This is a genomic window from Mycobacterium sp. ZZG, assembly GCF_054786995.1.
This window is the reverse complement of sequence record NZ_JBTBFV010000044.1, coordinates 1-44,557: the sequence shown is the minus strand read 5'-3', so window position 1 is coordinate 44,557 and position 44,557 is coordinate 1. Positions and strand designations below refer to the sequence as shown.

Below are 44,557 nucleotides of genomic sequence, written 5' to 3'. Positions count from 1 at the left end.
CGGATGATCTGATCCGGAGTGTGCCGCCGGCGCTTGTTCGTTGCCATGTCGTCATTGATTCTTCCTGCCCGAGCACTCGGGCAACAGAGTCCCACAACGACTGGACCACTACAGGGGGCTCACCTCAGTTCCACCAGACGATGGTGAACAGAATGGCGCAGATGAACACCACGATGTCGCGCCAATTGCCCTGATATGACATGGCCAGTTCCCGGAGCTCGCGGCTCTTGTCCGCCGCGGCGATCAGACCGTCGATGCGCATGTCAATGATCCGCTGGAGCTCCGCGCGACGCTCGACCTGGTCGGCCGGGAGCCGCTCCAGCAGGTCCAGGTCCCTGACGATCGCGTCACGCACGTCGGGCGGACGCAGGTTCCCCGCCGCCAGCCCGAGCAGCGCACCGCCTGCGATCGGCGCGCCCGCCAGGGCGAATTCGGCCATACCGGGCATGAGACTCCTCCGTCATTCCATCAGCGTTGCGGCCACAGTCGCACCGAGATTCCAGCACGCTTCCAAGTCGCTTCTGGTCGGCTTGCCGGAGACGATCACAGTTTCGGCGGCTTTCTCCCACTTGAGCGCACCGGTGATCGCTGCGAGTGCCCGCTCAGCGCCCTCGGTGCCTTCGTTGCCGTGCAGATACATCCCGAACGGCCGGCCCTGCGCCGAATCCAGCAGGGGGTAATACGACTGGTCGAACGCGTGCTTGAGCGCGCCGCTCATGTAACCGAGGTTGGCCGGAGTGCCCAGCAAGTAGCCGTCGGCGGCCAGCATCTCGGCCGGTGAGACCGTCAGCGCTGCACGGCGCAGCACCTCGACACCCTCGATCTCGGGATCCGTCGCGCCGGCGAGCACCGCCTCGAACATCTCGTGGCAGTGGGGCGACGGGGTGTGGTGCACGATCAGCAGCGTCTTGCTCATCGGGCCGACTCCTCGAGCAGTACCGCCTTCTTCATCGTCTCCCGAGCGCGGCCGCGGTCACCGGCGTAGTCGTACGCGCGTGCCAGCCGGTACCAGCGGAGCCAGTTCTCGGGGTCGGCCTCCAGTTCGTCGCGCACCGCGCCGAACAACGCGTCGGCCGCATCGCGTTCGATACGGCCAGACGGCCTTCGCGGCAGGTCGCTGATGTCGAGCTCCATTCCCTGTTCGCGGGCAAGCCGCGCCAGTCTCTGATGTGCCAGACCGGCTTTCAGTGTCGCCACCATCGCCCAGATTCCGATGACGGGCAGGATCAGGATGGCCGCCCCGAGCCCGATCGGCGCCGGCTCCCCCGAGGAGATCAAGATCCACGCCGCCCGCCCGAGCAGGACGAAATACACGACGAGCGCGACGCACATGAAGCCGATCATCAGCTGTGTGCGCAGGGCGCGCGCCCCGTCACTCATGTCAGGTCGAGCAGGGATTCGATGCCGATCGTCAGACCCGGATGTTCCCGGATCTTGCGCACGGCCAACAGCACACCGGGTACGAAGGAGGTGCGGTCGATGCTGTCGTGACGGATGGTCAGCGTCTCTCCGAGCGTGCCGAACAGAACTTCCTGGTGTGCGACCAGGCCGGCGAGCCGCACGGAGTGCACGGGGACGCCGTCGACGTCCGCTCCCCTGGCGCCGTCGAGACCGGTACTGGTGGCATCCGGGTTGGGCGGCATGCCTTTTCGTGCCTCGGCGATGAGGCGGGCGGTCCGCATGGCGGTTCCCGACGGCGCGTCAGCCTTGTGCGGATGGTGCAGTTCGATGACCTCGACCGACTCGAAGTACTTGGCGGCCTGCTGCGCGAAGTGCATCGACAGCACGGCGCCGATCGCGAAGTTCGGCGCGATGAGCACCGAGGCGCCCGGTGTGGCCGCAAGCCATTCCCTGACCTGATCGAGGCGCTCGTCGGTGAAGCCGGTGGTGCCGACGACCGCATGAATCCCGTTGTCGATCAAGAACTTCAGATTGTCCATGACGACACTGGGATGGGTGAAGTCGATGACGACCTCGGTGTCGCTGTCCACGAGCGCGGACAGCGAGTCGCCGGCATCGACACCCGTGGTGAAGGTCAGGTCGTCGGCGGCCTCGACGCCCGCCACCATCGTCGCGCCCACCTTGCCCTTGGCGCCCAGCACTCCCACTCGCATGGGCTCACCCTAGCGTCCCAGCTCAGGCCTCAGGAATTTCGCTCGCCGCCGCTGACTTTGCCGGGTCCCCGCGGTCGATCTGCAGGCGTCGGCGCTGACCTGGGGCGCTCCCAAGGATCAGTTGGTGGTGGGTGGTGGGGGTTGGAAGGGTGTGTACCACTTCCACTGAGCCCGTTCGCCGGACGGCCCACGATAGGGCGCGACTTCGGGTGGGGGTTGGGTCGGGGGACGGGCCAGTGACCCGGGTTCGAGGTGTCGGCCGGTGCTGTCGGTGACTGTGAGCCGCTCGGCGGGTCCGGTGATGGTGAGGACGCCGCGGTGATGCAACCGGTGGTGGTGGGGACAGACCAGCACCAGGTTGTCCAACTCGGTCAGCCCGCCGTCTTCCCAATGCCGGATGTGATGGGCGTGCAACCCCCGCGTGGCCCCACACCCAGGCACCACACACGTGCGATCACGATGCTCCAACGCCCGCCGCAACCGCCGGCTGATCGTGCGGGTCGTGCGCCCGGAACCGATGACCTGCCCATGGCGTTCGAACCACACCTCACACGTGGCATCACAAGACAGATACCGACGATCGGCAGCCGAGAGCGCCGGCCCCAAATGCAGGGAGGCGATGCGGTCTTTGACATCGACATGCATCACCACCGTGGTGTGCTGCCCATGCGGGCGCCGCGCCACCTCAACATCCCAGCCCGCCTTCACCAGCGCCCAGAACGCCGCCACCGTGTCCGGCAACGGCGCCCGCCCCACACCCTCACCGCGATCGCCGGTGTCGTAGCCGCGGTCGGTGATGTCGTGGTCGGTGTCGTGGCCGTCGGCGTGGTCGGTGATGTTGTGGTCGCGTTTCCACTGCGCCACCAACGCCTCGTGATGAGACCGCAGCGCCGTGTCGAACGTCGCCGCCTCATCATGGGGCAACGCGATCCGCCAATAGGTGTACTGCTCATCACTGGTCTTGGTGATCGACGCCCGCGGCGCGGGATCCGGCCTGACCGCGGGTTCAGACCGGGACTCGGCCTCGGCCTCAGAGTCGGATTCAGGGTCCGACTCAGGGTCACAGCCGGATTCGGGGTCACAGCCGGGTTCGGGTTCGGGGCGGGGTTCCTGCTTGACCGCGATACGCAACTGGGCCACCGTCGAATGGGCGGCCAACTCGGCGTAATGATCGTCAGAACCCGCCCCCGCGCCCTCGGCGATCACCCCGACCTGATCCAACGACAGCCGGCCCTCCCGCAAATCCCGGCTACAGCGCGGAAACTCCCCAAGCCGGCGCGCCACCGCCACGATCGTCTCGGCGTTACGAAACGAAGTACCCAACTTCCACGCGATCAACCCCTCCATCGACCGCACACCGGTGAACCCCCACAACCCGGCACCATCGATCTCGGCAGCGATCTGCGCGATACGCCCATCAATGGCGTTGCGCTGACCCGCCAACTCCCCCAACTCCTCGAAAAACGCCTCAAGACGATCAGACTGACCCACCACACCACCAGTGCCAGTACCAGTCGGGACCCTCGAGGACATAACCCCATCCTCCCAGCACCCACCGACAAAAAACGGCCGCGCGAAACCGACTCAGGACGGCCTCTTTTCGCCGAATCGGCAGTAAACAGTCAGTGGTGAAATGACCGGGCCGTGCTGGTTCACTTGCTCTGCCTGTCTTGCTACGAAAAACGACATGCTTGCCGAGGATGCACGGCCTCGACCGGAAGCGCGCGCCCATTCCATACGACTCCGGGTCCGTAAGACGCTGCCACGTTCCACACCCCGGCTAGTCTCATGGGATGACTCGTGGCTTCCGGCGGGCGCCGGCGCTCACCTTGGCTGCTGCATGTGCGTTGACGGGCGGCGTGCTGTCCGCGGCGCCCGCGGCCGCGGCACCGTACGGCAGCAACGGCGTCTTCGGTGTCACCACCCAGCCCCGCGACGGCTGGGCGACCGCGTACATCCCGCCCGGGCACTACCGCGTAGACCAGTCCCCCAGCATGCAGCCTTACCAGAGCCCGCCCGGCCGCTGGTTCCGGTGCAGCGACTTCCCCTGTGCGCCAACATCTCCGGGGAACATCATCGGAATGGGCGCGGCCCTGCGGGACGTGCCGACGTTCGTCGAAATTCTGCCCAGCGACGTGGCCGTTGCGCTGCACAACGTGACGCTGACCCCTGCCTGAGGTTCAGCACACCAGGGCCGGATCGAAGGTGGCCCGCGCAGCGACGGAGGCCGCCGCAGCGGCCACCAGCACCGTGGCATCACCGTCGCGGCCCTTCGGGAGGACGATCTCCGCGCTGTCGGGACCGTCGCGGTGGGCCATCAGCCAGTCGTACAACAACCAGTCCAGCGCGCACGCGACGTCGTAGGGATCGGCATCGGTCTGCGCTGCAGATGAAACCACCTTCTGCATGGCCTCGCAGTGCTCACGGCGTGCGGCGTCCTTGTTGGTGCCCGAGCTGTCGTACAGCAACATCGACAACGTCAGCGGCAACCGGGTGCCCGCCTCGGTGCGCACCACCCAGCGGCCGCCTTTCCACGGCCGGGCATGGTCCACCTGCGCCATCTCGCCGTATCCGCCGACGACACCTGGCTTCGGTTCGTCGAGTTCACCGTCAAGGGGGGCCGGCCCCAGCATGTCCAACGGATGTCGGGCCAGAATCGACATCAGCACTGCGGTGCCGATGATCTGGCCGGCCCTGGAATCCGGCGCGAGTCCGAGACGCTCCACTGCTCGCGCATAGTCCAGGCACGCCCGGTCCACACTGCGATAGAGCTCGCCCAGATCCTGACGGTCCTGAACCGTCGGCCTCCGCCCGCCGCCGAGGAGCTCCCCGAACCGCCGGGAAGCATCGATCAGCGAATCGTCGAGCGCGGACAGATGCGTCGCCACCAACCGGTCGGGTTCGTCGTCCTCGCCGACGAGCACGTGCAGCGTGGTGGGCGCTCCGTCGGATGTCGTCCAGTAGAAACCGATCTGGCCGTCGTCCTGCACGATCAGCGGCCTCAAGATCGTCTCCAGATCATGACGCGGTTGTTGCCCGAGTCCGCAACGGCCAACAGATCGCCGTGCAGGCTCACGCCGTACGGCCAGCAGAGGGTGTCGCGCCCCACCAGCGACCAGCGGTTCTCGCCGTTGGACCCGAAGTCGGGTTGGGCCAGCACATGATCGGCCGGCCGACCCCCGAGCGCCCCCGCCTGCACACCGTCCCACACCAGGATTCGATTGTTGGCCGTGTCCGCCACGACGACGCAGCCACCGTCGAGGTCTATCGCGTACGGGAACCGGAACCTGTCACCGGTGTGCGGGCCATAGGGCCACTCCTGCGCGGTGACGAAATCAGGCTGTCCCAGAACGAGATTCGCGGGAGCATCGGCGGCCGGGTGCGGTGACCAGCCGAGCACGCGATGATCTCCGGCATCGGCGACCAGCAGCAGCTCCGACGTCCCGGCGATCGCATGCGGCCACCGAAAGCTCGCCGGTCCGACCGCCTGGCCCCGGTTCTCCTCCCTGGCACTCGCCGTCGGCTGCCCGAGCACGATGTCCGCCGCCTGCCCCGGTTCCGGGATGCCGCCGCTCCACCCCAACACCCTCCGGTTGCCGGTGTCCGCCACCCAGAACCGGTCACCGAGCCTTGCGAATCCGAAGGGCCAGTAGAAGGTCCCCGCCGAGCAGGCCCGGCCCGCATTGGGTTCCACGGATCCGGCGTCGGGCTGCCCGAGCACCACGTCGGGTGCCACATCGTCGGACTCGGGCACCCGGTTCCAGATCAGCAACCGATGATGCCACGCGTCGGCGACGATCAGCCGGCCGTCGATGATCGCGACGCCGGTCGGCAGGTTCATCCCGCGCTCGGGCCCGCGGCCTCCCGCCGCACGGCCCTCCGAAATCCCGTCCGGCTGACCGAGGACCACATCCGCGTCCTGCTCGTCGCTATCCGGCAGGCCGTGCCAGATCAGGACGCGGTGGTTGCCGGAGTCTGCGACGACGACGTGCTCGTCGTCGACGAAAACCCCACGCGGCGAATACATCCAGGCCATGCTTGGGGTCGCTTGGGGCAACGCCAACCCACCCGGCGCTGGTGCTCCCAGCCAGCGCAGCGGTCGCCAGCCGCCGCTGTTGTCCTCGGCCGGCGGCGCTTCCGGTGAGTGGCCGGCAGGCCGCCCGGCAATGGTGTGCCGCACCGTGTAACGGCTCATCGGCCGGTCCGAACCCAGACATCCCCATCGTCGATCCGCAACGGTAGCTGCTCCAGTTGCACCCCCGGCGCGGACAGGCACTCCCCCGACTCCGCGTCATAGCAGAACCCGTGCCACGGACACGTCAGCGTGCCCGCCGTGGCGTCGAAGACCGCATCGCCGAGCGGCAGCGCCTCGTGGGCGCACTCGTTGTAGAAAGCCGACAGTTTCTGTCCGATGTTGACCACGAGGACGTCGCCGCCGAGGACCCGGATCTCGTCGACGGCGATCGAGTCCACGCGGCCGACGTTCACCCATCCGTCCGCCTCCGCTCTGGGCGGTATCCGCAGCGCCTCGACCGGTATCAGCGTCGGTGTGGCCTCGCCGGACACCACCTCGACCGCCTCCAGATTCGGAACACCCTGCAACAGAGCGGCTTCGACGAGCTCGCGAAGAGTCACCGAGGCCATCGAACAACCGTTGCAGGCCCCTTCGAGCCGGACGAACGCCACGCGGTCGTCGACCCGCACCAGCGTCACGTCCCCACCATGGCTGTGCAGTTGCGGGCGAACGGCGGCCAGCGCCCGCTCGGCCAGCGTCACCGGATCGGGCCGGATGATGCCGTGCAGCGTCAGCAGCATCCGGACCACAGGGTCGTCGACCAGATCGAACAGCAGCGGCCGCGCAGCGTCGTCAGCCCGCATCCGGGCCACGATCGTCGTCAGCCCGGCGCGATGGATTTCCTCCACGGCCGCCTTGAGTTCTTCAGCCGCTGCCCGCGCGGTCGGGTCGAGTTCGGCCAGTGCCGCGACCGCAGCATCGACACGCCTGGCAAGAACCTCGAGATCGGCTGCGCCTGCGTCCACGGCAGTCATCGGGCGCCCTCGCGGGAGATCTCGTCGAGCACGCCGCGCACCGCGCGGACCGATTCGGTGTCCCCGTGCTCCTCGAAAAGGAAGCGCGCCTCGTACAGCCTGGCCTTCGCCTGGTCGAACAGACCGAGATGGGCAAGCACGTTGCCCTGGTTGGCCAGCACCCGTGCGCGCCCGTGCGGGTCGACGTCCCGGTCGCGGGCATCCAGCACGGCCTCGTAGATCTCAACCGCCTCGACAAGGTTCTCCTGGCGGTGACGAGAGGGGCTGTACACCAACGAGTTCGCCAAATTCAGCTGCACGCTCGCCCACCGTTGCGGATGCTCGTCGCGGGTGAACACCGTGAGCGCCTGGCGCAACGACTGCGCGGCGATGCCCAGCCGCAGCTGGCTCGACGCCTCCACCATCGGCATCGTCAGGTAGGCGGTGGCCAGATCGGCGTGACCCGAGGCCCACAGCAGCGGAGCGTCCTCGCAGCGGATCAACTGCAGTGCCGAGTGGTAGTGCGGTATCGCTGAGGGCATCAGCTCAGGTCGGAGCGCGGCCTGCTCGTGCAGCATGCCCGCGGCGGTGAGGTGCAGTTCGGCGCGAGCGACCTTCAGCCCGTCGGCACCGTCGAGCAGCGCAAGTGCCCGGTCCACCCGCGCCAGGGCGGACGGGTCGTCACCGTCGCGGCAGATACCGGCGGCCGCGCCGAGCAGGACGCCGGCCAGCGGTCTGCTCACCGGCGCCGCCGCCTCTGCGGCCGCGTCGAGCAGCTGCACGGCCTTCGCCGGTGCGTCCGCGGCGATCGCTGCCGACGCGGCGGTGGCGAGCACCGCGGCAGCAAGCTCGCCGCCGAGTCCGTCAGCGCCGGGGACCTCGTCACTGCGTCCGAGCGCGAACAACACCACGTCGACGAGCACCCCGAACTCGCCGAGATCTGCGCGTACCGCGTCGGGATCGGCCGAGTCGGGATCGAGAACGAACCGGTTGTAGCGCGCCACGGCATCGTCACCGGCCAGTGCCGCCAGCGCAGCGTCGCGGTCACCGACCAGCGCATGCCGGTGCCCGGCCAGCCGGTCGGGCCACACCTCGGGCAGGCGGCCGGCCAGCAGCGCAGCACGCACCGGGTCGGTGTCGTCGCCGGCGGGGATCAGCAGATAGCCGAGGGGAAGGCCGAACACACCGAGTGGTTGCGGTCGCGCCACCAGGTCCGCGGCGCCTCGCCCGGTCGGTTCAACGGCGGTGTCGGTCACGGCCCTCCCAGGGGACTCATCGCAGATCCCGTTCTGCGGCACGCTTGATCAGATCGGCCGCCAGATCCGCGCGGCGACGGGTGCGGTGCGTGCTGATCCGTCTGCGCACCACCGCGTCGTCGAACACGACGACGACATCGACGGCCCACTGTCCGCGTTCGGGCACCACCACTGCCTCGACGGCACGCGCATTGTCGTCACTCACGAGCATCACCGGTCCAGCCTCGGTTCGTCGCCGAGGGGAATGCGCAACGCCGACTGGTCATCGTCCCAGGATGCGCCCCGAACGCCCGTCATAGCGAGGTCCATGAGCACCTCACGAACCAGAACCGACCGGTCCCCGGCGGGTGTGCGTTGCTTGAGCAGCAGTCCGCCGCTTCGGGGGCCACGCAGCGGGATGAGCCATAAGGCACCGTCACGCACCACCGCGGCCACGGCGTCGGACGGAAACCTCGCGGCCGCGAGCTCGGCGTCCAGCCGCAGATATCCGTCCGCGGTGAACTCGACCGTGACCTCACGCCGGCCGGCGGGACGCAGCGGTGCCAGGTAGTCGCGCTCGACGATGGCCAGGACCTCTTCCATTGCGGTCGCCACCGGTTCCGAGAGGTCGGCCCCCATCTCGACGCTGTCGACCTCGATCAGGAACACGGTGATGTCGGTGGGACACGCGTCGCCCAGCGCCCAGCGCGCGAACGCGATCGCGTGATCCCAGCGGAACGAATGGGTGTGCAAACCCTGCAGCGGCGGCAACTCGGCGAGTTCCGCACCGGGCACCCGGAACGTCGTGCCGGGCGCCGAACCCGTGGCCGCCGCGTCGATGATGACCACCCGTCGAGCACCGTTCATCTGGAATGCGACGTCCATGCCGGCGGTGCCACCGTCGACGAGCTTCGCGCCGTCGGGCACGCCGCGCTCCCACAGGTGGCGGACCAGGACCGGACCGACCCCGTCGTCGCCGCGCAGCAGATTTCCGCAGCCGATCACCAGCAGCTCGCAACCCGGCGGCTGGAGGGATGCCGCCGGGCTGCAAGCTTCGGGATCTGTCCCAGGTGACGCCAGTTCACACCATCCCGTTGATCACGAACTTGCTCAGTTCCCGGCCGGTCTTGCCGTCGTAGGCATGCACCGTGCACACCAGGCAGGAATCGAAACTGCGGGCGACGTGGCCGAGTTCGACCGGATCCTCGGCGTCGACGATCGGGGATCCGACCAGCGCCCGCTCGATCGGGCCGAGCACCTCCGAGCCGTCCCGAGGTCCGATGTTCCACGCGGTGGGAGTGACCACCTGGTAGTTCTTGATCTTGCTGTCCTCGATCACGATCCAGTCCGACAGTGCACCGCGCGCGGCTTCGGTGGAACCGAAACCCTTGCCTTCGGCGTACTCGGTGGGCTTGGTGTAGAAGCTCTCCTTCAGCTCCAACGCATCGAGCCACTGCCGCGTCCACTTGTAGTACTTGGGTGCCTCGTGCATGCGGGCCAGTTGGCGCACCATCACCGACGGGCCGATGGTGTTGTAGATGTCGCCGAACAGCGGGTCGTTGTCCTGATGCGCGGCGGCGTCGGGTCCGGCCGCCGCCATGCGGCGCGCCAGCGGTCCTGCCTCCAACGGGATATTGCCCAGATCCCCCACGGCGTAGCGCGGCGACTTGGCCCAGCTGTACTTGCCCTGCTTGCGTCCCTGCTCGGGGTCGATCGGGATGGTCTCGCCGTCGAACGGGTGCAGTGGCCGGTCGCCCTGGTAGAAGGAGTGCGTGACGTCCTCGCGGACGTTGGCCTGGTCGAACTCGAAGTAACGACCGTCGGCGTACACCCCGGAGCGGCCGATCAATGCTGCGTTGCGGCCGTCGATCGTGGGGTTCTCGTACAGGGACGGCTCGAAATATGTTCCGGTGGCAAGGTAATTGCCCACCCCCTGGCCGTACTTGTCGAGCCCGACGTCCAGGCAGTACCTGATGAAGAACCCGCAGTCGCTGTTGTACTGCGCTTCGTTCTCGTCCACCCAGGCCAGTACGTCGTTCCAGGTCTTGTTTTCCAGCCAGCGGTCCACCGAACAGCCCAGCCACTGGCCTTCCAGCCAGGCATCGTTCCAGTGCTCGAGGATCGCGATGGAACGGGTGACGTCACTGAGCGTGGGGGCGCACATCACCCCGCCCGGAACCATGAAGCTCGAGTGGGGCCATTGCCCGCCGTAGATCGCATACACCTCAACAGGTTTGGAGCTCAACACGACACCGGGTTGGTAGCTGGTGCCGACATACGGCGCGAATCGGCGGACAGCCTCGTCATACAACGCCGACTTCGCATAGTTCTTGTTGGTCAGATCGATGGCGAACAGTGCATAGAAGTAGCGCGGGATCGACTGCAACGTCTCACACGCCTGACAGATGTTGCGCACCAGCGTCGCGTTGTGCGGCATGTGGGTGCGCCACGCGGTGTCCAAGGCATACGCGGACTTGTAGAGATGGCTTCCGCCGCAGATGCCGCAGATGCGCGGGCACACCACCAGTCCCGACTGAGGGTCCTTGCCCTGCAGGATGATCTCGAATCCGCGGAACATCGCCGCCTCGGTCCACGCCGAGGTGACGACCCCGTCCTCGATCGTGACGCGGACGTCGAGGTCACCCTCGACGCGGCCGAGCGGGCTGACGAAGAGATCCAGCTTTGACGCCATATGAAAAGTCCTTCCTCGGACGCGCTAGACCACGAACATGTCTTCTTTGGACCACTGCGGCGCCGCGATCCGCGCGGCCGCCGCCAGGCCCATGTACGTGAGGTGATCGGTTCCCTCGGGAACTTCCTTCGGGATCATGCCGCTGACCTTCTGCGTCTTGAACAGCGTCCCCGGCGCCAGGTCGAAGTGCGGGAACTCCGGTTCGGTGCAGCCGATGCAGGGCATCCCGGCCCGGGTCTTCGACGACTGCCGGTTCCACAGAATCCGGTTGCACGGGGAGTGCGTCATCGGACCGCGGCAGCCGAATTCATAGAACAGGCAACCGGTTCGGGTTCCCTCACCGAACGACAGGGTGGACTGCTTGTACTCGAAGAACTGCACCCGGGTGCAGCCGGTCTGGGTGAACGTCTTGAAGAACGTCTCCGGGCGGTGCAGGTCGTCGAGCGTGATGTCGCCGGCGCGGCCGGTGGCCAGCGCCACCAGGATCTGGGTGATCCAGTCCGGGTGAGCGGGGCAGCCAGGCACATTGATCACCGGGAGGCCCATCTTCGACCGGAAGTCGGGGCCGAGGAAGCCGCCCTTCTCCCGCTTGTGGAACTGCAGTCCGGTGGACCCCGACGGGTTGGGTTCCATCGCGGGGATACCGCCCCAGCAGGCGCAGTCACCGATCGCGACGACGATCTGCGCGGCTCCGGCCAGGTCGGTGACCCAGTCCTTCATCGGGCGGTCGGCGAACATGTCCGTGCGGCCGCCGTAGGCCTGCATGACCGTGCCCTCGAACACGAAGATGTCGAGCGGCCGCTGCCCGTCGGCGCAGTCCCGGAAGACCTTCTGGGCGTTCTCCCCGAGTTCGAGCCCCAGCGACGGGTGCCAGAGGAGATCGAGGCCGAAGTCGACGATCAGGTCGACGACGTTGGGCTCCTCGGCGTTGAGGAACGACATGGTGTTGCCACTACATGCCCCACCCTGGAACCACAGCACCGATGCCATGAGCACTCCTCTCGGTCACCGGAAGCGCAGGCCTCCGGAGCAATCAGTTCCCGAATTCAGTTGTGCGGGACCGCGTTGCGTGCGGTCAGACTCGTCGCCCGAAGGCCCGGGCCACTTCGAGCAGGTAGACGAGACCACGTGTGACGTCGGGATCCCTGGCGGCGCCGCGCAGCGTCTTCCACACCCCACGGACCCCGCGGGGCGACGCCGGCATCGACTGCCGCGCCGACACCAGCGCGTCGCCGAGGGCGGCGACCACGTCGGCGCCCTGCGGCTTGGTCAGTGAGGAGTTCAGCAGCGTGCTGATCGCCGGCGCCGCGTTCACCAGCCCACTCGTCAGAACGGCCAGGCTGGCCGACAACTCGCCGAGGTCACCGGTTTGGCCCTTGAGCTCACCGATCGCCGAGGTCAGGTTCGCGGTGATGTCGTCGCCGCGACGGACGAAACCGTCGAGCCCGGTGACCAGGACTGCCAACAGATCTGCATGCTCGAGCAACGTGTCCAGCGCTTCGGCGACCCGGGGGTCGTCGAGGCGGTCCCGGAGCGCGGCGGACGGTCCGGAGACGGTCGGATCCAGAACGGGAGTTGACGACCCACCGTTGGTGTTCACACTCGACCTCCCTGCCGACTCCCCCGCGCGGAGGGATGAACCTCAACGTACTCAGCCGTCGCGGCCCTGCCTATCGCTTTCGCGCAACCGCTATCAGGATTGCGCAGACATGACTACGCTGAAGCGAGTCCGATGTTTAGGAGACGTTGCCGTGCCGACGCGAATTCCGTTATCCCGCCTCGAAGTTAGCCTTCCCTATCTTGCGCGGAAATAGCGGTCCCGGTGTCGCGGCTGACGCGCTTGGGCTTCATCGACATCAGGCGCACGAGTGATCCGGTCCGTCGGAAGGTGCGTTCGCGCGGGGTGCCGCCGGCGCTCACCGAGCACGAGATCTTCTACACCGAGGACATCAGCAAGGCGAAGCGGCTGATCGGCCGCGCCTTGTCGCCGCTGACGCTGACGGTGGATCCCGCCGACGCCGACGGGTTCGCGGCCACCATGCACGGCATCCGGCTGCGCAACGTCAGCATGCTCTACCTCGACCTGCACGTGCCCGCCTCGATCGACATCCCGGAGTCGGGCCGCTACTACGCGGTGCACATGCCGATGAACGGGGTGGCCACGGTTCACCACCCGTCCTCGACGTTTCAGGCCAGCACGATGCGCTCACTGGTCTCAAGCCCGGGTGTGCCGCTGCGCATCGACCTCGGTGTCGACACCCCGCAACTGCTGATCCGCATCGAGCAGCAGGCGATGGCCGCCCATGTGACCCGGCTGATCGGCCGTAATCTGGCGCGGCCGTTGGTGTTCGAGCCCGAGTTCGACCTGGCCACCGAGGCGGCGATGCGCTGGCACGCGGCGGTTCAGCTCGTGCACACCGAGGTCTACCACGCCGGCTCGCTGATTCAGAAGGGTCGCGCGATCGGGCCGGTCGAGGAACTGGTGATGAGCAGCCTGCTGCACCTCCAACCGTCGAACTACCACGCCGACATCACCCAGCCCTCACCCCCGGATCCCCGCCGCACGGTCATCCAGCAGGCGATGGATTTCATCGACGACCATCTGGCGGAACGCATCACGATGGATTCGCTGGCGACCGCCGTGCACATGAGCGTGCGGTCGATTCAGCAGGGCTTCCGCTCCGAACTCGGCATGTCGCCGATGGCGTTCGTCCGTGAGCGGCGCTTGGAGCGGGTGCACGAGGAACTCGCCGACGCCATCCCGTCCGATGGTGTGACGGTGACCGCGGTGGCCGAGCGCTGGGGTTTCCACCATCTCGGCAGCTTTGCGGTGGAGTACCGGAAACGCTGGGGCGAGGCGCCGTCGGAGACGCTGCGCCGCTGAACCTCAGCAGATCCGTGGAAGTTGCTCCCCCAGTTCACGTTCCACCACCCGGGTGGTGCCGAACGGGGTGCGGGCCACCGCCATGCCGGGATGGTCGGCGACGACGCGCCCGATCACCGCGGCGCCGACGCCCTCGGGGCAACCACGCATCGCGGCGAGGACCGCCTCGGCGTGCTCGGGGGCCACGAACGCCACCATCTTGCCCTCGTTGGCGACCTGCAGCGGATCCAGCCCGAGGAACGAGCAGGCCGACGCCACGGTCTCGGGGACCGGAATGGCCGCCTCGTCGAGGTCCACGCCGACCGATGCGGCCCGGGCGATCTCGACGACCGACGCCACCAGGCCGCCGCGGGTGGGATCGCGCAGCGTGTGCACCGCACCGGGCTCGCCTGCAGCCAGCATCGCGCCCACCAGCCGGTGCAGCGGTGCGCTGTCGGTGGTCACCACGGTGCCGAAGTCGATCCCCTCGCGCACGCTCATGATGGCGACCCCGTGCTCGCCGATGTCACCCGAGACGATCACCACGTCGCCGGGGCGGGCCTGTTCCGGGCCGATCGCGACCCCCGGCGGGACGACTCCCACCCCGGCGGTATTGATGAAAAGCTGGTCGGCACCGCCCTTCCCGACGACCTTGGTGTCACCGGTGACGATGGGAACCCCGGCTTCGGCGGCGGCCCTGCCCATCGTCGCCGCGACGGTGCCGAGCACGTCGATCTCCAGGCCCTCCTCGAGGATGAACCCGGCGGTGATCCCGATCGGTTGCGCTCCGCTGCAGGCCAGATCGTTGATCGTGCCGTTGACCGCGAGGTCGCCGATGTTGCCGCCGGGGAAGAACAGCGGCTGCACGACGTAGGAGTCGGTGGTCAGCGCGATGCGGCCGGCGCCGGTGTCGAGCACCGCCGAATCGCGGCTCGGTCCGGGCTGAGATCCGAACGCCGGCAGGAAGAGGTTTTCGATCAGCTCCTCGGACAGCACGCCACCGCCGCCATGCCCCAGCACCACGCGTCTCGTCTCGCGCAGCGGCAGCGGGCACACCCAGTCGGCGGGGTCGACGGACACGGGCGTGTCAGGCATGCGCTGGCTTCGATGTCGGCGCCGGCGCGCCTCCGGCCGTTTCCAGCCGGCGGAACTGGTAGTACGCGGCACACGCGCCCTCGCTGGACACCATGGTCGCGCCCAGCGGTGTGCGCGGCGTACAGGTGCGGCCGAACGCCGGACACTCGTTGGGCTTGAGCAGCCCCTGCAGGACCTCCCCACTGTGGCACTCGGCGGATTCGGCCACCTGCAGATGCCCGACACCGAACCGCCGCTCGGCGTCGTAGTCCGCATAGCGTGGCGACAGGGTCCATCCGGACCGCGGGATCATGCCGATGCCGCGCCACTGCCGGTCGGTGACCGTGAACACGTCGGCGAGCGTCTGCTTAGCCACCACGTTGCCCTCGGCGCTGACGGCGCGGGGGTAGGCGTTGCGCAGCGCGGGTGTGCCCTCTTCCAGTAGCTCGACCACCTGCCGCACGCCTTCGAGCAGGTCCAGCGGTTCGAAACCGGTGACGACGATGGGCACCCCGAATTGTTCGACCAGGGGCTGATATTCGGCGGTGCCCATGACCGAGCAGACGTGGCCGGCGGCCAGGAAGCCCTGCACGCGGTTCGTCGGTGACGACAGGATCGCGGTGATCGCCGGCGGCACCAGCACATGCGAGACCAGCATCGAGAAGTTGGTCAGCCCGAGTCGCTGGGCGTGCAGCACCGCCATCGCGTTGGCCGGTGCGGTGGTCTCGAACCCGACACCGAAGAACACCACCTGCTTGTCCGGGTTGTCCGCGGCGATCCGGGTGGCGTCCAGTGGGGAGTACACGATGCGGACGTCTCCACCGCGGGCGCGCACGCCGAACAGGTCCTGGCTGCTGCCGGGAACCCGCAGCATGTCGCCGAACGAGCAGAAGATGACGTCCTCGCGCGCCGCGATGGCCAGGGCCCGGTCGATCATCTCCAGCGGCGTGACGCACACCGGGCAGCCCGGGCCGTGGATGAACTCGACCGCTCCGGCCAGCAACTGGTCGATTCCGTTGCGGATGATCGAATGTGTCTGTCCACCGCAGACTTCCATGATGGTCCAGGGCTTCGTGGCCCGACGGCGGATCGCGTCGACCAACACCGCTGCCGCCGCCGGGTCGCGGAACTCGTCGAGATATCTCATGCCGGGTCCCTCCTGCCCACCGGCTGCTCGCCGGCCAGTTCCTCGTCGAGGACGCCGAGCTCGGCGAACATGCGCAGCGTCTCGTGGGCCGACACCTCATCCAGTCGGGCGATCGCGAACCCGGCGTGCACGATCGTGTACTCGCCGACCTCCATGTCAGGGAGGTAGGCCAGGCACACCGTCTTGGTGGTGCCGCCGAACTCGACCGTGGACATCCGTGTCCCGGCCTCCTCCCAGATCTCGATCACCTTGCCGGGGATTCCGAGGCACATGGACCGCTCCTTTCCCGAAACATCCTTTGCGAGAGCGTTGCCGCTGCGACAGCCGCCTGCCCCAACGCCAGTCCGCCGTCATTGCACGGCACCACCCGGTGGGTGAGCACTTCCAGCCCGCGCGCGCGGAGGCCGCGGGTGATTCCGGCCAGCAGCCTGCGGTTGGCGAACACCCCGCCGGTCAGCCCGATGGTCGGGATACCCGCGGCCACCGCGGCGTCGCCCGCGGCCCGCACCGTCGCGCGCACGACGGCGTCGTGAAACGCCATGGCCAGATCGGCGGTGGGCACCCCGCGGCGCACCCCGTCGACCAACGCGGTGATCACCGGTGCCGGGTCGAGGACTCCGGCGGTCACCTCGAAGTCGACGGCCCGCCAGGGACGCCCGGCACGGGCCCGGTGCTCCAGCTCGATCGCGGCCTGACCTTCGTAGCTGACCTGCCGGCACACCCCGAGAAGGCTGGACACCGCATCGAAGAGCCGCCCCATGCTTGTGGTGGGCACGCATCCCACGCCGCGCCGCAGTTGCTGGGTGAGGATGTGCAGGCCGGCTGCGCCGAGGGCGGCCACCGGCGGGAGATCGTCGGACGCCTCGATCCCGGCCCGGTCGAGCAGGTCCAGCGCGATGCGCGCGGGTTGGCGCACCGCTCCTTCGCCACCCGGCAGCGCGAACGGTGCCAGGTGGCCGACCCGGGTGAAGCGAGCCGGATCGCGGACTGCGAGCAGCTCGCCACCCCAGATCGTGCCGTCGGTGCCGAAACCGGTGCCGTCGTAGGTGACCGCGATGATCGGCTCGCCGAGCCTGCGGTGTTCGGCGAGCAGCGAGACGACGTGTGCGTGGTGGTGCTGCACGGCCAGGAGCCGATCGCCCCGCCGTTGGGCCCACCGCGTGGTCGCGTACTGCGGGTGCAGGTCGTGCGCGAGCACGGTGGGCGCACTGCCGGTGAGAAAACCCAGGTGATCCACCGCGGCCGCGAAGCAGTCCTGGGTGCGCGGGTCGGCCATGTCGCCCAGGTGCGACGACAGATGTGCGCGGCCGTGCCTGCCTGTCAACGCGAATGTGGTCTTGATGTCACCGCCCGTGGCGAGGATCACCGGCAGGTCGTCGGGCTCGCCGGAACCGATGGACACCGGAAGTGGCGCGTAGCCGCGAGAGCGCCTCAGCGGGACCTCGTTTCCGTCATCGTCGATGCTCACCACGGAGTCTTCGCAGGGCACGTGAATCGGCCGGTCGTGGGTCAACACCGCATCGGCGAGGCCGTCGATCCAATCCAGGTCACCGTCGCGGAACACGATCGGCGAACCGCCCTGGTTGGCCGAGGTCATCACCAGTGCCGGCATGTCGGGCTCGGCGAACAGCAGGTGGTGCACCGGCGAGTAGGCCAGCATGACGCCCAGCTCGGTCAGGTTCGGCGCGACGTGGATGCTGACCGCTCCGGCCCGTGCCGGCAGCAGCACGATCGGGGCGGCCGCCGACGTCAGCGACCGAGCGGCGGCATCGTCGACATGGCAGATTCGGCGCGCCGCCTCGATGTCGGCGGCCATCACCGCGAAGGGCTTGGCAGGCCGGTTCTTTCGTCGTCGCAGCCGCGCGACAGCATCGTCGTCATCGGCACGGCAGGCGAGGTGGTAACCGCCCACGCCCTTGACCGCGACGATCAGGCCCGCGCGCAGCGCCGCGGCGGCCGACTCGACCGCACCGCCGTGCGGGCCCGGACCATGCCACGACAATGTCGGCCCACATTCGGGACAGGCGATGGTCTGCGCGTGATAGCGACGGTCGGCCGGGTCACCGTACTCGGCGGCGCATGACGGGCACATTGCGAACCCCGCCATCGTGGTGGTGGGGCGGTCGTAGGGCACATCGGTGATCACCGTGTACCGCGGTCCGCAGTTGGTGCAGGTGATGAACGGATGGCGGTGGCGCCGGTCGGCGGGGTCGAACAACTCGCGCAGGCAGTCTGCGCAGGTGGCGATGTCGGGTGACACCAGCGTGCGGTCACCGTCGTCACCGGACGGCGTGCTGTCGAGGATGCGGAAAACCGTCTCCCCGAGCGCCGGACGCATCTCGGTGGCGAACGAGTCGACACACGCCAGCGGCGGCGGGGCGTCGCGAAGGGTTCGGACCGCCACGTCGACGCGGGGTCCGGGACCCTCCAGTTCGCACCGGACAGCGCGCGCGTCGTTGAGAACAAAACCGGCCAACCGGTTCTGCGCGGCGATCCGCGCGACGGCGGGCCGGAAGCCCACACCCTGGACCACTCCGGTGATGGTCAACCGCACCCGCACGGTGTCACTCGGCACGGGCACCGCCGTGTTCTCCGAACGAGCGCTCATGGGCGCGGTCTCCTCTGAACTACAGCCGTCCTGCGTCCCTGGGCTGAGAGCGCAGACCGGTGTCGCCAGGTTAGCCCCGGCAACAGGTCACAACAATCGCAATCTCGCACAAGATGTCTGCGCGTTTCCGATGCCCGTGCGGGCTTATCCTTCGATCTGTGCACGAGTTGTCGTTATGTCACGCCATCGCCGGCGTGGTGAAGACGCATGCCGCCGGCCGTCGGGTCGATGTGGTGCGGGTGCGGGTGGGCGCGCTGCGCCAGGTGGTGCCCGACTCGCTCCTGTTCTGCTGGACGATCGTCCGTGAGCACGAGCACCTCGGCGACGCCGAACTGGAGCTCGAACGGGTACCCGCGGCGGTGGATTGCCGCGGCTGCGGACGGCAGTCCGAGATCGCCTCCCGGTGGTCGGTCTGCTGTCCCTCATGCGGCAGCGGGGATGTCGCCGTGGTGCGCGGCGACGAGTTCCTGGTGACCTCGATCGACGTGGCCTCCGAGGTCGGGCATGGGTAGGTTCCACCGCCATGACGACGGGACGGCGCACACCCACGACCATGACGGCAGCCCTTCCCACGACCACGGTGACCACAGCGGCTACCACACCGCCGCCGAGCGTGTCGACGTGCTGGAGGCCATCTTCTCCGAGAACGACCTGCGTGCCGCGGCGAACCGAAATGCCTTCGAAGAAAACGGGATCCGTGCGCTGAACCTGATGAGCTCGCCCGGATCGGGCAAGACCAGCCTGCTCGCGGTCACACTTGACGAGCTGGTCGGCGAGATCGCGATCGGTGTCATCGAAGGTGACATCGCCACCGACCTGGATGCCGCAAGGCTTGAAGGTCGGGGCGCGCAGATCTCACTCCTGAACACCGACAACGGTTTCGGCGGTGAGTGCCATCTCGATGCCCCGATGGTGCACCGGGCACTGGCCGGCCTCAATCTTGCCGGTCTCGACCTGGTCGTCATCGAGAATGTCGGAAACCTGGTGTGTCCCGCCGAATTCGACGTGGGCGAGCACGCGAAGGTGATGGTGTACTCACTGACCGAGGGCGAGGACAAGCCGCTGAAGTACCCGGTGATGTTCCGCGCCGTCGATGTGGTGCTGCTGAACAAGATCGACCTGGCGCCCTACCTGGACGCAGACGTCGCGACCTACACGGAGCGGATCCGGCAGGTCAACCCCACGGCCACGGTGCTGCCGGTGAGCGCGAAGACAGGCGAGGGCATGTCCGAGTGGTACCGGTGGCTACGGGCCTTCGCCAAGGACTGATGCTCACAGCGGCGAGGCGCCGCGCAGGTGCTCGAAGATCAGCGACGTCTGCGTGCCCGCGACGTCGGCGTCGGCGTTGAGATTCTCCACCACGAACGCCCGCAGGTCGTCGGTGTCACGGGCGGCCACATGCAGGATGAAGTCGTCGGCACCGGCCAGGAAATACACGTCCATCACCTGCGGCTTGCTGCGGATCTGCTGAATGAAGTTGCGGATCTTGCCGCGCGCAGTGAACTGCAGGCTGACCGAGATCATCGCCTGAAGTGTCAGCCCGATCGCCGCCGGATCGATGTCGGCGTAGAACCCGCGGATCACCCCCAGCTCCTGCAGGCGACGCACCCGGCCGTGGCAGGTCGACGGCGCGATGCCGACGAGTTCGGCCAGCGCACTGTTGGAGATACGCGCGTCCGAGTGCAGCGCGGTGAGGATCCGCCGGTCGATGTCGTCGACGGCGGCCCGAACATCCTTCGACGACACGGGCCCTTCCCCACGATAACCCGATGATTCTGCGGCCATAGCCCGATTCTAACGAATCTTCGACAAGAAGATTGCCAACAATCCGCTGTTTCTTCACACTTTGTCTAGCCAGTCATCACAGCGAGGAGCGATCATGCGCGTCGGCATCCCGACGGAGATCAAGAACAACGAGTACCGGGTCGCGGTCACCCCGGCAGGGGTTGCGGAGTTGGTGCGACGCGGGCACGAGGTCCTCATCCAGTCCGGGGCGGGTGACGGATCGGCGATCTCGGACGCCGACTTCAAGCGCGCCGGCGCACAGCTGGTCACCGGCGCCGACGAGGTGTGGGCCGAGGCCGAACTGCTGCTCAAGGTCAAAGAACCGATCGAAGCCGAGTACTCGCGGATGCGCGAAGGCCAGACCCTGTTCACCTACCTGCACCTGGCGGCGTCCAGGTCGTGCACTGACGCGCTCATGGCCTCACGCACCACGTCGATCGCCTACGAAACCGTCCAGACGGCCGACGGTGCGCTGCCGTTGCTCGCGCCGATGAGCGAGGTGGCGGGGCGACTCTCCGCGCAGGTGGGTGCCTATCACCTGATGCGCACCCAGGGCGGCCGCGGCGTCCTGATGGGCGGCGTCCCCGGTGTCGCGCCGGCCAAGGTCGTGGTCATCGGCGGTGGCATGGCCGGCGACAATGCCGCCGCCGTGGCCTGGGGCATGGGCGCGCACGTCACCGTGTTCGACCTCAACGTCAACACACTGCGCAAGATCGACGCCGAGTACGGCGGCGCCATCGAGACCCGTTACTCATCGAGGCTCGACCTGGAGGATGCGGTCAAGCAGGCCGACCTGGTGATCGGCGCGGTCCTGGTGCCCGGCCACAAGGCCCCCAAGCTCGTCACCAATTCGACGGTGGCGGCGATGAAGCCGGGTGCGGTCCTTGTCGACATCGCCATCGACCAGGGCGGCTGCTTCGAGGATTCCCGCCCCACCACCCACGACGATCCGACGTTCACGGTGCACGACACGGTGTTCTACTGCGTGGCCAACATGCCCGGCGCGGTGCCGCGTACGTCGACGTGGGCGCTGACCAACGCCACGATGCCCTACGTGCTCAAGATCGCCGACAAGGGCTGGCGGGATGCCTGCCGCGCCGATGCCGCGCTGGCGAATGGGCTCTCGACCCATGAGGGCGCGCTGCTGTCCGATGAGGTGGCCGCCGATCTCGATCTGCCCTACACCGATCCGGCCGACGTCCTGGCCTGAGGACATCAGTCGAACAGGTCACCGTCGACGTAGAACCACCGGCCGGCGCGCACCGCGAACCGGGACCGCTCGTGCAGGGCCCCGGTTCCGTGGTGGGCGAGGAACTCCACTTCGCCGGTCTGGTCACCGGGTCGGCCTGCGACGAAGTCGACCACCTCCAGCCGCGTCCACGTCACCGTGGCATCGTCGGCGATGCCGTCTGGTCGCGTGCGCGGATGCCACGTCCGCCAGATGTAGTCGGCCTCACCCGCGACGTACGCGCTGTAGCGCGACCTCATGAGCTGTTCGGCGGTCTGCGCCTGCCGCTCCCCTTGATGGAGCGGCAGGCAGCAGCGTCCGTACGGGTCACCGCTGCCACAGGGGCAGTCCTGGTCAGCTCGCATGGTCACAGTGTGCCTGATTTGACGGGTGTCAAGTACGATCGGCGGCATGGTTGCGCTGACCGACGTGCTCACCGACGTTCCGACCACCACCGCCGGGGCGCTGGAGCTCTTCGACTCCTGCCCTGCCATCGAGACCGACTTCATGCTCGGCACCTGGCACGGTGTGGAACTGCCGACCGGCCATCGACTGGACGGGCTGCTGGCCGCCAGCGGCTGGTGGGGCAAACACTTCAAGGACTGCGAAACAGTCCACCCGTTGCTCTTCCCCACCGCCGACGGCACCGGCCTGTGGCCGCTGAACCCGGTGCTGGCGTTCGCCGGCCTCGGAGCGGCCGCCAGGCTGCCCGCACTCGGGAGCCGCGGCTTCGCGGGCGTCATCACCGCGCTCAAACCCGCCCTCCGGGCGCGGGGGCCCAAGGCCAGGCTGCGCACCACCCGCTACCGCGGCGTGGACACCGCCACGATGATCTACGACCAGCTACCGGTCAACGACGTGTTCCGCTCGATCGACGACCGAACCGTGCTGGGCGCGATGGATCTGCGCGGTATCAGGACGCCGTATTTCTTTGTGCTGCAACGCGACAACTCGCTGCGACTAACCTAGTTCGGACAGCGCCAGCGCTGCCAGCTCACCGATGAGCGGGCGCAGACTCGGGGCGTCGGGGTCATCGATCGCGGACCTGGTCATCAGCGACAGCAGCACCTGCTGCCCGGCAGGACCGTACGCCACGCCGACATCGTTGGTGGTGCCGTAATCCCCGCTACCCGTCTTGTCCGCGCTGGTGTATCCGGCGGGCAGGCCCGCGCGCATGCTCGAGGTCTGATTGGCCAGCATCCAGTCCAGGAGCTGTCGGCGGGTCGGCGGATTCAGCACGTCGCCGGTCAGGATGTTGCGGTAACCGTCACCCAGCGCACGCGGCGTGCTGGTGTCCCTCGGATCCCCCGGCAGCGCGGAATTCAACTCGACCTCCCAGCGGTCCAACCGCGTGCGGTGGTCGCCGATGCTGCGTGCGAACACGGTGATCGCCTGCGGGCCGCCCAGCACGCGCAGCAGACCGTTGGCCGCTGCGTTGTCGCTCTGCTGCAGCGCGGCCTGACACAACTCGGCCAACGACATCGACGTCCCCACCCGCGGCTCGGTCACCGGCGAATGGGGACGGATGTCCCCGGGCTCGATCGGGATCGCGTCGTTGAGCGTCAGCTCACCCGTCTGGGTCCGCTGCAGCACCGCCGCCGCGGCGTAGGCCTTGAACGTCGAGCACATCGCGAAAGGTTCGTCAGCACCGAACTCGATACCCCGCTGCGTGTCCAGATCCAGTGCATACAAACCGATCTGAGCGTTGTGTCGCTGTCCGAGCGCCTCTATGCGTTGGTCCAGCGGAGGCAGCGGCTCGACCGGGTCGGCGAGAACGGTCTGCGGGGAACACGCGGCCAATGCCACCAGTGACACCCCGCCGAACAACACGTGTCGTCGGGAGAATTCCGTCATCGGGAGCCAGGCTACCGGTCAGCTCCCGATCCTCTGCAACGGCCGCGGCAGCGACCGCTTCCTGTGCACCGGGCCGAGCACCGCCGCACCGAAGGGTTTGGTGAGCAGTTGCCGCGCGACCGCGTTGACGTCCTCGAGGGTGACCTCGTCGATGCGCGCCAGCGTCTCGGCGATGCTGCGGTGCTTGCCGTAGTTCAGCTCGCTGCGCCCGATCCGGTTCATCCGCGACGCCGAATCCTCGAGACCGAGCACCAGCCCGCCCCGCAGCGACCCCTTCGCGATCCTGCACTCGTCGGCGGTGATTCCGTCACGGGCCACCTCGGTCAGCACGTCGGTGGTCACCCGCACGACCTCGTCGAACCGCTCCGGTAGGCACCCTGCGTAGATCGACAGCGCACCGCTCTCGGCGAAGGTGTCCACCGTGGAGTACACCGAGTAGGCCAGCCCGCGGGTCTCCCGGATCTGTTGGAACAGGCGCGAACTCAGGCCACCGCCGAGAGCGGTGTTGAGCACCGACAGCGCCCAGCGATGATCCCAGTTCCGTCCCGGGGTCCGCACCCCGAGCGACAAGTGGGTCTGCTCGGCGTCACGGTGCACCAGATGCAGCGACGGCTTGCCGTTCACCCGTCCCGCCCCCTTGCGGGGCGGCACCGGGGCCCGCCCGCGCACCAGCCGCGGACCGAAGTGCTCACGGACGAGCCGGACCACCTCGTCGTGCTCGACGTTTCCGGCGACGGCGACGACCATCCGATCCGGCGTGTAGCGGCGCAGGTGGAAGGAATGCAGCTGAGCCCGCGTCATCGCCGAGATCGACTCGACACTGCCGATCACCGGTCGGCCGACGGGGTGGTCACCGAACATCGCCGACAGGAAGACGTCGCCGAGCGTGTCCTCCGGGTCGTCGTCGCGCATGGCGATCTCTTCGAGCACCACGTCCCGCTCGATCTCGACGTCCTCGGCGAGGCATCGCCCACGCAGCACTACGTCGGCGACGAGATCGACGGCCAGCGCCAGATCCGAGTCCAGCACGTGTGCGTAGTAGCACGTGTGCTCCCGGGTGGTGAACGCGTTCAGCTCACCGCCGACCGCGTCCATCGCCTGGGCGATCTCGACCGCGGTGCGGGTCGGCGTCGCCTTGAACAACAAGTGTTCGAGGAAATGGGCCGCACCGGCCACGCTGCGGCCCTCGTCGCGGGATCCGACGTTCACCCACACCCCGACCGATGCCGAATGCACCGACGGGATGTGCTCGGTGACCACACGCAGGCCACCGGGCAACAGGGTGCGGCGGACCGCCTTCGACTCAGCTGCTCGGCGTCGCTGCATCAACCGGCGCGTCAGCGGGTGCGTCTGCGGCGTCTTCGGCAACCAGGACCAAGGAGATCTTGCCGCGGTTGTCGATGTCGGCGATCTCCACGCGGAGTTTGTCGCCGACCTTGGCGATGTCCTCGACCTTGGCGATCCGCTTGCCGCGGCCCAGCTTCGAGATGTGCACCAGCCCGTCGCGGCCCGGCAGCAGCGACACGAAGGCACCGAAGTCGGTGGTCTTGACGACGGTTCCGAGGAACCGCTCGCCGACCTTGGGCAGCTGCGGGTTGGCGATCGCGTTGATCTTGTCGATCGCGGCCTGCGCCGACTCGCCGTTGGACGCGCCGACGAACACGGTGCCGTCGTCCTCGATCGAGATCGACGCGCCGGTCTCCTCGGTGATCGAGTTGATCATCTTGCCCTTGGGGCCGATGACCTCGCCGATCTTGTCGACCGGAACCTTGATCGTGGTGATCCGCGGCGCGTACGGGCTCATCTCGTCGGGCCCGTCGATCGCTTCGGCCATCACCTCGAGGATGGTGATCCGAGCGTCCTTGGCCTGGGCCAGCGCGTTGGCCAGCACCTGAGACGGGATGCCGTCGAGCTTGGTGTCGAGCTGCAGCGCGGTGACGAAGTCCTTCGTGCCTGCGCACTTGAAGTCCATGTCGCCGAACGCGTCCTCGGCGCCGAGGATGTCGGTCAGCGTGACGAAGCGGCGCTCGGTCTTGCCATCGACCTCGACGTCGTCGGACACCAGGCCCATCGCGATACCGGCCACCGGGGCTTTCAGGGGCACACCGGCGTTCAGCAGCGACAGCGTCGAAGCACACACCGAACCCATCGAGGTCGAGCCGTTGGAGCTCAACGCCTCGGATACCTGGCGAATGGCGTAGGGGAACTCCTCGACGCTGGGCAGCACCGGCACCAAAGCCCGCTCGGCGAGTGCCCCGTGGCCGATCTCGCGGCGCTTGGGCGACCCGACGCGGCCGGTCTCACCGGTCGAGAACGGCGGGAAGTTGTAGTGGTGCATGTAGCGCTTGGACGTCTCCGGCCCCAGCGAGTCGATCTGCTGAGCCATCTTGACCATGTCGAGCGTGGTGACACCCAGGATCTGGGTCTCGCCGCGCTCGAACAGCGCGCTGCCGTGTGCCCGCGGGACGACCGCGACCTCGGCCGAGAGCGCGCGGATGTCGGTGACACCGCGGCCGTCGATACGGAAGTGATCGGTCAGGATGCGCTGGCGCACAAGCTTTTTGGTCAGCGCGCGGTAGGCGGCACCGATCTCCTTCTCTCGGCCGGCGTACTGCTCGGCGAGCCGCTCGAGCACCTCGGCCTTGATCTCGTCGAGGCGGTCATTGCGCTCGTTCTTGTTCGCGATGGTCAGCGCCTCCGACAGCGCCTCGGTGGCCACCGAAGCCACCGCGTAGTAGACGTCGTCGCCGTAGTCCGGGAACAGCGGATACTCGGCGGTCTCCTTGCCTGCGGCGCCCGCCAGCTCGGCCTGGGCGTCGCACAGCACCGCGATGAACGGCTTGGCGGCTTCCAGACCCTCGGCCACCACGGCCTCCGTCGGCGCACCGGCGCCACCGGCCACGAGATCGATGACGTTCTCGGTGGCCTCGGCCTCGACCATCATGATCGCGACGTCATCGTCCACCTTGCGGCCCGCGACGACCATGTCGAACACGGCATGCTCGAGCTGCTCGACGGTCGGGAAGGCAACCCACTGCCCACCCTCGGCGGTGCCGACAGTCGGATCATTGATGAGGGCGACGCGCACACCGCCGACCGGGCCGGAGAACGGCAGGCCGGAGATCTGGGTCGACGCCGAGGCGGCGTTGATGGCCAGCACGTCGTACAGATCCTTGGGATCCAGGCTCAGCACGGTGACGACGACCTGGATCTCGTTGCGCAGACCGCTGACGAACGACGGGCGCAGCGGCCGGTCGATCAGGCGGCAGGTCAGGATCGCGTCGGTGGAGGGACGGCCCTCACGGCGGAAGAACGAACCGGGGATGCGGCCGGCGGCGTACATGCGCTCTTCGACGTCGATCGTCAACGGGAAGAAGTCGAAATGCTCCTTGGGCGCCTTGCTGGCGGTGGTGGCGCTCAGCAGCATGGTCTCGTCGTCGAGGTAGGCGACGACGGCGCCGGCGGCCTGCTGGGCCAGCCGACCGGTCTCGAAACGAATGGTGCGGGTGCCGAAGCTCCCGTTGTCGATGGTGGCGGTGGATTCGAACACGCCTTCTTCGATTTCAACTACAGACATGGACGTCCGTATGACCTCTCTGATTCACATCAGCGGTTTCGCGTGAGCACGCGCGGTGTGTGCGGACAGCTCCGGAGACCCGGGATGCCGCGCCCGGATGCGTCGACGGCCGTCGATCGAAGCTGCCGGAGTGTTCCTCCGGCAGCCACTACCGAAGACCGCGCGATCGGGCGGTTCGTGTCATGTCACGCGGGAGCGGTGCACGCGGATCTGCGAGGACCGCACCCAGTGTTCGTGCCGTACGGCATCCGAACGCACCCATGCTACATCGCGGCATACCGGAAACCCCTAATCCACCGCACCTGGTCGAGCCGGAAACGCCCGTGGCCGTGACCGCGCGGGGCGGTCACGGCCACGGGGCTCGTTACGTGTGAGGATCCGGCGGTCAGACCGGACGCGTCAGCGGCGCAGGCCGAGACGCTCGATCAGCGACCGGTAGCGCTGCACGTCGACCTGGGCGACGTACTTGAGCAGTCGGCGGCGACGGCCGACGAGCAGCAGCAGACCGCGACGCGAGTGGTGGTCGTGCTTGTGCTGCTTGAGGTGCTCGGTGAGGTCAACGATGCGCTTGGTGAGCAGCGCGACCTGTGCCTCCGGAGAACCGGTGTCGGTGTCGTGCAGGCCGTACTGGCCCAGGATTTCCTTCTTCTGTTCGGCAGTGAGCGCCACGAAACAACTCCATCAATTCGGTCCGCGAACATTGGGGCCCGGTTCAGACACCAGCCCCGAAAAGCGCGGCCACCGCGAACTGCAGCACGCGCCGGGTCGGCGAGGAGTCTAGCAGCGGCCACAGCCGGCCGACGAATCGGCGAACGGGCCGGCTAGCGGGCCGACAAGATGGTGCGGGCACGTTCGGTGTCGGTATCCATCGCACTCACCAGATCGGCCACCGAGTCGAATTTCTCCTGCCCCCGCAGACGGGCGACGAAGTCGACGGCGACGTGCTGACCGTACAGGTCAGCGGTGGTGTCCAGCACGAACGCCTCCACGGTGCGGGTGCGCCCGGAGAAGGTCGGGTTGGTGCCGACCGACACCGCGGCCTGGTAGCGCTCGCCGGGAGTCACGGTGCCGACGACCGGACCGTGCCCGAGCACGGTGAACCACGCCGCGTAGACGCCGTCGGCCGGGATCGCCGAGTACATCGGCGGTGCGACGTTGGCGGTCGGGAAGCCGAGCACCCGGCCGCGTCCGTCGCCCCGCACCACCACACCCTCGACGCGGTGCGGCCGGCCGAGCGCCTCCGCCGCGGCGACCATGTCGCCGGCGTCGACGCAGGAGCGGATATAGGTCGACGAGAACGTGACGGTCTCGTCGCGGTGATGCTCGGCGACCAGCGAGAGCGAGTCCACCGCAAAGCCGAACCGCTCCCCCGCCTTGCGGAGCAGGTCGACGTTGCCCGCCGCCTTCTTGCCGAAGGTGAAGTTGTCTCCCACGACCACCTCGACCACGTGCAGCCGTTCCACCAGCAGCTCGTGGATGTAGCGCTCCGGGGTCAGCTTCATGAAGTCGGCGGTGAACGGCATCACCAGGAAAACGTCGATACCGAGTTCCTCGACCAGCTCGGCGCGCCGGGTCAGCGTGGTGAGCTGGGCCGGGTGACTGCCCGGGAACACGACCTCCATCGGGTGCGGGTCGAAGGTCATCAGCACGACCGGTACGCCGCGCGAGCGTCCGGCCTTGACCGCACGGCTGATCAGCTCCTGGTGTCCGCGATGGACACCGTCGAAGACCCCGATGGTGACGACACATCGGCCCCAGTCTGTGGGGATTTCGTCCTGCCCCCGCCAGCGCTGCACGCCGCTAGCCTACGACCCTTGCGCAACTCCGGCCTAAACACCGGCCGAGCGACACCCCCGGATCGAGTTTCGATTGCCTAAACTTCATCCTCGTGAGTCCTGACGGCAATTCCGCCAACCCCGCCGATCTGTCGACGGTCGCCCAGGACTATCTGAAGGTCATCTGGACCGCGCAAGAGTGGTCGCACGAGAAAGTCAGCACCAAACTGCTGGCCGAGCGGATCGGGGTGTCGGCCAGCACCGCGTCGGAGTCCATCCGCAAGCTGGCCGATCAGGGTCTGGTCGACCACGAGAAGTACGGCGCCGTCACGCTCACCGATGCCGGCCGCCGCGCCGCGCTGGCCATGGTGCGCCGGCACCGGCTGATGGAGACGTTCCTGGTCAACGAGCTCGGCTACAGCTGGGACGAGGTGCACGACGAGGCCGAGGTGCTCGAGCACGCCGTCTCCGACCGGATGCTCGACCGGATCGACGCCAAGCTCGGCTATCCGACGCGGGACCCGCACGGCGACCCGATCCCTGCAGCCGACGGCAAGGTGCCGACCCCACCGGCGCGTCAGCTCTCGGACTGTCAGAACGGCGAGGCCGGCACCGTCGCCCGCATCTCCGACGCCGACCCCGAGATGCTGCGGTACTTCGACACCGTCGGGATCAGCCTGGATTCACGGTTGCGGGTGGTGGCCCGCCGCGACTTCGCCGGCATGATCTCGGTGGCCATAGAGAATCCGGCGAATTCCGACGTGACGGCCGATGAAACCACTGTCGATTTGGGAAGCCCGGCCGCACAGGCGATCTGGGTCATAGCGTAGGAGTGCCGATGGCCAAGCTCGAGATGTCCCGTTCGCTACCGATGCCGGCCGAGAAGGCCTGGGGACACGCATCGGACCTGTCGACGCTGGGCGACTGGATGAGCATGCATCAGGGGTGGCGTTCGGAGCTGCCCGACCAACTCGACGTCGGCGTGACCGTTGTCGGGGTGGCCGGCGCGAAGGGCATGCGCAACCGGGTGACGTGGACGGTGCGCAGGTTCGATCCCCCGTCGGCGCTGGAGATCAGCGGCGAGGGTGTGGGCGGCACGCGCTACAAGCTGGCGATGAAGGTCGCGTCCTCCGGCGACGGCTGCATGTTCACTGTGCGGATGGACCTCGGCGGCGCCCCGCTGTTCGGCCCGGTCGGCGCGGCCGCGGTGCGCGCCGTCAAGGGCGACATCGACAAGTCGATCAGGGAATTCCAGCGACTCTACTGCTGACCACTCAGCTGTTGACGAGCGTGGGCGATGTTGCGTCCGCACGCTGCCAGTTCCTCACCAGCGCGAAGAATCCTGCGGTGAAAGCCGTCGCGAGAGCGAATGTCGCAACCAAATCCAGGGCCGTGACCAATCCACGGTTGACGTAGAACACCGTGATGGCCGTGAAGCCGGGTAGGTAGAGCAGCGCGCCGGTGAGGGCACCCGGAAAGTACCGACCGGTCTTCAGGGTCTCGATGATGTGAAAGAACCCGTTGGTGAGCAGTATGCCGATGAAGAACCACACAGCGGGCAGGTAGACGATGCTCAAAACAAGCACAGCGATCGGATTGAACAATCCAGCAACAGCATCGGTGAGGAACGCACGCCGCGCGGTCAGCGGTCCGTGCGGATCGCCACTCCCCCACGCCACCGCGTTGAAGTACTTGAGGAAGCCGCCCGGCCATACGTACTCCTCGATCGTGTGCAGGGTGGCGATGGGCCAGATCAGCCAGAACACCCAGTCCGGGTCGGTGCGTCTCGCTGGATCCGCCAGGATGAAGACGCCGAGCGCGAGGGCGAGTACCGCACCAAATCCGTTGAGCCACTTAGTGGCCCGTGTGTATCGGAGATATTCGCCGACGGGGTAACGCGGGGCCGCATTGATCATTGTGTCTCCTTGAGCGCTCTGCCGTGCAGGTAGTTCCGTACGTGGGTTTCGAGGTCGACGGCCGGGGGCTCGGGCAGCAGGCGCGACACGATCCCGAGATACACCAGGGGGCCGACAAGAGATGCGTAGGCCTGCAGCGGCGGCTCCGCTATCAACGCTCCCTCGAGCTGATAGCGGGCCAAGATCTCGGCAACCCTACCGACTTCAGCTATGGAATGCTCTGCTGCAGAACGTAGTTCGTCGTTGATGGCGAGTTCGGACAGAATTGCCGGTATCACATTCTTGCGGCGGCCGGTCGCGTCCCAGATGGCGTCGACCATGCGCAGCAGATCGGCATGCAAGTCGCCGGTGTAGTCAACGACAACGCTTGCGATGGCGGAGGCCTCTCGCTCAAACGCCGCGGCGACTAGTCCGGCCTTCGAACCGAACCGACGAAAGATCGTCACCTCGTTCACACCGGCGATCTCGGCGACGCGACGAGTGGTCATCGCGCCGAAGCCGACCTGTTCGGCGCAGGCGACGGCGGCGTCGATGACAGCAAGCTGCGTCGCGTCCCACTTCGGGGCATTGACCATCTTGAGCCTTTCATGCAAGCAAGTGCTTGCACGCAATGTGGGACCTGTTTCGGTCTTCGTCAATCACTGACGGTCAATCGCCCTAACGCCCACCAACGGCGCGCTTGTTCAGAGAGCGGTGCGACGTGAGATACGCGTCCTCGAGTTCGCGTTCGAGTTCGGCGAAGGCAAACGGCTTGGTGAGATGATCGCGTCGGCGCCCACCTGCAATCCGGGCACAAGCTCGGCCACAGCGGTGGCGGCGGTGAGCATCAGTATCCGAGCTTCGGATCCTGCTGCCACCATGCGCCGACACGGTTCGTAGACCCGCAGCAATCGTGTCGGCCAGCACCACCTCATCCTCGACCGCCAACACTCGCATCTGCACATACTGCCCAGATCGGGCGTTTAGGTAGGCGTTGGCGAATCGGCGACCCGAAGCCGACTGGCGCAACGCAAGTCTCGCTAGAAATTCACTGGGACCCGGCCACCGACGGCAATCAATGATCGAGCGGGCGAATGAAACCTCAGTCGCCGCTGAGTTGGTCGACGAGCGCGATCAACTCGGAGGCCTCCCACGACCGGGCTTCGTGCCTATCCCAGATCTCGTAGGCACGGTCGAGCGCCTCGCGGGCAGGTACACCCCGCACGGTCTGTAGCGCGGTCATCGCCAACAACAGAGCGCTGGTCTCGGGCGAGTAGAGGATGTCATGTCTCACCGGTGCGCCTTTCACTTTGTGAGCCCCGCCGAATGTACGCATTCCGACGAGAAGTGCGGAGGCCTCAATCGTGCCTTCGACGCCGACTCAGAGCGTGGCAGGCCGGATCACCACCACGGACTTCGTCCGCGAGCCCGCGTCCTCCAAGAGCGCCATCACGCGCCCGTCCGGCGCCGTGGCGGCGTACACGCCCTCGATTCCGGCGGGCGGCAGGGGTCGCCCGTGGCTTGCGTCCACCGCCTCCGCGTCGGTGAGCTCGCGCCGCGGAAACGCCTGCAGGCACGCCTCGTCCAGCGAGTAACTGAGTTCCGGGCGCTCACCCAGCTGCTCCAGGGTGCGCGCCTGATCCAATCCGATTCCGCCCACCCGGGTTCGGCGCAGCGCGGTCAGGTGCCCGCCGACACCCAGCGCGGCGCCGAGGTCACGGGCCAGCGCCCGGATATAGGTCCCACTCGAACAGTCCACGGCCACATCGACATCGATGACGCCGTCGACTCCTTCGATCTCTCGCCGAACGGCCAGCACGTCGAATCGGTCGATGCGCACCGGGCGGGCCGCCAACTTCACGGCCTGCCCTTCGCGGACCATCTGGTAGGCGCGCTTGCCGGCCACCTTGATCGCGCTGACCGACGACGGCACCTGCTCGATCGGTCCGCGCAGCGGCCCCACCGCGGCCTCGATAGCCGAGTCGGTGATGTGGGCCGCCGAAATCGATTGCAGCATTTCGCCTTCAGCATCCTCGGTGGAGGTCGTCTGCCCCAGCCTGATCGTCGCCTCATACGACTTATCCGTCGCCGTCAGCAGACCGAGGATCTTGGTGGCGCGTTCGATCCCGACGATCAGCACTCCCGTCGCCATCGGGTCCAACGTGCCCGCATGTCCGACCTTGCGGGTGCCGAACAGACGGCGGCAGCGGCCGACGACGTCATGGCTCGTCATACCGCAAGGTTTGTCGACGACCACCAGCCCGGCTGCTGTCACAGGACGATCGCGGTCAGTGCGATCCCGTCGCGGATCGACCACCGCCCCGCCAGAGACGTCAGCGGCGGACCGGTCTCCGCTTGCGGGTCGATCAGGATCTCCGAGGTGAACGTTCCCGCCTCTCCGCAGGAGTCGACCTCGAACGTGATGTGCGCGTCCTCGAAACCCAGCCATCGGTGCGTCAGCGGGAACCACGCCTTGTATGTCGCCTCCTTGGCGCAGAACAGCACCCGGTCCCAGTGCACCCCGCCGGGCATCGCGGAGAGCTCGTGACGTTCGGCGGGCAGGCTGATCGCGTCGAGCACACCGTCGGGCAGCACGTCATGGGGTTCGGCGTCGATCCCCACCGACCGCACCTCGGCCCGCCGCCCCACGGCCGCGCCGCGGAAACCCTCGCAGTGGGTCAGGCTACCGACGATGCCGTCGGGCCAGCACGGTTCGCCCTTCTGGCCCTTGAGAATCGGTACGGGTTCCATCCCGAGGTCGACGAGAGCCTGGCGCGCGCAGTAGCGCACGGTGATGAACTCGTTGCGCCGCTTGGCCACCGACTTCGCGATCAGCGGCTCCTCTTCCGGCAGCGGAGCCAATTCCCGCGGATCCGAGTACATCTCGGCCGCAGCCAGCGCGTCCGTCTCGCCTGGGAGCACCCCGGCGAGCAGTTTGGCCGCGATCACGCCCGATCCCTGATCCGCTGCTGCATCTTGGCGGCGTTGTCGCGCATCTCCTGGGTGATCTGAAAGTGCCCACCGAACTCGTTGAGATAACCCGGCGCGTATTTCGGGTCCGGGAGAATCTGACGCAGCCAACGGTAGGGCCGCCGCCGACGCCACTCCCGCGGATAGCCGACCGAGACCTCTTCGAACCGCACGCCGTCGTACCAGGTGGTGCGTGGGATGTGCAGGTGCCCGTACACCGAGCAGACCGCGTTGTAGCGGGTGTGCCAGTCCGCGGTCGCGGTGGTGCCGCACCACAGCGAAAACTCGGGGTAGAACATCGCGTCGCAGGGTTCGCGCACCATCGGGAAATGGTTGACCTGGATCGTGGGCATCATCCAGTCCAGGTCCTCCAGGCGTTTGCGGGTGTAGTTCACCCGGTCGCGGCACCATGCGTCACGCGTCGAGTACGGCTCCGCGGACAGCAGATACTCATCGGTGCCGACGATATTGCGTTCCTTGGCGATCGCCAGCCCCTCGGCCTTGGTCCCGGCGCCCTGGGGCAGGAACGAATAGTCGTAGAGCAGGAACATCGGCACGATGGTGGCCGGCCCGCCCTCCTCGGTCCACACCGGGAACGGGTGCTCCGGGGTGACGATGCCCATCTCGTCGCACATGTTGACCAGGTAGTCGTAGCGGGCCTTGCCGAAGATCTGCATCGGGTCACGGTTGGTGGTCCACAACTCGTGGTTGCCGGGCACCCAGATCACCTTGGCGAAACGTTTTCTGAGCAGGTCCAGTGCCCACCGGATCTCGTCGGTGCGCTCGGCGACGTCACCGGCCACGATCAGCCAGTCGTCGGGAGAAGCCGGGTGCAGCGACTCGGTGACCGGCTTGTTGCCGGTGTGCCCGGTATGGAGGTCACTGACCGCCCACAGGGTCGGGCGCCGTTCGTCAGTGGTCACGACACCCAAGCCTACTGGTGGACCACAGGAGCCGGCCCGGCGGCAACTAGAACATGTTCTAGGTTCCCGCCCGGCGGCCCGGAGCCGACCGTTACACTCCCGGGCAGACCGGCGATGAACCAGGCGGCAGCCCGCGACGCGGCGGCCACGAGACCCAGGGGGTGTGATGGTCGCCAAGCTGCGACTGTTCTCGGCGCTGTGCGCGCTGGTCGCAGCGGTGGTCGTGGTGGTGCAGACCAGCCCGGCCGTTGTCACCGGCCCGGACGACGTGGACCTCCGCTCGACGTTCGTGCCGCTGCCTAACGCGACCACCACGATCAAGTCGCCGGTGCTTGACCTCACCGACCCCGATCCGTTCGACCCATGCCGGGACATCCCGCTCGACGTCGTCCAGCGCATCGGGCTGGCGTTCACCCCGCCGGCGCACGAGGACAGCCTGCGCTGCAAGTACGACGCCGGGAACTACCAGATGGCCGTCGAGGCGGTCGTGTGGCGCACCTATGAAGAAACGCTGCCGCCTGACGCGGTCGAACTCGACATCAACGGGCACCGCGCCGCCCAGTTCTGGATCATGAAACCGACCGACTGGAACAACCGCTGGTGGATCACCTGCATGGTGGCGTTCAAGACCAGCTACGGGGTGATCCAGCAGTCCCTGTTCTATTCGCCCATCTACTCCGAGCCGGATCCGGACTGCATGCAGACCAACCTGCAGCGCGCACACGAGCTGAGCCCCTTCTACATCTACTGATGAGATTGCTGAACCTACCGATATCCGCTGATGTCGCTCGGACATCTGGCGGCGGTGAACTGGCCAGTAGGGTTCGCTAGGTGAGCTCTGGAATCGTCCGCCGGACCCGGCACGCCGTCAGCCGCACCCTGGGGCTTCCGCCGCCGGTCTGCGATTTCACGGTGCACCGGGCGGTGCGGGTACCGATGCGCGACGGGGTCGAACTGGTCGCCGACCACTACGCGCCCCACACCGGCGTGCCCGCGGGCACACTGCTGGTGCGCGGCCCCTACGGGCGCGGTTACCCGTTCGCGGCGCTGTTCGGGTCGTTCTACGCCGCGCGCGGCTACCACGTCGTCTTCCAGAGTGTGCGCGGTACCTACGGCTCGGGCGGACAGTTCGACCCGTTCGTCAACGAGGTCCACGACGGCGCGGACACCGCCGCCTGGCTGCGCGACCAGCCATGGTTCACCGGCACGTTCGCCACGGTCGGGTTGTCCTACCTGGGCTTCACCCAGTGGGCGCTGCTCTCGGACCCGCCGCCGGAGCTCAGGGCCGCGGTGATCACCGTCGGCCCCACCGACGTCAGCGGGCCCCGCTGGGGCACCGGGTCGTTCGGGCTGAACGACTTCCTGGGCTGGAGCGATCTGGTGGGACGGCAGGAGGATCCGAACCGGCTGCGCACCCTGGTGCGTCAGGCCCGCGCACAGCGCCGCGTCACGGAGGCGTCGCTGGGGCTGCCGCTCGGTGCAGCCAGTCGCGCGCTGCTCGGTGACGGCGCACCGTGGTTCGAGTCCTGGCTGGACCACCCCGAGATCGACGACCCGTTCTGGAGCCGCCTCCGACTCCGCCGTGCGCCCGAACGCGCAGAGGTGCCGGTGTTGTTGCTGACCGGCTGGCAGGATCTGTTCGTCGAGCAGACTCTCGAGCACTACAGCCTGCTTGCCGGCCGCGGCGTTCCCGCCGGGCTCACGGTCGGGCCGTGGACGCACGGACACATGATGACCAAGGCCGCGCCGATCGTGCTCCGGGAAACCCTCGACTGGCTCGCCACCCATCTGGGCGGGGCGCCGCCGCAGCGCCGCTCGCCGGTCCGCATCCACCTGAGTGGCCGCGGCTGGCTCGACCTGCCGGACTGGGAACCCGCGATGCCGGCGCTGGTGCTGCATCCGCAGCCGGGCGGCGCACTGGCGGCGACGGCGCCTCATGACGGGGCATCGGCCACCTTCGTGTACAACCCGGCAGATCCGACCCCGACGGTCGGCGGGCGTCTGCTCTCCCCCGTCGGCGGCTACCGCGACGACACCGCACTGGCCCGTCGCGCCGACGTCGTCACGTTCACCGGCCCGCCGCTGGCCGCCGACCTGCACCTCGTCGGCGCGCCCGTGCTGGAGGTGGCACACTCGTGCGCCAACCCGCACAACGACCTGTTCGCGCGGATCAGTCAGGTCGACGCGCAAGGACGCTCCCGCAACGTCAGTGACGGCTACGTGGCGTCGGCACCGGACTCCGGCACCGTGCGAATCGAGCTCGACCCGACCGCCTGGACGTTCCCGGCCGGATCACGGATCCGGCTGCTGATCGCCGGCGGCTCCCACCCTCGCTTCCTGCGCAACCTGGGCACCGGCGAACACGCCGCCACCGCAACCGCATGTGCGACCGCCCGGCACACCGTGCACCTGGGAGCGGACACCCATCTGAGGCTGCCGGCCGGCCCACACCCGCCGTCAGCCGACTGAGCTCCGCACGAGCCCGGCGACGCGGTCCAGCTCGGAGTCGGTGTGCACCGGCGGGCCCCAGACCGGGTTAACGGGCAGCTGGACCCAGCTGGAACAACCGCGGTAGTCCGGGGTGCGCACCAGGCGGACCGGCTCGGCCAGCGGCACCGCCGAGACGACCAGTGCGGTCAGCCGATGCCGGGGGCGGAAGTCGAGCCGGTCGGACCGCACCGACTCTTCCGTCCAGATATGAAATGGCGCAACGGCTTTCAGCCCTTCTGGCCGCTCCACAGCGATAGCGGCAACCACGGTCGCACCCGCGCGCACCACGATGGCGTCCTCGGTGCTGTCGGCGGCTGCCGGCTCGAGCAGATCGCGGTGTTCAGGACGGACCCGCTCGGCGTGGCTGTGCGCGACGGTCGGGAACAACAGGAACCGCGACGCGGCCACTTCGGGAGCCACCTCGAAGCGCTTCTCGTGGATTCCCCCCTTGCGCAACAGCACGGTCTGCCTGCCGTCGAGCAGCGCGTGGATCGCCGCACTCCACTCCTTGAGGGCGGGCCGGGCCAGGGTGGCTGTCATGCCAGGTTCAGCCGTGCCCGCACTTCGGGGCGGCGCAGCGGCGGAACGGTCTTCGGGGGTTGCCGACGTGGCTGCAGGCCGGCCAGCAGTCTTCGGGTGGATTCGGTGACCTCGGCGACCGCGGCTTCGAACGCGTCAACGTTGGCCCCCGACGGCCGGGTGATGCCGCTGATCTTCCGGACGTACTGCCGGGCCGCGGCCTCGATCTCGTCAGCCGTCGCGGCCGGTTCGAGGCCGCGTAGCTCGGTGATGTTTCGGCACATGGAATCCACGATAGGGCGCGCAGGCGGGGGCCGATACGGTGTGGCGATGAGCACCGCAGAGGACGTCTTGCTGATCGACACCCAGGACCGCATCCAGATCCTGACGCTGAACCGGCCCGGGTCCCGCAACGCGCTGTCGGCCGCGTTGCGCGGCCGCCTGTTCGAGGCGCTACGTGAAGCGGAGGCCGACGATGACGTCGATGTGGTGATCCTTACGGGTGCCGATCCGGTCTTCTGCGCCGGTCTGGACCTCAAAGAGCTCGGCGACACCACCGAACTGCCCGACATCTCACCGAAGTGGCCGCCGATGACCAAGCCGGTGATCGGGGCGATCAACGGCGCCGCGGTGACCGGCGGCCTGGAGATCGCGTTGTACTGCGACATCCTGATCGCCTCCGAGCAGGCCCGCTTCGCCGACACCCACGCCCGGGTCGGCCTGCTGCCCACCTGGGGCCTGTCGGTGCGGCTGCCGCAGAAGGTCGGCGTCGGAATGGCCAGGCGTATGAGCATGACCGGCGACTACCTGTCGGCCGAGGACGCGCTGCGGTGCGGGCTGGTCACGCAGGTGGTGCCGCACGGCGAGCTGCTCGGCACAGCTCGCCAGATCGCGACGTCGATCGTCGGCAACAACCAGAAGGCGGTGCGCGCGCTGATGGCGTCCTACCACCAGATCGACGAGGCGCAGAACAGTGCGGCGCTGTGGCAGGAGGCGGCAGCGGCCCGCGAATGGATGAAAAGCACCAGCGGCGACGACATCGCGGCGAGCCGCAGCGGTGTGATGGACCGCGGCCGGACGCAGGTCCGGCAATAGGGCGAAGCCGGACGCAGGTCCGGCAATAGGGCGAAGCCGGACGCAGGTCCGGCACCTACCTGGTACCGCGAACGTGCGTGTCTGTGCCCTCCGCCCCGGCGTGTCGCTCGCAGATCCGCACGCTCGGCGGCTTGACAGCGCCCCCGCCGGGTGCGCCAGAGTCGAGCCATGAGCGCAGTCGAACGCCCGGTCAACCACCATGGTGATCACCCGGGATTCTGCGGACTGACCGGTGATCTGTTCGCGGTGCTCTTCCTGCTCGCCGGCCGCCGCACCGCGGTGCTGGCGGCCGACCTGACCGACATCAAGGCGGGCGACCACGTCGTCGACATCGGGTGCGGGCCAGGCAACGGCGCCCGTACCGCGGCGGCGCGGGGTGCGCGGGTCACCGGTGTCGACCCGTCCGACTCGATGTTGCGGGTGGCGCGCGCAGTCACCCGGGGGCGTCCGGCGATCACCTGGGCCCAGGGCACAGCCGAGGTGCTGCCGGTGCCGGACGCGTCAGCGACGGTCGTGTGGGCTCTGGCCACGGTGCACCACTGGCGCGACGTCAGCCTGGCCCTGGCCGAGATTCATCGCGTGCTCGTGCCCGGTGGGCGGTTACTCGCCGTCGAGCGGCAGGTGGAGCCCGACGCCACCGGTTTCGCCAGCCATGGATGGACCGAACAGCAAGCGAGAACCTTTGCAACACTGTGCGACACCGCCGGACTGGGAGACGCCACAGTCGATGTTGCCCGCGCCGGCCGGCGCGAGGTGTGGACGGTCGCCGCGACACGGCGCCCGGCTGTATGAGGACGGTCTTGAAGGTGACCGTCAGCGGGTGCCGGGCACCAGCCAGCGGCCCGACAGCGCCCGCCAGCCGACGAACATCAGCCGCAGCACCATGAAGGTGCTCAGCCCGGCCCAGATCCCCAGCAGCCCCCACCCGAAGGCCAGCGACAGCCAGGTCAGCGGCAGGAAGCCGACCAGCGCGCTGATCAGTGTCGCGTTGCGCATGAACGTGGCATCGCCCGCCCCGAGCAGCACCCCGTCGAGCGCGAAAACGATTCCGGCGACCGGTAGCTGGGCCACCAGGAACCACCACGGCACGCCGATCTGGTCGAGCACCGAACGGTCGTCGGTGAACACCGTCGGGAACACCTGCGAACCCAGCGCGAACACGGCCGCCAGCACCACCCCGGCCACCGTTGAGAACAGCGTCACCCGCCACGCCACCGTCTTGGCGTGGTTCAGCTGACCCGCACCGAGCGCGGCGCCGACCAGCGACTGCGCGGCGATGGCCAACGAATCGAGGACGAGCGCAAGGAAGTTCCACAGCTGCAGCACCACCTGGTGCGCGGCGACGGCGGCGGCCCCGAACCGGGCGGCCACCGCTCCGGCGGAGATGAAGCAGGCCTGGAACGCCATGGTCCGCAGCACCAGGTCGCGACCCATCACCACCTGCGCGCGCAGCACTTGCGGCCGCAGCCGCAGCGGCACCTTCTCGACGACCAACGCGCGGGAGAACAATGCCGCCGCCAGGTACTGCCCCACCACGTTGGCCACCGCGGAGCCGGCCAGACCCAGGTCGGGGGCGCCCAGCCAGCCGTACACCAGCAGTGGGCACAGCACCGCCGAAACCGCGAAGCCGAAGATCACGTAGCGCAGCGGGCGCACGGTGTCCTGCACGCCGCGCATCCACCCGTTGCCTGCCGCCGCGATCAGGATCGCGGGCACCGCCAGACTGGCGATCCGCACCCAGGGCAGCGCCGCTTCGGCGATCTCGCCGCCGGCGGCCAGCGCCGACACCAGCGGCACCGCCGCCAGTTGGACGGTGATGACGATCGTGGTGCCGATACCCAGCGCCAACCAGGTGGCCTGCACGCCTTCCTCGACGGCCGCCCGCCGATCGCCGGCGCCGTAGAAGCGTGCCGCGCGTGCAGTGGTGCCGTAGGACAGGAAGGTCAGCTGTGAACTGAGCACGCCCATGATCAGCGCGCCGATCGCGAGTCCGGCCAGGCTCAGGGCGCCCAGCCGACCGATGACCGCCAGATCGAAGAGCAGATAGATCGGTTCGGCGGCGAGCACGCCGAGCGCGGGGAAGGCGAGCGCGGCGATCCGCCGGTTGGTCGCCGGGACCGGCTCAACCAAGGGCGGTACGCAGCGCCTCGACGAGGTCGTCGGCAGTTCCCGACGCGGAATAGCCGGCCGCCAACCGATGCCCGCCGCCGCCGAAAGTGCTTGCCACCGTGGACACATCCAGCGACTTCGACCGCATCGACACCGACCAGCGGCGGGGACCGATCTCCTTGAACACCGCCGCCACTTCGGCCTGCTGCGTGGTGCGCACGATGTCGACGATGCTCTCGATCTCCTCCGAGCGCGCCGCCGACCATTCCTCGTGGTCGACGACGGCGTAGACGAAACCGCGTCCGCCTGCCGCGTCGGTGTCCAGGCGCGCCGAACCCAGCACCCGCGACAGCATGGGCAGCCACGCGAACGGGTGGGTGTCGAGCAGAGTGCGGCTCACCGCGGCGTTGTCTACGCCGATCTCGACCAGTCGCGCCGCCAACCGGTGGGCGCGGGCACTGGCCCAGCGGAACGACCCGGTGTCGGTGGTCAGCCCGGCGTAGAGGCAGTGCGCCACCGCGAGATCGATCGGTTTGTCCCAGGCGTCGAGCAGGTCGGCGACCAGCATCGTCGTCGAATCCGCGGCGGGGTCGACGAAGTTGGCGGTGCCGAACAGCTGGTTCGACGCGTGATGGTCGATGACCAGGACGTCGCGGTCGGACTCGACGAGCTCGCGCAGCGCGCCCAGCCGGTTGATGCTGGGGATGTCGACGGTGACCACCAGGTCGGCATCCCGGCGCAGGTCCTGCGGCGCCACCAGCAGGTGCCCACCCGGCAGCGTGTGCAACGACTCGGGAAGCTCGTCAGGCTCGGCGAAGCTCACCTGGACGCTCTTGTCCGCCTGCGCGAGGACCAGCGCCAGCGCCAGTCCGGCGCCGATGGTGTCGGCGTCGGGAAAGACGTGACACACCACGCAGACACTGTCGGCCGCCGTCAGCAATTCGGCGGCTGCGGAGGCGTCGACGTGCGCGCCCAATCGGGCGGCGGCCGCACTGCTGACGGTGGCCGAGCCGCCGAATCGGGCGGTGGTCGGGACGTCAGTCGTCGCGTCTGTCATCGAGCGCGTCAAAGTCACCCGTGTCCTCAGCGTCCCCGGTTGCTTCGTCCTCCGCCCCCATTACACGGTACGGGTCGGTTTCCCCGGCGTGCTTGGCACCCTGCCGAACTCTCGCCAAATCCTCATCTGCGGCCCGCGCCCGGGCCAGCAGCTCCTCCATGCGGTGGGCCGCGTCGGGCACCGTGTCGCGGACGAACGACAAGGTCGGCGTGAACCGGACCCCCAACGAGGCGCCGACCCTGGTACGCAGCACACCTTTGGCCTTCTCCAGCCCGGCGGCAGCACCCTCGTAGTCGGGTTCCTCGTCAAGGGACCGGCCCAGCACCGTGTAGTACAGGGTCGCGTCGTGCAGGTCATTGGTGACCTTCGCGTCCGTGATCGTCACCCCGGTAAGCCGGGGATCTTTGATCTCGTACTCGATGGCTGAGGCGACGACCGTGGAGATCCGCTTGGCGAGCCGTTTCGCCCGTGCGGGATCAGGCACGACGCTCCTCGCGCGAGCGCTCGGTCACTACGCCCTCGCCTTCTCGACCAGCTCGTACGTCTCGATGACGTCGCCTTCCTTGATGTCGGAGTACGTCAAGGTCAGACCGCATTCGTAACCGTCGCGGACCTCGGTGACGTCCTCCTTCTCGCGGCGCAGCGACGACACGGTGAGGTTCTCGGCGACCACGACGTTGTCGCGCAGCAGGCGCGCCTTGGCGTTGCGCCGCATGATGCCCGACTGGACGAGGCAGCCGGCGATGTTGCCGACCTTCGACGACCGGAAGATCGCCCGGATCTCGGCGCGGCCGAGCTCGCGCTCCTCGTAGATCGGCTTGAGCATGCCCTTGAGCGCGCTCTCGATCTCGTCGATGGCCTGGTAGATCACCGAGTAGTACCGGATCTCCACGCCCTCGCGGTTGGCCAGCTCGGTCGCCTTGCCCTCGGCACGGACGTTGAAGCCGATGATGATCGCGTCCGACGCCGACGCCAGGTTGACGTTGGTCTCGGTGACACCGCCGACGCCGCGGTCGATGACGCGCAGTTCCACCTCGTCGTCGACCTGGATGCCCAGCAGGGCCTCCTCGAGCGCCTCGACCGTACCGGCGTTGTCGCCCTTGAGGATCAGGTTCAGCTGGCTGGTTTCCTTCAGCGCCGAATCCAAGTCCTCCAGGCTGATCCGCTTGCGGGTGCGGGCGGCCAGCGCGTTGCGCTTGCGCGCGCTGCGCCGGTCGGCGATCTGCCGTGCGATGCGGTCCTCGTCGACGACCAGGAAGTTGTCACCGGCGCCGGGCACTGATGTGAACCCGATGACCTGCACCGGCCGTGACGGCAGCGCCTCGGTGACGTCCTCGCCGTGTTCGTCGACCATGCGGCGGACGCGGCCGTAAGCGTCGCCCGCGACCACCGAGTCGCCGACCCGCAGCGTGCCGCGCTGGATGAGCACGGTCGCCACCGGGCCGCGGCCCCGGTCCAGATGCGCCTCGATCGCGACGCCCTGGGCCTCCATGTCGGGGTTGGCCCGCAGGTCCAGCGACGCGTCGGCGGTCAGGATGACGGCTTCCAGCAGCGCCTCGATGTTGGTGCCCGCCTTGGCGGAGATGTCGACGAACATCGTGTCGCCGCCGTACTCCTCGGGCACCAGCCCGTACTCGGTGAGCTGACCACGGATCTTGGAAGGGTCGGCGCCCTCCTTGTCGATCTTGTTGACCGCGACCACGATCGGCACATCGGCGGCTTGGGCGTGGTTGACCGCCTCCACCGTCTGCGGCATCACGCCGTCGTCGGCTGCGACCACCAGGATCGCGATGTCGGTGGCCTTCGCGCCGCGGGCACGCATGGCGGTGAACGCCTCGTGGCCCGGGGTGTCGATGAACGTGATGGGCCGCTCGTTGCCGTCCAGATCGACGGTGACCTGGTAGGCGCCGATGTGCTGGGTGATGCCGCCGGCCTCGCCCTCGCGGACGGTGGCGTTGCGGATCGTGTCCAGCAGGCGGGTCTTGCCGTGGTCGACGTGACCCATGACGGTGACGACCGGCGGCCGGAACTCGAGGTCCTCCTCGCCGCCCTCGTCCTCGCCGTAGGACAGGTCGAAGGACTGCAGCAGCTCGCGGTCCTCGTCCTCCGGGGACACGACCTGCACGACGTAGTTCATCTCGCTGCCGAGCAGCTCGAGGGTCTCGTCGCCGACGGACTGTGTCGCGGTCACCATCTCACCGAGGTTGAACAGCGCCTGGACCAGCGAGGCCGGGTTGGCGTTGATCTTCTCGGCGAAATCGCTCAGCGACGCGCCGCGGGCCAGCCGGATCGTCTCGCCGTTGCCGTGCGGGAGCCGCACGCCGCCGACGACCGGGGCCTGCATGTTCTCGTATTCGGCCCTTTTCGCGCGCTTCGACTTGCGACCACGCTTCGGGGCGCCGCCGGGACGGCCGAAGGCGCCTGCGGCGCCGCCGCGCTGACCGGGACGGCCACCGCCGCCACCGGGACGACCGCGGAATCCACCGCCTGCAGCGGCACCGCCGCCACCGCCGGCACCG

48 protein-coding genes and 1 pseudogene are annotated in these 44,557 nt (G+C 68.2%); 12 read left to right on the top strand and 37 right to left on the bottom strand.

The window, feature by feature from the left end; all coding sequences use genetic code 11:
- Positions 1 to 127 precede the first annotated feature (127 nt).
- From ACXMYJ_RS21225 to ACXMYJ_RS21205, 5 genes and pseudogenes are all read right to left on the bottom strand, one after another.
- Positions 128 to 448, bottom strand: a pseudogene (locus tag ACXMYJ_RS21225) (hypothetical protein); the annotation flags it as partial.
- Between the two features lie 12 nt (positions 449 to 460).
- Positions 461 to 916, bottom strand: coding sequence for a flavodoxin family protein (locus ACXMYJ_RS21220; protein WP_460358762.1), 456 nt, complete (start codon positions 914 to 916; stop codon positions 461 to 463).
- Positions 913 to 1,380 carry a hypothetical protein gene (locus tag ACXMYJ_RS21215; protein ID WP_260751626.1) on the bottom strand — a complete coding sequence of 156 codons (468 nt, stop codon included), beginning with the start codon at positions 1,378 to 1,380 and terminating at the stop codon, positions 913 to 915. Before ACXMYJ_RS21215 ends, ACXMYJ_RS21220 begins: the two co-directional genes overlap by 4 nt.
- The gene (dapB, locus tag ACXMYJ_RS21210; RefSeq protein WP_260751625.1) at positions 1,377 to 2,114 is read right to left on the bottom strand and encodes a 4-hydroxy-tetrahydrodipicolinate reductase; all 738 of its coding nucleotides are present in this window, start codon (positions 2,112 to 2,114) and stop codon (positions 1,377 to 1,379) included. Before dapB ends, ACXMYJ_RS21215 begins: the two co-directional genes overlap by 4 nt.
- A 117-nt stretch (positions 2,115 to 2,231) precedes the next feature.
- On the bottom strand, positions 2,232 to 3,647 hold the full coding sequence (locus ACXMYJ_RS21205; RefSeq protein WP_260751622.1) for an HNH endonuclease signature motif containing protein: 1,416 nt from the start codon (positions 3,645 to 3,647) through the stop codon (positions 2,232 to 2,234).
- A 260-nt stretch (positions 3,648 to 3,907) separates the two neighbouring features.
- Here ACXMYJ_RS21205 and ACXMYJ_RS21200 point away from each other — a divergent pair, with 260 nt between their 5' ends.
- The gene (locus ACXMYJ_RS21200) at positions 3,908 to 4,291 is read left to right on the top strand and encodes a hypothetical protein (RefSeq protein ID WP_260751620.1); all 384 of its coding nucleotides are present in this window, start codon (positions 3,908 to 3,910) and stop codon (positions 4,289 to 4,291) included.
- 3 nt (positions 4,292 to 4,294) lie between these two features.
- Here the strand turns inward: ACXMYJ_RS21200 and ACXMYJ_RS21195 are convergent, their stop codons facing one another.
- From ACXMYJ_RS21195 to ACXMYJ_RS21155, 9 genes are all read right to left on the bottom strand, one after another.
- A complete protein-coding gene (locus ACXMYJ_RS21195; protein WP_222881202.1) occupies positions 4,295 to 5,119 on the bottom strand; it encodes a hypothetical protein in 825 nt (274 codons plus the stop codon).
- Positions 5,116 to 6,309 carry an NHL repeat-containing protein gene (locus tag ACXMYJ_RS21190; RefSeq protein ID WP_222881201.1) on the bottom strand — a complete coding sequence of 398 codons (1,194 nt, stop codon included), beginning with the start codon at positions 6,307 to 6,309 and terminating at the stop codon, positions 5,116 to 5,118. Before ACXMYJ_RS21190 ends, ACXMYJ_RS21195 begins: the two co-directional genes overlap by 4 nt.
- Positions 6,306 to 7,163 carry a NifU family protein gene (locus ACXMYJ_RS21185; RefSeq protein ID WP_260751618.1) on the bottom strand — a complete coding sequence of 286 codons (858 nt, stop codon included), beginning with the start codon at positions 7,161 to 7,163 and terminating at the stop codon, positions 6,306 to 6,308. The genes ACXMYJ_RS21190 and ACXMYJ_RS21185 overlap by 4 nt, the downstream gene beginning before the upstream one ends.
- A complete protein-coding gene (locus ACXMYJ_RS21180) occupies positions 7,160 to 8,398 on the bottom strand; it encodes a tetratricopeptide repeat protein (RefSeq protein ID WP_260751617.1) in 1,239 nt (412 codons plus the stop codon). Before ACXMYJ_RS21180 ends, ACXMYJ_RS21185 begins: the two co-directional genes overlap by 4 nt.
- Positions 8,399 to 8,414: 16 nt before the next feature.
- A complete protein-coding gene (locus ACXMYJ_RS21175; protein WP_260758059.1) occupies positions 8,415 to 8,609 on the bottom strand; it encodes a hypothetical protein in 195 nt (64 codons plus the stop codon).
- Entirely contained in the window at positions 8,609 to 9,382 is a 774-nt protein-coding gene (locus ACXMYJ_RS21170; RefSeq protein WP_222881198.1) for a hydrogenase maturation protease, read from the bottom strand. The genes ACXMYJ_RS21175 and ACXMYJ_RS21170 overlap by 1 nt, the downstream gene beginning before the upstream one ends.
- 76 nt (positions 9,383 to 9,458) lie before the next feature.
- Positions 9,459 to 11,069, bottom strand: a complete 1,611-nt coding sequence (locus tag ACXMYJ_RS21165) for a nickel-dependent hydrogenase large subunit (protein WP_460358759.1) — start codon at positions 11,067 to 11,069, stop codon at positions 9,459 to 9,461.
- A gap of 24 nt (positions 11,070 to 11,093) precedes the next feature.
- The gene (locus tag ACXMYJ_RS21160) at positions 11,094 to 12,059 is read right to left on the bottom strand and encodes an NADH-quinone oxidoreductase subunit B family protein (protein ID WP_222881197.1); all 966 of its coding nucleotides are present in this window, start codon (positions 12,057 to 12,059) and stop codon (positions 11,094 to 11,096) included.
- A gap of 85 nt (positions 12,060 to 12,144) precedes the next feature.
- Positions 12,145 to 12,669: a DUF1641 domain-containing protein gene (locus ACXMYJ_RS21155; RefSeq protein WP_222881196.1), complete on the bottom strand. Its 525-nt coding sequence runs from the start codon at positions 12,667 to 12,669 to the stop codon at positions 12,145 to 12,147.
- A gap of 288 nt (positions 12,670 to 12,957) precedes the next feature.
- Here ACXMYJ_RS21155 and ACXMYJ_RS21150 point away from each other — a divergent pair, with 288 nt between their 5' ends.
- On the top strand, positions 12,958 to 13,953 hold the full coding sequence (locus tag ACXMYJ_RS21150) for an AraC family transcriptional regulator (RefSeq protein WP_260751612.1): 996 nt from the start codon (positions 12,958 to 12,960) through the stop codon (positions 13,951 to 13,953).
- Between the two features lie 3 nt (positions 13,954 to 13,956).
- Here the strand turns inward: ACXMYJ_RS21150 and hypE are convergent, their stop codons facing one another.
- The 4 genes from hypE to hypF are packed head-to-tail and all read right to left on the bottom strand — an operon-like array spanning position 13,957 to position 18,761.
- Positions 13,957 to 15,027: a hydrogenase expression/formation protein HypE gene (gene hypE / locus ACXMYJ_RS21145; RefSeq protein WP_460358758.1), complete on the bottom strand. Its 1,071-nt coding sequence runs from the start codon at positions 15,025 to 15,027 to the stop codon at positions 13,957 to 13,959.
- A complete protein-coding gene (hypD, locus tag ACXMYJ_RS21140) occupies positions 15,020 to 16,153 on the bottom strand; it encodes a hydrogenase formation protein HypD (protein ID WP_260751609.1) in 1,134 nt (377 codons plus the stop codon). Before hypD ends, hypE begins: the two co-directional genes overlap by 8 nt.
- Positions 16,150 to 16,425: a HypC/HybG/HupF family hydrogenase formation chaperone gene (locus tag ACXMYJ_RS21135; RefSeq protein ID WP_222881192.1), complete on the bottom strand. Its 276-nt coding sequence runs from the start codon at positions 16,423 to 16,425 to the stop codon at positions 16,150 to 16,152. The genes hypD and ACXMYJ_RS21135 overlap by 4 nt, the downstream gene beginning before the upstream one ends.
- A complete protein-coding gene (hypF, locus tag ACXMYJ_RS21130) occupies positions 16,398 to 18,761 on the bottom strand; it encodes a carbamoyltransferase HypF (protein WP_260751606.1) in 2,364 nt (787 codons plus the stop codon). Before hypF ends, ACXMYJ_RS21135 begins: the two co-directional genes overlap by 28 nt.
- A 158-nt stretch (positions 18,762 to 18,919) precedes the next feature.
- Between hypF and ACXMYJ_RS21125 the strand changes: the two genes are divergently transcribed.
- Together ACXMYJ_RS21125 and hypB are read left to right on the top strand one after the other, a co-directional pair.
- The gene (locus ACXMYJ_RS21125) at positions 18,920 to 19,273 is read left to right on the top strand and encodes a hydrogenase maturation nickel metallochaperone HypA (protein WP_260751605.1); all 354 of its coding nucleotides are present in this window, start codon (positions 18,920 to 18,922) and stop codon (positions 19,271 to 19,273) included.
- Positions 19,266 to 20,030, top strand: a complete 765-nt coding sequence (gene hypB, locus ACXMYJ_RS21120) for a hydrogenase nickel incorporation protein HypB (RefSeq protein WP_011779583.1) — start codon at positions 19,266 to 19,268, stop codon at positions 20,028 to 20,030. Before ACXMYJ_RS21125 ends, hypB begins: the two co-directional genes overlap by 8 nt.
- Positions 20,031 to 20,033: 3 nt before the next feature.
- On the opposite strand, the gene aldR is transcribed toward hypB, so the two are convergent.
- A complete protein-coding gene (aldR, locus tag ACXMYJ_RS21115) occupies positions 20,034 to 20,546 on the bottom strand; it encodes an HTH-type transcriptional regulator AldR (protein ID WP_041306267.1) in 513 nt (170 codons plus the stop codon).
- A gap of 94 nt (positions 20,547 to 20,640) precedes the next feature.
- Between aldR and ald the strand changes: the two genes are divergently transcribed.
- Positions 20,641 to 21,756, top strand: coding sequence for an alanine dehydrogenase (gene ald / locus ACXMYJ_RS21110; protein WP_260751603.1), 1,116 nt, complete (start codon positions 20,641 to 20,643; stop codon positions 21,754 to 21,756).
- A gap of 5 nt (positions 21,757 to 21,761) precedes the next feature.
- Here ald and ACXMYJ_RS21105 read toward each other — a convergent pair whose 3' ends face one another.
- Complete coding sequence (locus tag ACXMYJ_RS21105; protein ID WP_260751602.1) at positions 21,762 to 22,139, bottom strand: YchJ family protein; 378 nt, start codon at positions 22,137 to 22,139, stop codon at positions 21,762 to 21,764.
- Positions 22,140 to 22,185: 46 nt separating this feature from the next.
- On the opposite strand from ACXMYJ_RS21105, the gene ACXMYJ_RS21100 reads away from it, so the two are divergent.
- Positions 22,186 to 22,743: a DUF4334 domain-containing protein gene (locus ACXMYJ_RS21100; protein ID WP_041306264.1), complete on the top strand. Its 558-nt coding sequence runs from the start codon at positions 22,186 to 22,188 to the stop codon at positions 22,741 to 22,743.
- Here the strand turns inward: ACXMYJ_RS21100 and bla are convergent.
- From bla to ACXMYJ_RS21075, 5 genes are all read right to left on the bottom strand, one after another.
- Positions 22,735 to 23,628: a class A beta-lactamase gene (bla, locus tag ACXMYJ_RS21095; protein ID WP_260751601.1), complete on the bottom strand. Its 894-nt coding sequence runs from the start codon at positions 23,626 to 23,628 to the stop codon at positions 22,735 to 22,737. The genes ACXMYJ_RS21100 and bla overlap by 9 nt on opposite strands.
- 18 nt (positions 23,629 to 23,646) lie before the next feature.
- Entirely contained in the window at positions 23,647 to 24,954 is a 1,308-nt protein-coding gene (locus tag ACXMYJ_RS21090) for a M16 family metallopeptidase (protein ID WP_443186764.1), read from the bottom strand.
- Entirely contained in the window at positions 24,932 to 27,205 is a 2,274-nt protein-coding gene (locus ACXMYJ_RS21085) for a polyribonucleotide nucleotidyltransferase (RefSeq protein ID WP_443186763.1), read from the bottom strand. The genes ACXMYJ_RS21090 and ACXMYJ_RS21085 overlap by 23 nt, the downstream gene beginning before the upstream one ends.
- Positions 27,206 to 27,604: 399 nt before the next feature.
- Positions 27,605 to 27,874, bottom strand: a complete 270-nt coding sequence (rpsO, locus tag ACXMYJ_RS21080) for a 30S ribosomal protein S15 (protein WP_260751597.1) — start codon at positions 27,872 to 27,874, stop codon at positions 27,605 to 27,607.
- A 152-nt stretch (positions 27,875 to 28,026) separates the two neighbouring features.
- On the bottom strand, positions 28,027 to 29,001 hold the full coding sequence (locus ACXMYJ_RS21075; protein ID WP_260751596.1) for a bifunctional riboflavin kinase/FAD synthetase: 975 nt from the start codon (positions 28,999 to 29,001) through the stop codon (positions 28,027 to 28,029).
- A 92-nt stretch (positions 29,002 to 29,093) separates the two neighbouring features.
- Between ACXMYJ_RS21075 and mntR the strand changes: the two genes are divergently transcribed.
- Both mntR and ACXMYJ_RS21065 read left to right on the top strand, forming a co-directional pair.
- A complete protein-coding gene (gene mntR / locus ACXMYJ_RS21070; protein ID WP_260751594.1) occupies positions 29,094 to 29,810 on the top strand; it encodes a manganese-binding transcriptional regulator MntR in 717 nt (238 codons plus the stop codon).
- Between the two features lie 8 nt (positions 29,811 to 29,818).
- Positions 29,819 to 30,250 (top strand): type II toxin-antitoxin system Rv0910 family toxin, encoded by a 432-nt coding sequence (locus ACXMYJ_RS21065; RefSeq protein ID WP_460358755.1) that lies wholly within the window; start codon positions 29,819 to 29,821, stop codon positions 30,248 to 30,250.
- Positions 30,251 to 30,254: 4 nt separating this feature from the next.
- On the opposite strand, the gene ACXMYJ_RS21060 is transcribed toward ACXMYJ_RS21065, so the two are convergent.
- From ACXMYJ_RS21060 to ACXMYJ_RS21035, 6 genes are all read right to left on the bottom strand, one after another.
- Entirely contained in the window at positions 30,255 to 30,896 is a 642-nt protein-coding gene (locus tag ACXMYJ_RS21060; protein WP_460358753.1) for an HXXEE domain-containing protein, read from the bottom strand.
- Entirely contained in the window at positions 30,893 to 31,534 is a 642-nt protein-coding gene (locus ACXMYJ_RS21055) for a TetR/AcrR family transcriptional regulator (RefSeq protein WP_460358751.1), read from the bottom strand. The genes ACXMYJ_RS21060 and ACXMYJ_RS21055 overlap by 4 nt, the downstream gene beginning before the upstream one ends.
- A 443-nt stretch (positions 31,535 to 31,977) precedes the next feature.
- Positions 31,978 to 32,169 carry a hypothetical protein gene (locus tag ACXMYJ_RS21050; protein WP_460358749.1) on the bottom strand — a complete coding sequence of 64 codons (192 nt, stop codon included), beginning with the start codon at positions 32,167 to 32,169 and terminating at the stop codon, positions 31,978 to 31,980.
- 87 nt (positions 32,170 to 32,256) lie between these two features.
- Positions 32,257 to 33,150 (bottom strand): tRNA pseudouridine(55) synthase TruB, encoded by an 894-nt coding sequence (gene truB, locus ACXMYJ_RS21045; RefSeq protein WP_460358747.1) that lies wholly within the window; start codon positions 33,148 to 33,150, stop codon positions 32,257 to 32,259.
- Positions 33,147 to 33,824 (bottom strand): 4'-phosphopantetheinyl transferase PptT, encoded by a 678-nt coding sequence (gene pptT / locus ACXMYJ_RS21040; protein ID WP_460358746.1) that lies wholly within the window; start codon positions 33,822 to 33,824, stop codon positions 33,147 to 33,149. Before pptT ends, truB begins: the two co-directional genes overlap by 4 nt.
- Complete coding sequence (locus tag ACXMYJ_RS21035; protein ID WP_260751592.1) at positions 33,821 to 34,768, bottom strand: metallophosphoesterase family protein; 948 nt, start codon at positions 34,766 to 34,768, stop codon at positions 33,821 to 33,823. The genes pptT and ACXMYJ_RS21035 overlap by 4 nt, the downstream gene beginning before the upstream one ends.
- 166 nt (positions 34,769 to 34,934) lie before the next feature.
- On the opposite strand from ACXMYJ_RS21035, the gene ACXMYJ_RS21030 reads away from it, so the two are divergent.
- Both ACXMYJ_RS21030 and ACXMYJ_RS21025 read left to right on the top strand, forming a co-directional pair.
- Positions 34,935 to 35,519 carry a DUF3558 domain-containing protein gene (locus ACXMYJ_RS21030; RefSeq protein WP_260751591.1) on the top strand — a complete coding sequence of 195 codons (585 nt, stop codon included), beginning with the start codon at positions 34,935 to 34,937 and terminating at the stop codon, positions 35,517 to 35,519.
- Between the two features lie 80 nt (positions 35,520 to 35,599).
- A complete protein-coding gene (locus tag ACXMYJ_RS21025) occupies positions 35,600 to 37,237 on the top strand; it encodes a CocE/NonD family hydrolase (RefSeq protein WP_460358743.1) in 1,638 nt (545 codons plus the stop codon).
- Here the strand turns inward: ACXMYJ_RS21025 and ACXMYJ_RS21020 are convergent.
- Positions 37,226 to 37,798, bottom strand: a complete 573-nt coding sequence (locus ACXMYJ_RS21020) for a DUF1802 family protein (RefSeq protein WP_443186761.1) — start codon at positions 37,796 to 37,798, stop codon at positions 37,226 to 37,228. The two genes, ACXMYJ_RS21025 and ACXMYJ_RS21020, sit on opposite strands and share 12 nt — an antisense overlap.
- The gene (locus ACXMYJ_RS21015) at positions 37,795 to 38,061 is read right to left on the bottom strand and encodes a DUF2277 domain-containing protein (RefSeq protein WP_443186760.1); all 267 of its coding nucleotides are present in this window, start codon (positions 38,059 to 38,061) and stop codon (positions 37,795 to 37,797) included. The genes ACXMYJ_RS21020 and ACXMYJ_RS21015 overlap by 4 nt, the downstream gene beginning before the upstream one ends.
- A 46-nt stretch (positions 38,062 to 38,107) precedes the next feature.
- Between ACXMYJ_RS21015 and ACXMYJ_RS21010 the strand changes: the two genes are divergently transcribed.
- Positions 38,108 to 38,872, top strand: a complete 765-nt coding sequence (locus tag ACXMYJ_RS21010; RefSeq protein WP_260751586.1) for an enoyl-CoA hydratase — start codon at positions 38,108 to 38,110, stop codon at positions 38,870 to 38,872.
- 168 nt (positions 38,873 to 39,040) lie between these two features.
- On the top strand, positions 39,041 to 39,664 hold the full coding sequence (locus ACXMYJ_RS21005) for a class I SAM-dependent methyltransferase (protein ID WP_443186759.1): 624 nt from the start codon (positions 39,041 to 39,043) through the stop codon (positions 39,662 to 39,664).
- Between the two features lie 21 nt (positions 39,665 to 39,685).
- Here ACXMYJ_RS21005 and ACXMYJ_RS21000 read toward each other — a convergent pair whose 3' ends face one another.
- The 4 genes from ACXMYJ_RS21000 to infB form a co-directional block, all read right to left on the bottom strand.
- Positions 39,686 to 41,002 (bottom strand): MATE family efflux transporter, encoded by a 1,317-nt coding sequence (locus ACXMYJ_RS21000; RefSeq protein WP_443186758.1) that lies wholly within the window; start codon positions 41,000 to 41,002, stop codon positions 39,686 to 39,688.
- Entirely contained in the window at positions 40,995 to 42,038 is a 1,044-nt protein-coding gene (locus ACXMYJ_RS20995; protein ID WP_443186757.1) for a DHH family phosphoesterase, read from the bottom strand. Before ACXMYJ_RS20995 ends, ACXMYJ_RS21000 begins: the two co-directional genes overlap by 8 nt.
- Positions 42,019 to 42,522 carry a 30S ribosome-binding factor RbfA gene (rbfA, locus tag ACXMYJ_RS20990; protein ID WP_260751582.1) on the bottom strand — a complete coding sequence of 168 codons (504 nt, stop codon included), beginning with the start codon at positions 42,520 to 42,522 and terminating at the stop codon, positions 42,019 to 42,021. The genes ACXMYJ_RS20995 and rbfA overlap by 20 nt, the downstream gene beginning before the upstream one ends.
- A 27-nt stretch (positions 42,523 to 42,549) precedes the next feature.
- Positions 42,550 to 44,557 (bottom strand): translation initiation factor IF-2 (infB, locus tag ACXMYJ_RS20985; RefSeq protein WP_460358738.1); only part of this gene is annotated, 2,008 nt, incomplete at its 5' end.

What these genes read in the sequence shown, in the direction of transcription:
- aldR (WP_041306267.1), bottom strand. Translation starts at nt 20,546, where the DNA reads ATGGCCGCAGAATCATCGGGTTATCGTGGGGAAGGGCCCGTGTCGTCG.
- ACXMYJ_RS21020 (WP_443186761.1), bottom strand. Translation starts at nt 37,798, where the DNA reads ATGACAGCCACCCTGGCCCGGCCCGCCCTCAAGGAGTGGAGTGCGGCG.
- ACXMYJ_RS21105 (WP_260751602.1), bottom strand. Translation starts at nt 22,139, where the DNA reads ATGCGAGCTGACCAGGACTGCCCCTGTGGCAGCGGTGACCCGTACGGA.
- hypE (WP_460358758.1), bottom strand. Translation starts at nt 15,027, where the DNA reads ATGCCTGACACGCCCGTGTCCGTCGACCCCGCCGACTGGGTGTGCCCG.
- ACXMYJ_RS21215 (WP_260751626.1), bottom strand. Translation starts at nt 1,380, where the DNA reads ATGAGTGACGGGGCGCGCGCCCTGCGCACACAGCTGATGATCGGCTTC.
- ACXMYJ_RS21220 (WP_460358762.1), bottom strand. Translation starts at nt 916, where the DNA reads ATGAGCAAGACGCTGCTGATCGTGCACCACACCCCGTCGCCCCACTGC.
- ACXMYJ_RS21175 (WP_260758059.1), bottom strand. Translation starts at nt 8,609, where the DNA reads ATGCTCGTGAGTGACGACAATGCGCGTGCCGTCGAGGCAGTGGTGGTG.
- ACXMYJ_RS21030 (WP_260751591.1), top strand. Translation starts at nt 34,935, where the DNA reads ATGGTCGCCAAGCTGCGACTGTTCTCGGCGCTGTGCGCGCTGGTCGCA.
- ACXMYJ_RS20995 (WP_443186757.1), bottom strand. Translation starts at nt 42,038, where the DNA reads ATGACAGACGCGACGACTGACGTCCCGACCACCGCCCGATTCGGCGGC.
- ACXMYJ_RS21190 (WP_222881201.1), bottom strand. Translation starts at nt 6,309, where the DNA reads ATGAGCCGTTACACGGTGCGGCACACCATTGCCGGGCGGCCTGCCGGC.
- ACXMYJ_RS21185 (WP_260751618.1), bottom strand. Translation starts at nt 7,163, where the DNA reads ATGACTGCCGTGGACGCAGGCGCAGCCGATCTCGAGGTTCTTGCCAGG.
- ACXMYJ_RS21135 (WP_222881192.1), bottom strand. Translation starts at nt 16,425, where the DNA reads ATGTGCCTCGGAATCCCCGGCAAGGTGATCGAGATCTGGGAGGAGGCC.
- ACXMYJ_RS21160 (WP_222881197.1), bottom strand. Translation starts at nt 12,059, where the DNA reads ATGGCATCGGTGCTGTGGTTCCAGGGTGGGGCATGTAGTGGCAACACC.
- hypF (WP_260751606.1), bottom strand. Translation starts at nt 18,761, where the DNA reads ATGAGCGCTCGTTCGGAGAACACGGCGGTGCCCGTGCCGAGTGACACC.
- ACXMYJ_RS21165 (WP_460358759.1), bottom strand. Translation starts at nt 11,069, where the DNA reads ATGGCGTCAAAGCTGGATCTCTTCGTCAGCCCGCTCGGCCGCGTCGAG.
- ACXMYJ_RS21090 (WP_443186764.1), bottom strand. Translation starts at nt 24,954, where the DNA reads ATGCAGCGACGCCGAGCAGCTGAGTCGAAGGCGGTCCGCCGCACCCTG.
- ACXMYJ_RS21065 (WP_460358755.1), top strand. Translation starts at nt 29,819, where the DNA reads ATGGCCAAGCTCGAGATGTCCCGTTCGCTACCGATGCCGGCCGAGAAG.
- hypB (WP_011779583.1), top strand. Translation starts at nt 19,266, where the DNA reads ATGGGTAGGTTCCACCGCCATGACGACGGGACGGCGCACACCCACGAC.
- ACXMYJ_RS21205 (WP_260751622.1), bottom strand. Translation starts at nt 3,647, where the DNA reads ATGTCCTCGAGGGTCCCGACTGGTACTGGCACTGGTGGTGTGGTGGGT.
- ACXMYJ_RS21060 (WP_460358753.1), bottom strand. Translation starts at nt 30,896, where the DNA reads ATGATCAATGCGGCCCCGCGTTACCCCGTCGGCGAATATCTCCGATAC.
- ACXMYJ_RS21200 (WP_260751620.1), top strand. Translation starts at nt 3,908, where the DNA reads ATGACTCGTGGCTTCCGGCGGGCGCCGGCGCTCACCTTGGCTGCTGCA.
- ACXMYJ_RS21015 (WP_443186760.1), bottom strand. Translation starts at nt 38,061, where the DNA reads ATGTGCCGAAACATCACCGAGCTACGCGGCCTCGAACCGGCCGCGACG.
- bla (WP_260751601.1), bottom strand. Translation starts at nt 23,628, where the DNA reads ATGACGGAATTCTCCCGACGACACGTGTTGTTCGGCGGGGTGTCACTG.
- dapB (WP_260751625.1), bottom strand. Translation starts at nt 2,114, where the DNA reads ATGCGAGTGGGAGTGCTGGGCGCCAAGGGCAAGGTGGGCGCGACGATG.
- ACXMYJ_RS21100 (WP_041306264.1), top strand. Translation starts at nt 22,186, where the DNA reads ATGGTTGCGCTGACCGACGTGCTCACCGACGTTCCGACCACCACCGCC.
- ACXMYJ_RS21010 (WP_260751586.1), top strand. Translation starts at nt 38,108, where the DNA reads ATGAGCACCGCAGAGGACGTCTTGCTGATCGACACCCAGGACCGCATC.
- ACXMYJ_RS21085 (WP_443186763.1), bottom strand. Translation starts at nt 27,205, where the DNA reads ATGTCTGTAGTTGAAATCGAAGAAGGCGTGTTCGAATCCACCGCCACC.
- ACXMYJ_RS21005 (WP_443186759.1), top strand. Translation starts at nt 39,041, where the DNA reads ATGAGCGCAGTCGAACGCCCGGTCAACCACCATGGTGATCACCCGGGA.
- ald (WP_260751603.1), top strand. Translation starts at nt 20,641, where the DNA reads ATGCGCGTCGGCATCCCGACGGAGATCAAGAACAACGAGTACCGGGTC.
- hypD (WP_260751609.1), bottom strand. Translation starts at nt 16,153, where the DNA reads ATGAGATATCTCGACGAGTTCCGCGACCCGGCGGCGGCAGCGGTGTTG.